At 73.5% G+C, this 55,880-nt stretch carries 54 protein-coding genes and 1 riboswitch (1 of these 55 running past the window's edge); of the genes, 36 read left to right on the top strand and 18 right to left on the bottom strand.

Going from position 1 to position 55,880, the window contains the following annotated elements:
- The 4 genes from SZN_RS03390 to SZN_RS03375 form a co-directional block, all read left to right on the top strand.
- Positions 1-369, top strand: the 3' end of a protein-coding gene (locus SZN_RS03390) for a sugar-binding transcriptional regulator (protein WP_050814993.1). It extends 675 nt beyond the left edge of the window; the window shows 369 of its 1,044 coding nt (coding positions 676-1,044); the start codon falls outside the window, past its left edge; the stop codon is at positions 367-369.
- A 138-nt stretch (positions 370-507) separates the two neighbouring features.
- Positions 508-822, top strand: a complete 315-nt coding sequence (locus tag SZN_RS03385) for a barstar family protein (protein ID WP_007491427.1) — start codon at positions 508-510, stop codon at positions 820-822.
- A 131-nt stretch (positions 823-953) separates the two neighbouring features.
- Positions 954-2,396 (top strand): GuaB1 family IMP dehydrogenase-related protein, encoded by a 1,443-nt coding sequence (locus tag SZN_RS03380; protein WP_007491425.1) that lies wholly within the window; start codon positions 954-956, stop codon positions 2,394-2,396.
- Between the two features lie 233 nt (positions 2,397-2,629).
- Positions 2,630-3,082, top strand: coding sequence for an Lrp/AsnC family transcriptional regulator (locus SZN_RS03375; RefSeq protein ID WP_007491423.1), 453 nt, complete (start codon positions 2,630-2,632; stop codon positions 3,080-3,082).
- Positions 3,083-3,129: 47 nt separating this feature from the next.
- Here the strand turns inward: SZN_RS03375 and SZN_RS03370 are convergent, their stop codons facing one another.
- Positions 3,130-3,870, bottom strand: a complete 741-nt coding sequence (locus tag SZN_RS03370) for a GntR family transcriptional regulator (protein ID WP_007491421.1) — start codon at positions 3,868-3,870, stop codon at positions 3,130-3,132.
- 227 nt (positions 3,871-4,097) lie between these two features.
- Between SZN_RS03370 and SZN_RS03365 the strand changes: the two genes are divergently transcribed.
- The 8 genes from SZN_RS03365 (at position 4,098) to SZN_RS03330 (ending at position 13,661) form a co-directional block, all read left to right on the top strand.
- A complete protein-coding gene (locus tag SZN_RS03365; protein WP_007491418.1) occupies positions 4,098-5,273 on the top strand; it encodes an ABC transporter substrate-binding protein in 1,176 nt (391 codons plus the stop codon).
- The gene (locus SZN_RS03360) at positions 5,270-6,166 is read left to right on the top strand and encodes an ABC transporter permease (protein WP_007491416.1); all 897 of its coding nucleotides are present in this window, start codon (positions 5,270-5,272) and stop codon (positions 6,164-6,166) included. The genes SZN_RS03365 and SZN_RS03360 overlap by 4 nt, the downstream gene beginning before the upstream one ends.
- Positions 6,154-6,966, top strand: coding sequence for an ABC transporter permease (locus SZN_RS03355; protein WP_007491414.1), 813 nt, complete (start codon positions 6,154-6,156; stop codon positions 6,964-6,966). Before SZN_RS03360 ends, SZN_RS03355 begins: the two co-directional genes overlap by 13 nt.
- Before the next feature lie 4 nt (positions 6,967-6,970).
- The gene (locus SZN_RS03350; protein WP_007491412.1) at positions 6,971-8,038 is read left to right on the top strand and encodes an ABC transporter ATP-binding protein; all 1,068 of its coding nucleotides are present in this window, start codon (positions 6,971-6,973) and stop codon (positions 8,036-8,038) included.
- 97 nt (positions 8,039-8,135) lie between these two features.
- The gene (locus SZN_RS03345) at positions 8,136-9,599 is read left to right on the top strand and encodes an HAD-IA family hydrolase (protein ID WP_007491410.1); all 1,464 of its coding nucleotides are present in this window, start codon (positions 8,136-8,138) and stop codon (positions 9,597-9,599) included.
- 121 nt (positions 9,600-9,720) lie between these two features.
- Positions 9,721-10,917 (top strand): MFS transporter, encoded by a 1,197-nt coding sequence (locus tag SZN_RS03340; RefSeq protein ID WP_007491409.1) that lies wholly within the window; start codon positions 9,721-9,723, stop codon positions 10,915-10,917.
- A gap of 183 nt (positions 10,918-11,100) precedes the next feature.
- Positions 11,101-11,889: a carbon-nitrogen hydrolase family protein gene (locus tag SZN_RS03335; protein WP_007491407.1), complete on the top strand. Its 789-nt coding sequence runs from the start codon at positions 11,101-11,103 to the stop codon at positions 11,887-11,889.
- A gap of 68 nt (positions 11,890-11,957) precedes the next feature.
- A complete protein-coding gene (locus SZN_RS03330) occupies positions 11,958-13,661 on the top strand; it encodes a flavin monoamine oxidase family protein (protein WP_007491406.1) in 1,704 nt (567 codons plus the stop codon).
- A 7-nt stretch (positions 13,662-13,668) separates the two neighbouring features.
- On the opposite strand, the gene SZN_RS03325 is transcribed toward SZN_RS03330, so the two are convergent.
- The 3 genes from SZN_RS03325 to SZN_RS03315 all read right to left on the bottom strand — a co-directional run bounded on the left by SZN_RS03325 (position 13,669) and on the right by SZN_RS03315 (position 16,926).
- Complete coding sequence (locus tag SZN_RS03325; RefSeq protein WP_007491405.1) at positions 13,669-14,598, bottom strand: LLM class F420-dependent oxidoreductase; 930 nt, start codon at positions 14,596-14,598, stop codon at positions 13,669-13,671.
- 79 nt (positions 14,599-14,677) lie between these two features.
- Entirely contained in the window at positions 14,678-15,364 is a 687-nt protein-coding gene (locus SZN_RS03320; RefSeq protein WP_007491404.1) for a DUF5995 family protein, read from the bottom strand.
- A gap of 113 nt (positions 15,365-15,477) precedes the next feature.
- Positions 15,478-16,926 carry a uracil-xanthine permease family protein gene (locus SZN_RS03315; protein WP_007491403.1) on the bottom strand — a complete coding sequence of 483 codons (1,449 nt, stop codon included), beginning with the start codon at positions 16,924-16,926 and terminating at the stop codon, positions 15,478-15,480.
- A 144-nt stretch (positions 16,927-17,070) separates the two neighbouring features.
- On the opposite strand from SZN_RS03315, the gene SZN_RS03310 reads away from it, so the two are divergent.
- Positions 17,071-17,529, top strand: a complete 459-nt coding sequence (locus SZN_RS03310; protein ID WP_007491402.1) for an acyl-CoA thioesterase — start codon at positions 17,071-17,073, stop codon at positions 17,527-17,529.
- Here SZN_RS03310 and SZN_RS03305 read toward each other — a convergent pair.
- A complete protein-coding gene (locus SZN_RS03305) occupies positions 17,489-18,700 on the bottom strand; it encodes an MFS transporter (RefSeq protein WP_007491401.1) in 1,212 nt (403 codons plus the stop codon). The genes SZN_RS03310 and SZN_RS03305 overlap by 41 nt on opposite strands.
- A 149-nt stretch (positions 18,701-18,849) precedes the next feature.
- Here SZN_RS03305 and SZN_RS03300 point away from each other — a divergent pair, with 149 nt between their 5' ends.
- Complete coding sequence (locus tag SZN_RS03300; RefSeq protein ID WP_007491400.1) at positions 18,850-20,061, top strand: ROK family transcriptional regulator; 1,212 nt, start codon at positions 18,850-18,852, stop codon at positions 20,059-20,061.
- A gap of 84 nt (positions 20,062-20,145) precedes the next feature.
- Here SZN_RS03300 and SZN_RS03295 read toward each other — a convergent pair whose 3' ends face one another.
- On the bottom strand, positions 20,146-20,889 hold the full coding sequence (locus SZN_RS03295; RefSeq protein WP_007491399.1) for an SDR family oxidoreductase: 744 nt from the start codon (positions 20,887-20,889) through the stop codon (positions 20,146-20,148).
- 423 nt (positions 20,890-21,312) lie between these two features.
- A riboswitch (FMN riboswitch) is annotated at positions 21,313-21,443 on the top strand.
- A gap of 146 nt (positions 21,444-21,589) precedes the next feature.
- On the opposite strand from SZN_RS03295, the gene SZN_RS03290 reads away from it, so the two are divergent.
- From SZN_RS03290 to SZN_RS03250, 9 genes are all read left to right on the top strand, one after another.
- The gene (locus SZN_RS03290; RefSeq protein ID WP_007491397.1) at positions 21,590-22,204 is read left to right on the top strand and encodes a riboflavin synthase; all 615 of its coding nucleotides are present in this window, start codon (positions 21,590-21,592) and stop codon (positions 22,202-22,204) included.
- Positions 22,201-22,842: a nicotinamide mononucleotide transporter family protein gene (locus SZN_RS03285; protein ID WP_007491395.1), complete on the top strand. Its 642-nt coding sequence runs from the start codon at positions 22,201-22,203 to the stop codon at positions 22,840-22,842. The genes SZN_RS03290 and SZN_RS03285 overlap by 4 nt, the downstream gene beginning before the upstream one ends.
- Positions 22,839-24,224, top strand: coding sequence for a bifunctional 3,4-dihydroxy-2-butanone-4-phosphate synthase/GTP cyclohydrolase II (locus SZN_RS03280; RefSeq protein ID WP_007491394.1), 1,386 nt, complete (start codon positions 22,839-22,841; stop codon positions 24,222-24,224). The genes SZN_RS03285 and SZN_RS03280 overlap by 4 nt, the downstream gene beginning before the upstream one ends.
- 33 nt (positions 24,225-24,257) lie before the next feature.
- Positions 24,258-24,743 (top strand): 6,7-dimethyl-8-ribityllumazine synthase, encoded by a 486-nt coding sequence (gene ribH / locus SZN_RS03275; protein WP_007491393.1) that lies wholly within the window; start codon positions 24,258-24,260, stop codon positions 24,741-24,743.
- A gap of 34 nt (positions 24,744-24,777) precedes the next feature.
- Positions 24,778-25,050, top strand: a complete 273-nt coding sequence (locus SZN_RS03270) for a phosphoribosyl-ATP diphosphatase (protein ID WP_007491392.1) — start codon at positions 24,778-24,780, stop codon at positions 25,048-25,050.
- Between the two features lie 47 nt (positions 25,051-25,097).
- Entirely contained in the window at positions 25,098-25,949 is an 852-nt protein-coding gene (gene hisG / locus SZN_RS03265) for an ATP phosphoribosyltransferase (protein WP_007491391.1), read from the top strand.
- A gap of 22 nt (positions 25,950-25,971) precedes the next feature.
- Positions 25,972-26,430, top strand: coding sequence for a PH domain-containing protein (locus SZN_RS03260; RefSeq protein WP_007491390.1), 459 nt, complete (start codon positions 25,972-25,974; stop codon positions 26,428-26,430).
- A 229-nt stretch (positions 26,431-26,659) separates the two neighbouring features.
- A complete protein-coding gene (locus SZN_RS03255) occupies positions 26,660-27,985 on the top strand; it encodes a hemolysin family protein (protein WP_007491389.1) in 1,326 nt (441 codons plus the stop codon).
- Positions 27,982-29,070: a hemolysin family protein gene (locus SZN_RS03250; protein ID WP_007491386.1), complete on the top strand. Its 1,089-nt coding sequence runs from the start codon at positions 27,982-27,984 to the stop codon at positions 29,068-29,070. The genes SZN_RS03255 and SZN_RS03250 overlap by 4 nt, the downstream gene beginning before the upstream one ends.
- A 26-nt stretch (positions 29,071-29,096) precedes the next feature.
- On the opposite strand, the gene SZN_RS03245 is transcribed toward SZN_RS03250, so the two are convergent.
- Both SZN_RS03245 and SZN_RS03240 read right to left on the bottom strand, forming a co-directional pair.
- On the bottom strand, positions 29,097-30,962 hold the full coding sequence (locus tag SZN_RS03245) for an AAA family ATPase (RefSeq protein ID WP_007491384.1): 1,866 nt from the start codon (positions 30,960-30,962) through the stop codon (positions 29,097-29,099).
- Between the two features lie 426 nt (positions 30,963-31,388).
- A complete protein-coding gene (locus SZN_RS03240; protein WP_043727839.1) occupies positions 31,389-32,042 on the bottom strand; it encodes a uridine kinase family protein in 654 nt (217 codons plus the stop codon).
- Between the two features lie 205 nt (positions 32,043-32,247).
- Here SZN_RS03240 and SZN_RS03235 point away from each other — a divergent pair, with 205 nt between their 5' ends.
- The 5 genes from SZN_RS03235 to SZN_RS03220 all read left to right on the top strand — a co-directional run bounded on the left by SZN_RS03235 (position 32,248) and on the right by SZN_RS03220 (position 37,469).
- Positions 32,248-33,201, top strand: a complete 954-nt coding sequence (locus SZN_RS03235; protein ID WP_007491380.1) for a hypothetical protein — start codon at positions 32,248-32,250, stop codon at positions 33,199-33,201.
- 38 nt (positions 33,202-33,239) lie between these two features.
- Complete coding sequence (locus tag SZN_RS03230; protein WP_078508414.1) at positions 33,240-34,793, top strand: amino acid permease; 1,554 nt, start codon at positions 33,240-33,242, stop codon at positions 34,791-34,793.
- A 242-nt stretch (positions 34,794-35,035) separates the two neighbouring features.
- A complete protein-coding gene (locus SZN_RS03225; protein ID WP_007491377.1) occupies positions 35,036-36,406 on the top strand; it encodes a peptidase C39 family protein in 1,371 nt (456 codons plus the stop codon).
- A 115-nt stretch (positions 36,407-36,521) separates the two neighbouring features.
- The gene (locus tag SZN_RS40285) at positions 36,522-36,662 is read left to right on the top strand and encodes an SCO1431 family membrane protein (RefSeq protein ID WP_007491376.1); all 141 of its coding nucleotides are present in this window, start codon (positions 36,522-36,524) and stop codon (positions 36,660-36,662) included.
- Between the two features lie 147 nt (positions 36,663-36,809).
- Positions 36,810-37,469 carry a TetR/AcrR family transcriptional regulator gene (locus tag SZN_RS03220; protein WP_007491375.1) on the top strand — a complete coding sequence of 220 codons (660 nt, stop codon included), beginning with the start codon at positions 36,810-36,812 and terminating at the stop codon, positions 37,467-37,469.
- 55 nt (positions 37,470-37,524) lie between these two features.
- Here SZN_RS03220 and SZN_RS03215 read toward each other — a convergent pair whose 3' ends face one another.
- Positions 37,525-38,814, bottom strand: a complete 1,290-nt coding sequence (locus SZN_RS03215; protein WP_007491374.1) for a glycoside hydrolase family 18 protein — start codon at positions 38,812-38,814, stop codon at positions 37,525-37,527.
- A 334-nt stretch (positions 38,815-39,148) separates the two neighbouring features.
- Here SZN_RS03215 and SZN_RS03210 point away from each other — a divergent pair, with 334 nt between their 5' ends.
- Positions 39,149-40,321, top strand: a complete 1,173-nt coding sequence (locus SZN_RS03210) for an acyl-CoA dehydrogenase family protein (RefSeq protein WP_007491373.1) — start codon at positions 39,149-39,151, stop codon at positions 40,319-40,321.
- On the opposite strand, the gene SZN_RS03205 is transcribed toward SZN_RS03210, so the two are convergent.
- From SZN_RS03205 to SZN_RS03195, 3 genes are all read right to left on the bottom strand, one after another.
- The gene (locus SZN_RS03205; protein ID WP_043727835.1) at positions 40,284-40,535 is read right to left on the bottom strand and encodes a hypothetical protein; all 252 of its coding nucleotides are present in this window, start codon (positions 40,533-40,535) and stop codon (positions 40,284-40,286) included. The genes SZN_RS03210 and SZN_RS03205 overlap by 38 nt on opposite strands.
- Before the next feature lie 30 nt (positions 40,536-40,565).
- Positions 40,566-40,952 (bottom strand): hypothetical protein, encoded by a 387-nt coding sequence (locus tag SZN_RS41850; protein ID WP_208865752.1) that lies wholly within the window; start codon positions 40,950-40,952, stop codon positions 40,566-40,568.
- Between the two features lie 303 nt (positions 40,953-41,255).
- A complete protein-coding gene (locus SZN_RS03195; protein ID WP_007491370.1) occupies positions 41,256-41,690 on the bottom strand; it encodes a hypothetical protein in 435 nt (144 codons plus the stop codon).
- Positions 41,691-41,958: 268 nt separating this feature from the next.
- Here SZN_RS03195 and SZN_RS03190 point away from each other — a divergent pair, with 268 nt between their 5' ends.
- The 4 genes from SZN_RS03190 to fxsA all read left to right on the top strand — a co-directional run bounded on the left by SZN_RS03190 (position 41,959) and on the right by fxsA (position 46,095).
- Entirely contained in the window at positions 41,959-42,399 is a 441-nt protein-coding gene (locus SZN_RS03190; protein WP_007491368.1) for an Lrp/AsnC family transcriptional regulator, read from the top strand.
- 67 nt (positions 42,400-42,466) lie between these two features.
- Entirely contained in the window at positions 42,467-44,071 is a 1,605-nt protein-coding gene (locus SZN_RS03185; RefSeq protein ID WP_007491367.1) for an amidohydrolase, read from the top strand.
- A gap of 564 nt (positions 44,072-44,635) precedes the next feature.
- Positions 44,636-45,454: a polyprenol monophosphomannose synthase gene (locus tag SZN_RS03180; protein WP_007491366.1), complete on the top strand. Its 819-nt coding sequence runs from the start codon at positions 44,636-44,638 to the stop codon at positions 45,452-45,454.
- 86 nt (positions 45,455-45,540) lie between these two features.
- Positions 45,541-46,095 (top strand): FxsA family membrane protein, encoded by a 555-nt coding sequence (gene fxsA, locus SZN_RS03175; RefSeq protein ID WP_007491365.1) that lies wholly within the window; start codon positions 45,541-45,543, stop codon positions 46,093-46,095.
- A 250-nt stretch (positions 46,096-46,345) separates the two neighbouring features.
- On the opposite strand, the gene SZN_RS03170 is transcribed toward fxsA, so the two are convergent.
- From SZN_RS03170 to yczE, 4 genes are all read right to left on the bottom strand, one after another.
- Positions 46,346-46,720, bottom strand: coding sequence for an RNA polymerase-binding protein RbpA (locus SZN_RS03170; RefSeq protein ID WP_003977404.1), 375 nt, complete (start codon positions 46,718-46,720; stop codon positions 46,346-46,348).
- Positions 46,721-46,999: 279 nt separating this feature from the next.
- Positions 47,000-48,358 carry an MFS transporter gene (locus SZN_RS03165; RefSeq protein ID WP_007491364.1) on the bottom strand — a complete coding sequence of 453 codons (1,359 nt, stop codon included), beginning with the start codon at positions 48,356-48,358 and terminating at the stop codon, positions 47,000-47,002.
- 46 nt (positions 48,359-48,404) lie between these two features.
- A complete protein-coding gene (locus SZN_RS03160; protein WP_007491363.1) occupies positions 48,405-49,175 on the bottom strand; it encodes a glycerophosphodiester phosphodiesterase family protein in 771 nt (256 codons plus the stop codon).
- Entirely contained in the window at positions 49,172-49,825 is a 654-nt protein-coding gene (yczE, locus tag SZN_RS03155; protein ID WP_007491362.1) for a membrane protein YczE, read from the bottom strand. The genes SZN_RS03160 and yczE overlap by 4 nt, the downstream gene beginning before the upstream one ends.
- A 101-nt stretch (positions 49,826-49,926) precedes the next feature.
- Here yczE and SZN_RS03150 point away from each other — a divergent pair, with 101 nt between their 5' ends.
- Entirely contained in the window at positions 49,927-51,426 is a 1,500-nt protein-coding gene (locus SZN_RS03150; RefSeq protein WP_007491360.1) for an SCO1417 family PLP biosynthesis transcription factor, read from the top strand.
- 49 nt (positions 51,427-51,475) lie between these two features.
- Here the strand turns inward: SZN_RS03150 and SZN_RS03145 are convergent, their stop codons facing one another.
- Together SZN_RS03145 and SZN_RS03140 are read right to left on the bottom strand one after the other, a co-directional pair.
- The gene (locus tag SZN_RS03145) at positions 51,476-53,113 is read right to left on the bottom strand and encodes an ATP-binding protein (RefSeq protein ID WP_007491358.1); all 1,638 of its coding nucleotides are present in this window, start codon (positions 53,111-53,113) and stop codon (positions 51,476-51,478) included.
- A gap of 41 nt (positions 53,114-53,154) precedes the next feature.
- Positions 53,155-53,349 (bottom strand): hypothetical protein, encoded by a 195-nt coding sequence (locus tag SZN_RS03140; protein WP_004002760.1) that lies wholly within the window; start codon positions 53,347-53,349, stop codon positions 53,155-53,157.
- A gap of 317 nt (positions 53,350-53,666) precedes the next feature.
- Between SZN_RS03140 and SZN_RS03135 the strand changes: the two genes are divergently transcribed.
- Positions 53,667-54,059: an ankyrin repeat domain-containing protein gene (locus SZN_RS03135; protein WP_007491355.1), complete on the top strand. Its 393-nt coding sequence runs from the start codon at positions 53,667-53,669 to the stop codon at positions 54,057-54,059.
- Positions 54,060-54,359: 300 nt separating this feature from the next.
- Complete coding sequence (locus SZN_RS03130) at positions 54,360-55,778, top strand: hypothetical protein (protein ID WP_007491353.1); 1,419 nt, start codon at positions 54,360-54,362, stop codon at positions 55,776-55,778.
- The last annotated feature ends 102 nt before the right edge of the window (positions 55,779-55,880 follow it).

The raw sequence follows: 55,880 nt of genomic DNA, 5'->3' as shown, positions 1-55,880 counted from the left end.
GTGTCGATCGGCTCCTGGGAGCCGGGCATCTCGACCGTGCACGACATGCTCAGCGACGAGGAGCGGGCCCACTACGCCTCGCTCGGCGTCGCCGCCGAGACGTCCGCGCACCTCTTCGACACCGAGGGCCGCCGGGTCGGGCGGGACCTGGGGGAGCGGTGCATCACGGTCAAGGCCGACCAGCTCCGCCGGGTCCCGGAGGTCGTGGCGATCGCGGGCGGGGCCCGCAAGGCGGCCGCGATCGACGCGGTGCTGCGCTCCGGTCTCGTCACCAGCCTGGTGACGGACACCTCGGCCGCCGACGTCCTGATGACGACCGGCCCGACGCCCCGTCCGGCGCTCAACAGGGCCGATCCGGACGGAAACTGACGGGACATCAGCGAAAGGGGCGGCCCGGGTGTGCCGCCCCTTCCGCACAGTCCCCCTCTCGCCCAGCCCCTCTCGCTCAGCCCCTTTCGCCCAGCCCCTTTCGCTCAGCCGCGACCACGACGACCGGACGGTGCCGCAATGACGGAGCTCGTGGTGACCCTGGACCTGACCGGGGTCACCGACAAGGCGGACCTGATGGACCGCTGCGCCGAGGCCCTGCGGCTGCCCGGCTGGTTCGGCCGCAACTGGGACGCGCTGGCTGACTCGCTCACCGACTGCACGGTGTGGCCCGAGGAAGCCGCCGAGCGCGGGATGCGGATCGTCGTACGGAACTGGCGGCCCTACGCCGGGGCCCGGCCCGCGGAGTGGCGGACCGCGGAGGAGGTGTTCTCCGAGGCCGTCGACCGCACCCCGGGGCTCACGGTGCTGCTCGCTCTCGGAGGATCCTCCTAACCGGGCTCTGACCTGCTTGGACGATGTGACCGTACGGCGCATTCCGGTCGGCATGGGACAATGAAGTACGTGCTCTTCCCCTTGGCTGACCTGTCCGGGGGCCACCTCTGATCGACTGGGATGTGCAGCACGTGCGTTTCCTCAACGACATCCAGCCCCCGTACGACCTCACGTACGACGACGTCTTCATGGTCCCGAGCCGCAGCGCCGTCGGCTCCCGCCAGGGCGTGGACCTCAGCTCCCCGGACGGCTCCGGCACCACGATCCCGCTGGTCGTCGCGAACATGACCGCCATCGCCGGACGCCGGATGGCGGAGACCATGGCCCGGCGCGGCGGCCTCGTGGTCATCCCGCAGGACATCCCGATCGAGGTCGTCACCGACGTCGTGGGCTGGGTCAAGAGCCGCCACCACGTCCTCGACACCCCCATCGTGCTGGCCCCGCACCAGACCGTCGCCGACGCCCTGGCCCTGCTGCCCAAGCGCGCGCACAACGCCGGTGTGGTCGTCGACGAGGACCGCAGGCCGGTCGGCGTCATCACCGACAGCGACCTGTCCGGCGTGGACCGCTTCACCCAGCTCGACGTGGTCATGTCCCGGGACCTGCTGCTGCTCGACGCGGACATCGACCCCCGCGAGGCCTTCACCACCCTCGACACGCACAACCGCCGCTACGCCCCGGCCGTGGACGCCGAGGGCCGTCTCGCGGGCATCCTCACCCGCAAGGGCGCCCTGCGCGCCACGCTGTACACGCCCGCCGTCGACTCCGCCGGAAAGCTGCGCATAGCGGCGGCCGTCGGGATCAACGGGGATGTGGCGGGCAAGGCCAAGCAGTTGCTGGACGCGGGTGTCGACACCCTCGTCATCGACACCGCGCACGGCCACCAGGAGTCGATGATCTCCGCGATCCGGACCGTGCGGGCGCTCGGCCCGCGGGTGCCGATCGTCGCGGGCAACATCGTCGCCGCCGAGGGCGTACGCGACCTCGTCGAGGCCGGTGCCGACATCGTCAAGGTCGGGGTGGGCCCCGGCGCCATGTGCACCACGCGCATGATGACCGGCGTCGGCCGGCCGCAGTTCTCCGCGGTGCTGGAGTGCGCGGCGGAGGCCGGCAAGTACGGCAAGCACGTGTGGGCGGACGGCGGTGTCCGCCACCCCCGCGACGTCGCCATGGCGCTCGCCGCCGGCGCGTCCAACGTGATGATCGGCTCCTGGTTCGCGGGCACCTACGAGTCGCCGGGCGACCTCCAGCAGGACGCCGGCGGGCGGCTGTACAAGGAGTCCTTCGGTATGGCCTCCGCGCGCGCCGTGCGCAACCGCACCTCCGAGGAGTCCTCCTACGACCGCGCCCGCAAGGCGCTGTTCGAGGAGGGCATCTCCACCTCCCGCATGTTCCTCGACCCGGTCCGTCCGGGCGTGGAGGACCTGGTCGACTCGATCATCGCGGGGGTCCGCTCGTCCTGCACCTACGCGGGCGCCGGGTCCCTGGAGGAGTTCGCCGACAAGGCGGTCGTCGGCGTCCAGAGCGCGGCCGGCTACGCCGAGGGCAAGCCGCTGCACGCCAGCTGGAGCTGACACCCCGTCAACAGCCGCTTGCGCGGCCCCTGTCCGCCCCGCCCGCCGGGACGGGCGGGGGCCGTTGCGCGCAGGCCCCGGGTGCCGCCGGCCGGTCAGCGGGCGCCGGCGACACCGTCACCCGGGTGGCCGCCGGGTGCCGGACGGCCGCCGGTCTCGTGTTCTACTTCCTCTGCGGCTGCCGCCGCTCCCGTCTCGCCGTGCCTGAAGTGAAGTGAAGTGAACGACCCGCAGTGCTGAACGATCTCGACGAACGCATCGTGCACGCCCTCGCCGAGGACGCCCGCCGCTCCTACGCGGACATCGGGCAGCTCGTCGGGCTGTCCGCGCCCGCCGTCAAACGCCGCGTGGACCGGCTGCGCGCCACGGGTGCCATCACCGGGTTCACCGTCCGCGTGGACCCCTCCGCGCTCGGCTGGGAGACCGAGGGGTTCGTCGAGATCTACTGCCGGCACAACACCTCGCCGGACACCATCCGCCGCGGTCTGGAGCGCTACCAGGAGGTCGTGGCCGCGTCCACCGTCACCGGCGAGGCGGACGCGGTCGTGCAGGTCTTCGCCTCCGACATGCGGCACTTCGAGCGGGTCCTCGAACGGATCGCCGGGGAGCCGTTCGTGGAGCGGACCAAGTCGGTGCTGGTGCTGTCGCCGCTGCTGCGGCGGTTCTCCTCCGGGCCGCCGGCGTAGGGCAGGCCCCCTCCGAGCGGCCGGTGGCGGGCCGGCCGCCGGGGCGTTCACCCGGCCGTCTTGCGGGCCAGCGCGTTGTTGCCGATCGAGTTGTGCACGCTGAAGCTCACCGCGTCCGAGCGGTAGCGGTCGTCCGACCACTCCACCGGGCGGCCCTCGCGGGTGGTGGTCACCCGCCGCACCCGCAGCAGCGGACTCGTACGCCGCACCCCGAGCAGCCGCGCGTCCCGGGCGCCCGCCGCCACCGCGTCGATGACGTGCTCGCCGTAGGCGAAGACCAACCCCGTGGTCTCGTACAGACGCTGGGTGACCGAGGGGCAGCCGGGCTCGATGGCCGCCACGGCCGGGGAGATCCAGTCCGCGTAGACCGTGCGCTCCAGCAGCACCGGCTCGCCGTCCAGCCCCCGCACCCGCAGGACGTGCAACACCGTTGTCCCGGGCTCCAGTTGGAGGCGGACCGAGTCCTCCTGCGTGGCCGGCCGGTAGCGCTGGCCGACCACCTCGCCGCTCGCCTCGCGGCCCCTCGTCTGCGCCCACTGGGCGAAGCTGCGCAGCTCCGCGAAGCTCTGGCTGCGCCGGCCGGCCAGCACCACCCGGCGGGCGCCCTGGCGCGAGCCGATGAGGCCCTCGGCGGTCAGGGACGCGACGGCCTGACGGACCGTGCCGCGCGAGACGCCGTAGTGCGCCGCGAGGTCGGTCTCGGCGGGCAGCAGGCCGCCGACGGTGTACTCCTCGCGGTCGATCGCCCGGCGCAGCTCGTCGGCGATCTCCTCGTGTCGCGCCGTCATGCTTCCCCTCTGAGTCGGTGGCTGTGCACAGCGTGACCAGCGTAATCGAGATCCGCCGGTGCTCGGAGCGGAGTGGGACTGTGCACGAACTGGCGGGTCATGGTTTCGCGAGTGTTTACCGTGGGGACATCGTGGGCGGGCGTACTGGGGTCAACTTGTTCAGACAAGTTGACCCCGCAGTTGCTTCCGAAGATCTCCTGCACCCTCGCGCGTCCCCTGGAGAAACCGTGTCCACGTCCCTGTCGAGCACAGCCCTGCCGAGAACCACCGTCCGAACCGGCGCCCTCGCCCTCGTCGCCGCGCTCGCCCTGAGCGCCTGCGGGGCGGCCCCCGACGACAGCGCCACCGCCGCGGGCGGCGGCAAGAGCGCCGCCACCGCCACCTCCGCCGCCGACTTCGGAGGCATGGACAAGCTCGTCGCGGCCGCCAAGAACGAGGGCAAGCTCCAGGCCATCGCCCTGCCCCGCGACTGGGCCAACTACGGCGCCCTCATCGACGGGTTCCAGAAGAAGTACGGCATCAAGATCGTCGTGGAGAACCCCGACGGCTCCAGCCAGGACGAGATCAACGCCGTCACCTCCCGCAAGGGCCAGGACCGCGCGCCCGACGTCCTGGACCTCGGCAGCTCCTTCGCGCTGAGCGCCGCCCAGCAGGGCCTGCTCGCGCCCTACAAGGTGCAGGCGTTCGCCGACATCCCCGAGGGGCAGAAGGACCCGAAGGGCCGCTGGTACAACGACTACGGCGGCTACATATCCATCGGCTGCGACGCCAAGCGCGTCAAGGAGTGCCCGAAGACCTTCGCCGACCTGCTCAAGCCGAAGTACAAGGGCCAGGTCGCGCTCAACGGCAACCCCACCAAGTCCGGTTCGGCCTTCGGCGGCGTGTACGCGGCCGCGCTCGCGAGCGGCGGCTCCTTCGACGACATCCAGCCCGGCCTGGACTTCTTCTCGAAGCTGAAGAAGAACGGCAACTACACGCCCGTCGAGTCGACCCCGGCCACCGTCGAGAAGGGCGAGACGCCCATCAGCATCGACTGGGACTACCTCAACGCCGGCTACGCCGACCAGTTCAAGTCCAAGGGCGTCGACTGGCAGGTCGCGGTCCCCGCCGACGGCCAGTTCTCGCAGTTCTACTCCCAGGCCATCAACAAGGACGCCCCGAACCCGGCGACCGCCCGCCTGTGGCAGGAGTACCTGTACAGCGCCGAGGGCCAGAACCTCTGGCTCAAGGGCTACGCCCGCCCGGCGCTGATGCCCGCCATGGAGAAGGCCGGCACCCTCGACGCGACGGCCGCCGCCAAGCTGCCGAAGGTCTCCGGGACGCCCACCTTCCCGACCGAGGAGCAGCAGAACAAGGCCAAGACGGTCCTCGGACAGGGCTGGGCGAAGGCCGTCTCCGGATGACGGCCGCCCTCACCGGGGCCGGCACGGCGACCGCCGCACCGCGCAAGCGGCGGCGCCGTGCCCTCGGCGCGCTCGCCGTCGTCCCGCTGCTCGTCTTCACCGCGCTCGCCTTCGGGCTGCCCGCCCTCGCCATGCTGGACGGCGCGTTCACCGTCAAGGACCCGGCCACGGGGGCGACGTCCTACACCACCGCCAACCTGACCGCCTCCCTCCAGGGCGCCTACCTCACGGCCCTGCTCGGCAGCGTCAAGCTGGCGGCCGTCTCCGCCGCGCTCGGCGCCCTGCTCGGACTGCCGCTCGCCCAGGCCGTGGTGACCTCCCGCTTCCGCGCCCTGCGCGAGGCCGTGCTCACCGCCTCCGGCGTGCTCGCCAACTTCGGCGGCGTCCCCCTGGCGTTCGCCTTCGTCGCCACCCTCGGCAACGCCGGAGTGCTCACCCGCCGCCTGGGCCTGACCGACAAGGGCTGGGACCTGTACAGCTTCTCGGGACTCGTCCTCGTCTACCTGTACTTCCTGATCCCGCTGATGGTCCTCACCATCACCCCGGCCCTGGAGGGCCTGCGCTCCCAGTGGCGCGAGGCCGCCCGCAACAACGGCGCCACCACCGCGCAGTACTGGCGCCACGTGGCCCTGCCCGTGCTGCTGCCCACCCTCCTCGGCGGCTTCGTCCTGCTCTTCGGCAGCGCCTTCGCCGCCTACGCCACCGCCGCCGCGATGGTCGGCAGCTCCGTCCCGCTGGTCACCCTCCAGATCGCCGACGCCCTCTCCGGCAACGTGCTGGTCGGCCAGGAGAACGTGGCGCTCGCCCTCAGCCTCGACATGGTCCTGGTCGCCGGGCTCGTCATGGCCGTGTATCTGCCCCTGCAACGACGGAGTGCGCGATGGCTCGCCTGAACCTGTGGCGCTGGGCCGTGCTCGGCGCCGCCGCGCTGTACTTCCTGGTGCCGCTGGCCGCGTCCGTCGTCTTCACGGTCGACGTCCCCGGCCAGGGCGTCACCTTCGACGCCTACGGCCGCATCCTGAGCACCGACGGATTCGTCACCGGACTGCTGCTCTCGCTGGAGCTGGCCGCCGCCACCATCGCCGTGGTCCTGCTGCTGATGGTGCCCGCCATGGTCGCCCTGCGGCTCGGCGTGCCCCGGCTGCGGCCGGTCGTGGAGATCGTGTGCGCGCTGCCGCTGGTCGTGCCCCCGATCGCGTTCGTCGCCGGCATCGGGACGGTCCTGAAGTGGGGACCCGAACAGCTCTCGCGCACCCCGCTGTTCCAGACGTTCGTCGCCCTGCAGAACCCCGACTTCCCGATCGTGCTCGTCCTCGCCTACGTCGTGATGGCGCTGCCGTTCGTGTACCGGGCCCTGGACGCCGGACTGCGCGCCATCGACGTCCCCACCCTCGTCGAGGCCGCCCGCAGCTGCGGCGCGAACTGGCCGCAGGCGCTGGTCCGGGCCGTCCTGCCCAACCTGCGCGGCGCCCTGCTCAACGCCTCCTTCCTCACCCTCGCCCTGGTGCTCGGCGAGTTCACCGTGGCACAGCTCCTCGGCTTCCAGCCCTTCGCCGTGTGGATCGTCAACGTCAGCGGCTCGCAGGCCCAGCTGTCGGTCGCCGTGTCGGTGCTCAGCCTGCTCGTGACCTGGCTGCTCCTTCTCGCGCTCGCCGGCGTCGGCGGCCGCACCCGTCCTACCTCCCGGGGATGAACCCATGACCGTGCTCGACCTCACCGCGGCCAAGGCGGCCACCGTCGAATTCCGCGCCCTGCGACGGGAGTTCGGCCCGACCCTCGCGCTGGACGGACTCGACCTCACCGTGCGGCCGGGTGAACTGCTCGCCCTGCTCGGCCCCTCCGGCTGCGGCAAGACCACCGCGCTGCGCATGCTCGCCGGCTTCGAACAGCCCGACTCCGGCGAGGTGCTGGTGGACGGCGAGGACGTCACCGCCGTCCCCGCGCACCGCCGGGACGCCGGGATGGTCTTCCAGTCGTACAGCCTCTTCCCGCATCTGAGCGCCCTGGACAACGTGGCGTTCGGGCTGCGCATGCGCAAGGTGGCCGCCGCCGAACGCCGTTCGCGCGCCGCCGAGTTGCTGGACCTGGTCGGGCTCGCCGACAAGGGCGGCAGCTATCCGCACCAGCTCTCCGGCGGCCAGCAGCAGCGGGTCGCGCTGGCCCGCGCCCTCGCCCTGCGTCCGCGCGTGCTCCTGCTGGACGAGCCCCTGTCGGCGCTCGACGCCAAGGTGCGCCTGTCGCTGCGCGAGGAGATCCGCCGGCTCCAGCGGGAGCTGGGCATCACCACCCTGTTCGTCACCCACGACCAGGAGGAGGCCCTGTCCATGGCCGACCGGGTCGCCGTGATGCGCTCCGGGCGCCTCGAACAGTGCGCCGCCCCCGCCGAGTTGTACGGCCGCCCGGCCACCGCCTTCGTCGCCGAGTTCGTCGGCACCATGAGCCGGATCCCGGGGCGGCTCGTCGAGGGAGGCGTCGAGGTGCTCGGGCGGCGGATGCCCGTGGACGGCGACGCGCCCGCCGCGGCCGACGTCGACGTGCTGGTGCGGCCCGAGGCGGTGGAGGTGCGCGCCGACGACACCTCCGGCGCGCGGATCGTCGCGTCGGCGTTCCTCGGCGCCACCACCCGGGTCACCGTCCGGCTGCCCGACGGCACCGAGCTCAAGGCGGACCTGCCCGCCCACGAGGGCGCCGCGCTCGGCGCCGGTGCCGCGGTGAGCGTGTCGCTGCCGCAGCGCCCGGTCCTGGTGGCCGAACGTCACCCCTGACCGCCGTACCCGGCCGCGCCGCGCCGCCTGGGCCCCGCACCGCCCGTCACCCCCCCACGCACCCCCCACGCACCCCCCACGCAGGAAAGAGACGACCGTGACCCGACCCCCGCTGCAAGCCGTCCTGTTCGACATGGACGGCACACTCGTCGACACCGAGCGGCTGTGGTGGGACGCGGTGGAGCGGATCGCCGGCCGGGCGCTGACCGGGGCGGACGAGCCCGACGTGCTCGGCCGCCCCGTCGAGCACACCGCCCGGTGGCTGGCCGCGGCCACCGGCGCGTCCGCCGCGCGGCTGGCGGACGCGCTGCACCGCGAGTTCGCCGGCCGGGTCCGCGCCGGGATCGTCCCCCGCCCCGGCGCCCTGGACCTGCTCGACGCGCTGCACCGCGAGGGCGTCCCCGCGGCCCTGGTCACGGCCTCGCCGCGGGCCGTCGCCGACACCGTCCTCGACGCGCTCGGCGCGCACCGCTTCGCGGTGTCCGTCACCGCCGACGACACCGAGCGGACCAAGCCCGCCCCCGACCCCTACCTCGCCGCCTGCCGGGCGCTCGGCGTCGACCCGGCGCGGTGCGTCGCCGTCGAGGACACCCCGACCGGGGTCCGCTCGGCGGAGGCCGCCGGCTGCACGGTCCTCGCGGTGCCCTCGCTGGCGCCCATCGAGCCCGCGCCCGGCCGGACCGTCCTCGCCACCCTGGAGGGCGTCACCCCCGAGCGGCTGCGTACCCTGCGGGCACCGCGGCCGTCCGCCGAACTGCGCGTGATGACCTGGAACCTCTGGCTCGGCGGCACCCGCGTCCACGACCACCTGGCCAAGCAGCTCAAGGCCGTCGAGGGCAGCGGCGCCGACGTGGTCGGCCTCCAGGAGACGAACGGCACCGCGGCGCGGGACCTCGCCGCGGCCCTCGGCTGGCACCACCACCAAGCCGGCGAGAACCTCGGCGTCATCAGCCGCCACCCGATCACGGACCGCCTCGGCGACCCCGGCGTCGGCTTCTACGGGGCGGCGGGCGTCCGCGTCCGGCTGCCGGGGGAGCGGCACGTCGACATCTGGACCGCCCACCTCGACTACACGCCCTACGGCCCCTACGAGGCCGCCTTCGACGGGCTCGGGGCGGCCGGCCTGATCGCGCACGAGGGGGTGCGGCTCGCGCAGATGCGGGACACCCTGCGCCGGATCGGGGAGAGTGCCGTGCCCGGGGTGCCCGTCGTCCTCGTCGGCGACTTCAACTGCCCCTCCCACCTGGACCGCGCGGACGTGGTGTGGCCGGTGACCAAGGCCGCCGAGGAGGCCGGCCTGCGCGACTCCTACCGCGAGGCCCACCCGGACCCCGTCACCCACCCCGGCCACACCTGGTCGCCGGTCCACCCCGTGCACGAGGACGGCAGCGGACGCCCCGAACCGCAGGACCGCATCGACTTCGTCCTGCACCGGGGTCTGCGCGTGCTCGGCTCCGAGACCCTCGTCAGCGGTCGGCCGCGGCCCTGGCCGGACGTCCGGCACAACGCCTGGCCCTCCGACCACGCGGCCGTGGTCACCACCTTCTCCCTGCGCGAGTGAGGCCGGGCGGCCTACCATCGGTGCCATGACCTGGCGACGTTGATCCTCCCGCCGAGCCTCCCGAGGGCCGCCTCGGACGCCGTACCCCCCGGCGTCCGACCAGTCCCTGCGGGAAGGCCCCATGACACGCTCACCTGCGCGCGCGCCCGCCGCCGGCGTCCGGCGGCTCGCGGCCACGCTGTACGGCCACGCGTTCCTCGACGACTTCGTCCTGCTCTACCCGGTGTACGCCCTGCTGTTCGCCGACACCGGCCTGTCCCTGTGGCAGATCTCCTCCCTGTTCGCCCTGTGGTCGGTCACCGCCGTGCTGCTGGAGGTCCCCTCCGGCGCCTGGGCCGACACGGTGTCCCGGCGCCTGCTGCTGCGGACCGGGCCGCTGCTGACCGCGGCCGGCTTCGCCCTGTGGGTGGCGCTCCCCTCGTACCCGGCGTTCGCGGCCGGCTTCGTCCTGTGGGGCGCCGGCGGCGCCCTCGCCTCCGGCGCCCTGGAGGCGCTGGTCTACGACGAACTGGACCGCCTGGACGCCGCCGGCCGCTACGCGCGCGTCATGGGCCGGGCGCGGGCCGCGCGGCTGCTGGGCACCGTGGCCTCCATCGGTCTGGCGGGCCCCGTCCTCGCCGCGGGCGGCTACCCGGCCGTCGGCGCCGCGAGCGTCCTCGCCTGCCTGCTGACCGCCCTCGTGGCGACCGCGTTCCCCGAGCACCGGAAGCCGCCGCCGGCCGCCGACGGCGGCTGGGCGGCGACCGTGCGCACCGGACTGGCACAGGCCCGCCGGGACCGCGGCACCCGCGGCGCCCTGCTGCTGATCCCTGCCGTCGCCGCCGTCTGGGGCGCGCTCGACGAGTACACCCCGCTGCTCGTGCGGGACATCGGCGTCGCCGAGGCGACCGTGCCCTACCTGGTCATGCTGATCTGGGCGGCCGTCACCGCGGGCAGCCTGCTCGCCGGGCCGGCCGAACGCCTCGGCACCACCGGACTCGCCGCCCTTCTGGCGGGCGCCGCCCTCGCGCTGGCCGTGGGCGCCGCGTCCCGCTCGCTCGCCGGGATCGTCCTCGTCGGCCTCGCCTTCGCCGGCTTCCAACTCGCGGAGGTGCTCGCCGACGTCCGGCTCCAGCACCGCCTCGACGACTCCCGCCGGGCCACCCTCACCTCGGTGGCGGGCCTGGGCACCGAGCTGGTCACCGTCGCCGTGTTCGGCGTGTACGCGCTGCTCGGCACGGGCGCCGCGCACAGCACGGTCTTCGCCGTCCTCGCCGCTCCCTACCTGGTGACGGCGCTGCTCCTGGCCCGGAGCGGCACCACGGCCGCACGGCGGTGACCCCGGGCGGACCACCCCCGGCGCGGTCCGCCCCGGCGCGCGCAACGAATCGCCGCCCGCCCCCGACCGGGCGCAACGAAACGCCCACCCGCGCGCAACGGCTCCTTCTTGCCCGCCCCGGCCGGGCGCCCGTACCGTCTACAGGGCCCGACACCCACCCCTTCCGCCCGGCGAGGACCCCGCATGCGCACCGCCCTGCTCCAGAGCTCCGGCCGCCCCGGCTCGACCGCCGCGAACCTCAAGGCGCTCGACGAGGCCGCGGGCCGGGCCGCCGCGGCGGGCGCCCGGCTGCTGGCCGCGCCGGAGATGTTCCTGACCGGGTACGCGATCGGCGACGAGATCGGCAGGCTCGCCGAGCCCGCCGACGGCGACTGCGCCGACGCCGTCGCCGACACCGCGGCCCGGCACGGCCTGGCCGTCCTGTACGGCTACCCGGAGCGCGCGGGCGACACCGTGTACAACTCCGCCCAGCTGATCTCCGCCGACGGCGCCCGGCTCGCGAACTACCGCAAGACCCACCTCTTCGGCTGCTTCGAGCACGACCACTTCACACCCGGCGAGCGGCAGGTGGTCCAGGCCGAACTCGACGGCGTCCGCGTCGGCATCCTGATCTGCTACGACGTCGAGTTCCCGGAGAACGTCCGGGCGCACGCCCTCGCCGGCACCGACCTGCTGGTCGTCCCGACCGCGCAGATGCACCCCTTCCAGTTCGTCGCCGAGTCGATGATCCCGGTGCGCGCCTTCGAGAACCAGATGTACGTCGCCTACGTCAACCGGGTAGGCCGCGAAGGGGAGTTCGAGTTCGTCGGCCTCTCCGTGCTCGCCGGTCCCGACGGGGTGGCCCGCGCCCGTGCCGGACGCGGGGAGGACCTCGTCCTCGCCGACGTCGACCCCGCGTTCGTCGCCGCCTCCCGCGAGGCGAACCCGTATCTGAAGGACCGCCGCCCCGGTCTGTACGGGTCGCTCGTCTGACACCCCGCCACCCCGCCACCCCGCCAACCGGGTTTCCCCCTGGCGCAGTCGCAAGGAGTCCGCACCCCATGACGTCCATGGTGCCCAACGCCGTCGAGCACACCGACGAGCAGCAGTTGCCGCCGATCACCATGTTCGGTCCGGACTTCCCGTACGCCTACGACGACTTCCTCGCCCACCCGGCGGGGCTCGGCCAGATACCCGCCACCGAGCACGGCGCCGAGGTCGCCGTCGTGGGCGGCGGCCTGTCCGGCGTCATCGCCGCCTACGAGCTCATGAAGATGGGCCTCAGGCCGGTCGTCTACGAGGCCGACGAGATCGGCGGCCGGCTGCGTACCGTCGGCTTCGACGGCCCCGGCACCGAGGGCCTGAGCGCCGAGATGGGCGCGATGCGCTTCCCGCCGTCGTCCACCGCCCTCCAGCACTACATCGACCTGGTCGGACTGCGCACGAGGCCCTTCCCCAACCCCCTCGCGGAGGCGACGCCCTCGACGGTCGTCGACCTCAAGGGCGAGTCGCACTACGCGGAGACGGCCGAGGACCTGCCGCAGGTCTACCGGGACGTCGCCGACGCCTGGAACAGGTGCCTCGAAGAGGGCGCCGACTTCTCCGCCATGAACCGCGCCCTGCGCGAGCGGGACGTGCCGCGCATCCGCGAGATCTGGGCGAGGCTGGTCGACAGGCTCGACAACCAGACCTTCTACGGCTTCCTCTGCGACTCCGAGGCGTTCAGGTCCTTCCGGCACCGTGAGATCTTCGGCCAGGTCGGCTTCGGCACCGGCGGCTGGGACACCGACTTCCCGAACTCCATCCTGGAGATCCTGCGCGTCGTCTACACCGAGGCCGACGACCACCACCGCGGCATCGTCGGCGGCTCCCAGCAACTGCCGCTGCGCCTGTGGGAGCGCGAGCCGGGCAAGATCGTCCACTGGCCCCACGGCACCTCGCTGGCCTCGCTGCACGACGGCCGCGCGCCGCGCCCGGCCGTCACCCGGCTGCACCGCACCGCGGGCAACCGGATCACGGTGACCGACGCGAACGGAGACATCCGCACCTACCGGGCGGCCGTCTTCACGGCCCAGTCCTGGATGCTGCTGTCGAAGATCGCCTGCGACGACTCGCTGTTCCCGATCGACCACTGGACGGCCATCGAGCGCACCCACTACATGGAGTCCTCGAAGCTGTTCGTGCCCGTCGACCGGCCGTTCTGGCTCGACAAGGACGAGGAGACGGGCCGGGACGTCATGTCGATGACGCTCACCGACCGGATGACCCGCGGGACCTATCTCCTGGACGACGGCCCGGACCGGCCGGCCGTCATCTGCCTGTCCTACACCTGGTGCGACGACAGCCTGAAGTGGCTGCCGCTGTCCGCGCACGAGCGGATGGAGGTCATGCTGAAGTCGCTCGGCGAGATCTATCCGAAGGTCGACATCAGGAAGCACGTCATCGGCAACCCGGTGACCGTCTCCTGGGAGGACGAGCCCTACTTCATGGGCGCGTTCAAGGCCAACCTGCCCGGCCACTACCGCTACCAGCGGCGCCTGTTCACGCACTTCATGCAGGACCGGCTGCCCGAGGACAAGCGGGGCGTCTTCCTCGCCGGGGACGACGTCTCCTGGACGGCCGGCTGGGCCGAGGGCGCCGTGCAGACCGCGCTGAACGCGGTCTGGGGCGTCATGCGCCACTTCGGCGGGGAGACGGACGCGGCCAACCCGGGTCCGGGCGACGTGTACGACGAGATCGCCCCGGTCGAACTCCCCGAGGACTGAGCCCGCCTCACAGCCCGGCGGCCCGCACCTTCGCGTGCACCTCCGCGGCGACGTCCTTGAGCTCCTGCGCGTCGCGCAGCGTGGTCTGCAGATCCAGCAGGACCTCTTCCATGCCGACCTCGGCGTGCTCCGCGAGGTCCGCCACGATCTGGTCGGCGCTGCCCTGGAAGGGCTGCCGGTCGTCGCCGTCGTAGGGCTTCGCCGTGTATGCGGCGTTCACCCGCGGCACGCGCTCGATGGGCCGGGTGCGGCCGCGCTCGGCGGCGAGTTCCCGGAGCCGGTCCCAGGCGTCCGCGTACGCGCGGGCGCCCATCGCGACGGGGAGCCAGCCGTCCCCGCGGTCCACGACCCGGCCGAGCGCCTGCCCGGCGCCGGCCGCCACCAGGACCGGGATCGGCCGCGCGGGCTTGGGCCCGACCGCCGCCGCGGAGATCGTGGCGGTCGGCCCCTCGAACGACACCGGGTCCGGTCCCCACACCGCGCGGCAGACGTCGATCGTCTCGTCCAGCGCCTGCCCGCGCTCCCGGACGGGCCGCACGGCCGCGGCGGCGAACTCGTCGGTGGACCAGCCCGTGCCCAGGCCGGCGACCACCCGGCCGCCGCTCGCCGCGTCCAGCGAGGCCAGCGCCTTGGCGAGCTGGACCGGCCCGTGCAGCGGCGCGACCAGGATGCCCGAGCCCAGCCGCACCCGGTCGGTGACGGCGGCGGCCAGCGTAAGCGTCACCAGCGGATGGGCCATCCCGCGGTACCAGTCGGGCCAGGGCAGGCCGGGGACGCCGTACAGGCCCTGGACGGGGGCCTCGGGGACGAGGACCCGCTCGTACACCCACAGGCTGTCGTAGCCGATCTCCTCGGCGGTACGGGCCACGTCCGTCACGTCGCGGGCGAGGTCGTACTGGCGGAGCTGGGGGAGTCCGAGTCCGAGACGGATGGCCATGCTGCGTGCTCCTTCGCGATGGGCGGACCCCCACCGGCCAACGTACTGCGGCTGCCGGGATGCGCCAGTCGGAGCGGGCTCAGTCCGGCAGCGGCGTGAGCAGCATCCGCCCCGCGAACCCCACGGCCGCGTCCAGCCGGTCGGTGAACTCCCCCGCGAGGTCCGGCAGTCCGCGCAGCGCCCACAGCGCCCGCGCCGCCGCCCAGGTGGCCTCCCGGGCCCGGTCCAGGCTCCAGGAGCCGAGCAGATGGGTGAGCGGGTCGGCGATCTGGAGCAGGTCGGGACCGGGCATCAGCTCCTCGCGGACCCGCTCCTCCAGCGAGACGAGGACATCGCCCACCCGGTCGAACTCGTCCTCCAGCTCGGCCGGTTCGCAGCCGAGGCTGCGGCAGGCGTCCACCACGGCGAGCGCCAGATCGTGGCCGATGTGGGCGTTGATGCCCGCAAGCGCGAACTGCAGGGGCCGCACGCCGGGATGGCGGCGCATCTGGAACAGCGGCCGCCAGCAGGCCGGGGGGCGGCGCCCTTCCTCGGCCAGCGCGACCGCCGTCAGATACCGCTCGGCGAACCGCACGTCCAGCGTGACCGCCGCGCGGGTGTCGGGGAACCGGCCGGCGTCGATGTGCCGGTCGACCGCCTCGGTGACGGTGAGGTAGACGCGGTTGAAGACCGCGAGCCCGTCACGCACGGGGAGCGCCGCGTCCAGGGCGCGCATACGGGAGAGGACCGCGTCCACGGGTGTGGTGAGTTGCTCGCATCGCGCCATGGGGGCAGATTCGCAGCTCCGGCCCGGCCGCGGTGCCGCCGGGCCGGGCGCTTCCCCGGAACGGGGGAACGCGCGGCAGGGCGGGCCCGGCGCCCGCCCGCGCGTCACGCCGCCTACGACCCGGCGCGCCGGACCCCGCCCTCGCCGCCCGCCTCGCCGCCGCCCTGGTCGCCGCTCTGGTCGTCGCCCTGGTCGTCGTAGGAGGAGGTGCCCTCGTCGAGCAGGGGCTCCTGGGTCTTGAGGTGGGCCGGGGCGAACGCCCGCAGCGCGTGGTAGCCGGTGATCACCACCAGGGTGCCGAGGGCGATGCCGCTGAGCTGGAAGGTGTCGGTGAACTCGATGGTGACGTCGCCGACGCCGATGATGATGCCCGCCGCCGCCGGCACCAGGTTCAGCGGATTGCGCAGGTCCACCCCGGCGTTGATCCAGATCTGCGCGCCGAGCAGGCCGATCATGCCGTACAGGATGACGGTGATGCCGCCGAGGACGCCGCCCGGGACGGCGGCCACGACCGCGCCGAACTTGGGGGACACCCCGAAGAGCAGCGCGAAGCCCGCGGCGGCCCAGTAGGCGGCCGTGGAGTAGACGCGGGTCGCGGCCATCACGCCGATGTTCTCGGAGTAGGTGGTGTTGGGCGGGCCGCCCACCGCGGTGGAGAGCACCGAGGCGGCGCCGTCGGCGGAGATCGCGGTGCCCAGCTTGTCGTCGAGGTCGTCACCGGTCATCTCGCCGACCGCCTTGACGTGCCCGGCGTTCTCGGCGACGAGCGCGATCACCACGGGCAGGGCCACCAGGATCGCCGACCACTCGAAGGACGGGCCGTGCAGGTCGGGCAGGCCGATCCAGTCGGCCCTGCCGACGCCGGAGAGGTCGAGCCGCCAGTGGTCGGTGACCTTGCCGCTCGCGTCGGCGGCGTTGATGCGGCCGAAGACCCGGTCGAAGACCCAGGAGACCGCGTAGCCGAAGACCAGGCCCAGGAAGATCGCGATCCGGGACCAGAAGCCGCGCAGGCAGACCACGGCCAGACCGGTGAACAGCATCACCAGCAGCGCCGTCCACTGGTCCTGCGGCCAGTAGGTGGAGGCCGTCACCGGGGCGAGGTTGAAGCCGATCAGCATCACCACCGCGCCCGTGACGACCGGCGGCATCGAGGCGTGGATGATCCGCGCCCCGAAGCGCCGCACGGCGAGCCCCACGAGGAACAGCGCGACCCCGACGACCAGGACGGCGCCGGTGACGGTCGCGCTCGTGCCGCCGTCGGCCCGGATGACCGCGGCGACCCCGACGAACGACAGGGAGCAGCCCAGGTAGCTGGGCACCCGCCCGCGCGTGGCCAGCAGGAAGATGATCGTCGCGACGCCCGACATCATGATCGCGAGATTGGGGTCGAGCCCCATCAGCACCGGCGCCACGAACGAGGCGCCGAACATGGCCACCACGTGCTGCGCGCCCAGTCCGACGGTGCGGGGCCAGGTGAGCCGTTCGTCCGGCCGGACGACCGCTCCGGGAGCCGGTGTCCGGCCGTCGCCGCCGTGCAGTTTCCAGCGGACGCCGAGATCCATGGTGCGATTTCGCTTTCGTCGTACGGGTGGGTGTCCGGACCATTGTCGGGGACGCGCGGGGCGCCGCCGACCCGGGCTGATCTGCGCGGCTGAGCGTCCGCTTAGGATGAGGGGGTCATCCCGTACGTCCCAGGAGTCCCGCACGTGACCGCCGAAGCCCCGATCGCCCCCGCCCTCTCCCACGGCCGGCTCGTCCCCGTCACCGTCCACTTCGACGACCTGGACGCGCTCGGCCTGCTGCACAACGCCCGCTACCCGCTGCTGGTCGAGCGCGCCTGGACCGAGCTGTGGCAGCGGCACGGCTTCGCCTTCGAGGGCGACTGGGAGGCCGCGGGCGACGCCTGCAACGCGGTCAGGGAACTGCACGTCAGCCATGAGGCCCCGGTCACCAGGACCGGCGCCTACGCCGTCCACCTGTGGCTGGAGCGGCTCGGCACCACCGGCCTGACCTACGGCTTCCGCTTCTGCTCGGCCGACGGCGCCACGACCTACGCCCGCGGCCACCGGGTGCTGGTCCGGCTGGACGCCCGGACGCTGCGCCCGGCGCCGTGGAGCGAGCGCTTCAGGGCCGTGGGCCGGGAACTGCTGCGCCCGGGAGGCTGACCTTCGGGCGCTCCCGGTCACCGGCCCGCAGCACCCGGGCGAACACGACGAGCCCGGCGGACAACAGGGTGACCAGGGCGAACGACACCGTCAGACTGGTCGCCTGGGCGATTCCGCCGATCGCCCCGGGGGCGACGAGACCGGAGGTGTACGTGATCGTCGCGACGCCCGCGATCGCCAGCGAGGGGTTGGGCCCGCTGTGCCCGGCGGCGGCGAAGCACAGCGGCACGACCACCGCGATGCCCAGCCCCATCAGGGCGAACCCGGTCATCGTCAGGACCGGCCGGTCCGCGAGGACCACGGTCAGACCGCCGGCCGTGGCGAGGACGCCGCCGAAGCGGACCGTGCGCACGGCGCCGTAGCGGTCGATCACCCGGTCGCCGGCGAGCCGGGCGAGCGCCATGGTGAGGGTGAAGGCGGTCGTGCAGGCCGCGGCCAGTCCGGGCGAGGCGCCGAGCCGGTCGCGCAGGTACACCGCCGACCAGTCCAGGCTCGCGCCCTCCGCGAAGACCGCGAAGAATCCGACCGCGCCGATGAGCAGGGCCGACTTCGGCGGCAGCGCGAACCGGGGCGGCGGCTCCTCGTCCTCGGCCGGCTGGAGGTCGAGCACCCAGCGGCAGGCCGCCAGGCCGAGCAGGGTGAGCACGGCGGCCGCGAGCGCGTGGTGCAGGCGGGCGTCGGAGCCCAGCTGGGCCGCGACCGTGCCGGCCGCCGAGCCGATCAGGGCGCCTACGCTCCACATGCCGTGCAGGCCCGACATGATCGACCGGTCGAGCCTGGCCTCCACCTCGACGCCGAGGGCGTTCATCGCGACGTCCGACATGCCCGCCGTGGCGCCGTACGTGAACAGCGCGAGGCACAGGGTCGCCAGATTGGGCGCGAGCGAGGGAAGGATCAGCGAGAGGGTCCACAGGGTGATCAGTCCGCGCAGCGCGTTGCGTGCGCCGAAGCGGTGGCTGATGCGGCCCGCCAGCGGCATCGCCAGGGAGGCGCCGAGGGCGGGGAAGGCCAGGGCGAGGCCCAGTTGGCCGGCGCTCACCCCGGCATGGTCCTGGATCCACGGCACCCGGGTCGCGAACGACCCCGTGACGGCTCCGTGGACGGCGAAGACGGCGCCCACGGCATAGCGGGCGCGTCTGACTTCGCGCAGGTCGTAGACCGTCCCACTCATTCCGCGACCCCTCCCGGCCCTTGCCCGTGCCTGATCCGCGCGTAAACTATCAGGAACCCTGCCTGATAGATAGAGGGCATCCCGGCCGCCGCCCGAGGGCCCTGCCGTCCGCCGGCCGCGCGGCCCCGCCGATCTGGAAGGATCCCGGCATGCCCGCATCCCCGAGCACCGCACGGGCCATCAACGACCGGCTCGCCCTGCGCCTGCTCCAGCAGGAAGGCCCGTTGACGGCAGGACGGTTGAAGCAGCTGACCGGCCTGTCCCGGCCCACCGTCGCCGATCTGGTCGAACGTCTCACCGACGCGGGTCTCGTCGCCGTGGTCGGCGAGGCCGGGGAGCAGCGCCGCGGCCCGAACGCCCGGCTCTACGGCATCGTCGCGGACCGCGCCCATCTGGCCGCGCTCGACATCCGCACCGAAGGCGTCGCGGTGGTCGTCTCCGACCTGGTGGGGGCCGTGCTCGCCGAGGCGGCGGCGCCCGTCCGCGGCGACGCGGGGACCGGCCCGGCCGTGGAGCAGGCGGTGTCGCTGGTGGAGCGGGCCGTCAAGGAGGCGGGCGCCGACCGGCTCCACACCGTCGGGATCGGCGCCCCGGGCCTGATCGACCCGGCCAGCGGCGAGCTGCGCGTCTCCACGGGGCTGCCCGCGTGGCACCGCCGGCTGGTGGCGGCCCTGCAGGAACGGCTCCCGCTGACCCGCGTCACCGTCGAGAACGAGACCAACCTCGCGGCCCTCGCGGAGCAGCGCGAGGGGGCGGCCCGCGACCGGGACACGTTCGTCCTGCTCTGGCTGGGCCACGGCACCGGTGCCGCCGTGGTCCTGGACGGCGCACTGCGCCGCGGCGCCTCGGGCGGCACCGGCGAGATCGGGTTCCTGCCGGTCCCCGGGACCCCCGGGCTGCCCTCGGCGGCGGACTGCGAGGGCGGCTTCCACTCGCTGGCGGGGGCGGCGGGCATCGCGGTCCTGGCGGCGGAGCACGGCCTCACCGCGCCCGGCGGCCCGGTGCGCGAGCCGGCCGCGGCGGCGTTCGTGGCGGACGCCGTGGTCCGCGCCGGGGAGCCGGGGGCACCGTCCGCCGCGGCGGCCGAGCGGTTCCTCGACGCGCTCGCGGACCGGCTCGCGATCGGCGTCGCCTCCGTCGTCGCCGTCCTCGACCCCGGCTGCGTGGTCCTCGGCGGGGAGGTGGGGCGGGCCGGCGGAGCGGTGCTCGCCGCGCGGGTGGAGGCACGCGTGCGCCGGATGTCGCCGCTGCCCACCACGGTGCGGGCGGGCGCCCTGGGCGGCGAGGCCGTTCTGCGCGGCGCCCTCCTGACGGCCCGCGACACGGCCCAGGACGCCCTGTTCGCCCCGCGGGACCGCTGAGTGCCGGGCCCGGTCGCCGCCGGAGGCCGGCCCCGTGCGCGGGCCAGGTGCGGCGGCCGTCTCGCAGGCGAAGCCGATCAGAGGTCAGCCCCGTGCGCGCCGGGCCAGGTGCTCCTCGAACGTCCCCCTGCCCACCGCGTGCGCCGGCGCGAGGTGGCCGCCCGCACGGAAGCCCTGGTACGCCTTGCCCCACAGCCGCACCTCCACCACCAGCCGCCTGCGGCGCGTGGCCTTCAGATACGCGCGGGCCAGGGACGCGAAGGTGCGCACCTCCGGGCCGCCCAGGTCCTCGACCCGCCCGGCCGGGTCCCCCGAAGCCAGTTCGGCGAGCCGCCGTGCGACCTCCGCCGCGTCCACGGGCTGGTCCTTCACCCCGGCCAGCACCAGGACGACCGGAGACCTGGACAGGATTGCGAGCACCCGTTCCACCAGGTCGTGGAACTGCGTCGCGCGCAGCACGGTCCAGCCCAGACCCGACTCCTCGACCAGCCGCTCCACCGCGAACTTGGCTCGGTAGTAACCGATCGGGACCCGGTCGACGCCGACGATGGAGATGTAGACCAGGTGCCGCACCCGCGCCGTGCGCGCGGCGGCGATCAGATTCCGGGCGGCCTCCTCGTCACCGCGGTTGCCCGAGGTCGCGCAGTGCACCACCGTGTCCACGCCCTCCAAGGCGGTGTCCAGCCCCGGACCGCCCTTGCGCAGATCGGCCGCGTAGGGCCGCGAGCGGCGGCTGAGCACGCGCACCTCGTGTCCGTCCGCGCGCAGCCGTTCGGTGACGAGCCGGCCGAGCGTGCCGGTACCGCCGGTCACCAGGATCGTGCCCATGCTGCTCAGCCCCTCAGGACGCCGGACGGCGGACGCGTTACGGAATCCAGCTTGTCGGGGTTCGCGGCGGCGCACCACCCCTGCGAGCGTCCCGGCGCGCACTGCCCCGAGCGGGCGCGCCGGTCCCGGGGGAGGGGCGCGGAGTGGGAAGGCCCGGCGGCGGGCAAGGGCCGTCGTCACCGCCACCGGGCCGTCTGCGCGGGGCTCAGCAGGCTCCGAGGGCCCTGACGCACCCCCCGACAGTAGAGAGGACTAGACCACAGCGTCAATAGGTATGGACCAATCCCAAGGTCTGCCGCGCGCAGGGGAGTTGGCCCCCCGGTCGCCCGCCCAGAAGTCCATGCGCACGGCCTGTGAGCCACCCCACACCGGTCACCTGTATGGACGCGGACCGGGCGTGGCACACTGGCCGTGTACCAGAAGCAGCGCACTCCGGGGTCGGTGAAAGTCCGAACCGGCGGTTACAGTCCGCGACCCGGTCGCCTCCAGCGGCCGGTTGACCAGGTGAAATTCCTGGACCGACGGTTAAAGTCCGGATGGGAGGCAGTGCGCGGCGGGCGGGCATTCGTGCGCGCCGCCGTACCGGTTCGTCCTGAGGGCGAGCCCTGTCCGGCGTCGCCCCCGGTGTCCCCGCTCGTCCATCCTGCCGTCGTCGGCAGCCCCGGAGTCCGTGCCCGAATGAGGCAGGAGGACCCGGGAAGTGTTCACCGGAATCGTCGAAGAGCTGGGCCAGGTCACGGCTGTCGAGACCCTCGACGACGCCTGTCGCTTCCGGCTGCGCGGCCCCGTCGTCACCGACGGCGCGCGGCACGGAGACTCCATCGCCGTCAACGGCGTCTGCCTCACCGTGGTCGACCACCAGGGCGACGAGTTCACCGCAGACGTCATGGCCGAGACCCTGAACCGCTCCAGCCTGGGCGCCCTCACCGTCGGCTCCCGCGTCAACCTGGAACGCCCCACCGCCGTGGGCGCGCGCCTGGGCGGGCACATCGTGCAGGGCCATGTCGACGGCACCGGCGCGGTCCTGGCCCGCACGCCCTCCGCGCACTGGGAGATCGTCAAGGTCTCGCTGCCCGCGGACCTCTCCCGCTACGTCGTCGAGAAGGGCTCCATCACCGTCGACGGCATCAGCCTCACCGTCGTCGAGGCCGGCCCCGACTTCTTCACCGTCAGCCTCATCCCCACCACCCTCGCCCTGACCACGCTCGGCCTCAAGCAGCCCGGCGACCCGGTCAACCTGGAGGTCGACGTCATCGCCAAGTACGTCGAGCGGATGCTCGGCCACCGGGCCCTCCCCGACGAGGCGGCCCGGTGAACGCGCTGAACTCCGAGGCGTTCGCCCTGTTCGGCCAGCGCATCCTCTGGTCCGACATGATCGGAAACCTCTTCGGACTCGCCGCCCTCGCCCTCGGCTGGCGGCGCTCCATCTGGACCTGGCCCGTGCAGTTCCTGGCCGGACTGATCCTCTTCGGGGTGTTCTTCGGACATCTGACCGGCAGCGCCGGCAAGCAGGCCGTCGTCATGGCCGTCGCCCTGTACGGCTGGTGGCAGTGGCAGCGCGGCCGGGGCCGGTCCGAGGACGGCCACATCGCCGTGCGGTTCGCCACCTGGCGCGAGCGCGCCGCCATGGCCGCCGCGGCGGCCGCGGGCACCGTCGCGGTGGCGCTGCTCTTCACCGCGTACCCGGCCCTGTCCTGGGACCCCTGGCCGGACGCCTACGTCTTCGTCGGCACCGTCGTCGCCATGTACGCCCAGGCGCGCGGCATGGTCGAGTTCTGGTTCGCCTGGCTGCTCGTCGACCTCGTCGGCGTGCCCCTCAACTTCGCCAACGGCTACGCCTTCTCCGGCTTCGTCTACGTCGTCTACGGCGCGCTCGTCCTGTGGGGCCTGCGCGACTGGTGGCTGCGCTCCCGGCTGAACGCGCGGCCCGTCCTGGAAGGAGCGCCGGCATGACCGCGGCACCGATTCCCTACCGCACCGAAGCCGTCGAGGACCTCACGCTCGACCCGGTCGAGCAGGCGATCGCGGACATCGCGGCGGGCCGTCCCGTCGTGGTCGTCGACGACGAGGACCGGGAGAACGAGGGCGACCTCGTCATCGCCGCCGAGCACGCCACCCCCGAGATCGTCGCCTTCATGATGAGCGAGTGCCGCGGTCTGATCTGCGCGCCGATGGAGCCCGCGGAACTGGAGCGGCTGGGGCTTCCGCAGATGGTCGAGGACAACACCGAGTCCATGAAGACGGCGTTCACCGTGTCCGTGGACGCCTCCGGCGCGCACGGCGTGACCACGGGCATCTCCGCCTCCGACCGGGCCACCACCCTGCGCCTCCTGGCCGGCGGCACCGCCGGGGCGGGCGACTTCGTGCGCCCCGGCCACATCTTCCCGCTGCGCGCCCGGCCCGGCGGCGTCCTCGTCCGCAACGGCCACACCGAGGCCGCCGTCGACCTCGCCCGCCTCGCGGGACTGCGCCCCGCCGGCGCCATCGTGGAGATCGCAGGCGAGGACGGCGAGATGCTCCGGCTGCCCGAGCTGATCCCGTTCGCCCGCAAGCACGGCCTGACGATCGTCTCCATCGAGGACCTCGTCGCCCACCGCCGGGACGCCGAACGACGGCAGACCGCGCCGCCCGCACCCGCCACCGCCGGGCGGCGGCCCGCCGCGCAGGCCGCCGTCCGCGAGACCGCCGTCCGCCGCGAGGCCGAGGTCCGGCTGCCCACCGCCCACGGCCCGTTCACCGCGTACGGCTACCGCTCCACCGCCGACGGCGTCGAGCACGTGGCCCTCGTCCACGGCGAACTCGGCGACGGCGAGGACGTCGTGGTCCGCGTCCACTCCGAATGCCTCACCGGCGACGTCTTCCACTCCCTGCGCTGCGACTGCGGTCCCCAGCTGGCGGCCGCCCTGGAGCGCATCCAGGAGGAGGGCCGCGGCGTCGTCGTCTACCTGCGCGGCCACGAGGGCCGCGGCATCGGCCTGATGTCCAAGCTGCGCGCCTACGAACTCCAGGAGCGCGGCCGCGACACCCTCGACGCCAACCTCGAACTCGGCCTGCCCGCCGACGCCCGGGACTACGGCGCGGGCGCCCGGATCCTGGCCGACCTCGGCGTGCGCAGCGTGCGCCTGCTGACCAACAACCCCGACAAGGCCGACGCGCTGCTCGGCCACGGCATCGCCGTCAGGGAACGCGAGCCGATGCCCGTCCAGGCGGGCGAGCACAACCTGACGTACCTGCGCACCAAGCGCGACCGGATGGGCCACGACCTGCCCTGGCTCGACCCGGCCCCGGGCGCCCAGGCACCCCTGGCTCCCCTGTCGGCCTGCACCAACCAGTGACAGCACACCAGCACACCGAGGAGACGCGAGAACGTGAGCGGCAAGGGCGCACCGGAACTGTCCGTACGCGATGTGGGCGACCTGCGGGTCGCGGTCGTCGCGGCGCAGTGGCACGAGAAGGTGATGGACGGACTGGTGGACGGCGCGCTGCGCGCCCTGCGCGACCTCGGCATCGACGAGCCGACCCTGCTCCGGGTCCCCGGCAGCTGGGAGCTCCCGGTGGTCGCCAAGGTCCTCGCGGGCCGCGGCTACGACGCGATCGTGGCCCTCGGCGTGGTCATCCGCGGCGGCACGCCCCACTTCGAGTACGTGTGCCAGGGCGTCGCCCAGGGTCTCACCCAGGTCTCGGTCGAGACCGGCGTCCCCGTCGGCTTCGGGGTGCTGACCTGCGACACCGAGGAGCAGGCCCTGGACCGGGCCGGCATCGAGGGCTCCCGCGAGGACAAGGGCCACGAGGCGGTGACCGCCGCCGTGGCGACGGCGGCCACCCTGCGCTCGGTATCCGAACCCTGGCGCTGACGAAAGACGTACGTGGCATAGGCTGAGCGCCACCATGTCCAAGAAGACGTTCGAGGAGCTCTTCACCGAGCTCCAGCACAAGGCCGCCCACGGCGACCCCGCCACTTCCCGCACCGCAGAGCTGGTCGGCAAGGGCGTCCATGCCATCGGCAAGAAGGTCGTCGAGGAGGCCGCCGAAGTCTGGATGGCCGCCGAGTACGAGGGCAAGGAAGCCGCCGCCGAGGAGATCTCTCAGCTGCTGTACCACGTCCAGGTGATGATGGTCGCGCGCGGGATCTCCCTCGACGACGTCTACGCCCACCTCTGAGCACCAGCACCCCGCACCCCGTCAGAGCGAACGAAGGAACCGACCCCATGCTGCGCATCGCCGTCCCCAACAAGGGTTCCCTCTCCGGCCCTGCGGCGGACATGCTGCATGAGGCCGGGTACCAGCAGCGCCGCGAGGCCAAGGAACTGCGGATCGTCGACCCGGAGAACGACGTCGAGTTCTTCTACCTGCGCCCCCGCGACATCGCCATCTACGTCGCCTCGGGGAAGCTCGACATCGGCATCACCGGACGCGACCTGCTGATCGACTCCGCCGCGCAGGCCGAGGAGATCCTGCCGCTCGGCTTCGCGCGCTCCACCTTCCGCTTCGCCACCAGGCCGGGCACCGTCGGCGACGACCTGGCGGACCTCAAGGGCAGGACCGTCGCCACCTCCTACGAGGGCATCGTCGCCAAGCACCTCGCCGACCACGGCATCGACGCCGCCGTCGTCCACCTCGACGGCGCCGTCGAGACCGCCATCCAGCTCGGTGTCGCCCAGGTCATCGCGGACGTCGTCGAGACGGGCACCTCCCTGCGCAACGCCGGTCTGGAGGTCGTCGGCGAGCCGATCATGAAGTCGGAGGCCGTCGTCATCCGCCGGACCGGCGCGGACGCCGAGGAGCCCAAGGTGCAGCAGTTCCTGCGCCGCCTCCAGGGCGTCCTGGTCGCCCGGACCTACGTGATGATGGACTACGACTGCCGTGTCGAGCAGCTGGAGAAGGCGGTCGCCCTCACCCCGGGCCTGGAGTCGCCGACCGTCTCGCCCCTGCACAACGAGGGCTGGGTCGCCGTCCGCGCGATGGTCCCGTCCAAGGAGGCCCAGCGGATCATGGACGACCTGTACGACATCGGTGCCCGTGCCATCCTGACCACCGCCATCCACGCCTGCCGCCTCTGAGCCGAGCGAGGGCCACCCGCTGATGTCCGATCACCTTCCCACCCTGCCCCTCACCTTCCGGCCGGGCCGCACCCGCGTCGTCCTGCTGGCGGCCGGCACCGCGATGTTCCTCGTCCTCACGGCCATCGGGCTGCTGCTCGACAAGCTCGGCGGCGGCGAACGGCTCAGCTTCGTCTTCGTCGGCGCCATGATGTTCGCCGTGCCGGCCACCCTCGCGCGCGTCAAGGTCGTCGCCGACGACGCCGGCGTCACCGTGGTCAACATCGCCAGCCGGCGCCGCCTGGCCTGGGAGGAGATCCTTCAGGTGAACCTCCGCCCGGGTGATCCCTGGGTCTTCCTCGACCTCAGCGACGGCACCAGCCTCCCGGCCCTCGGCATCCAGCCCGGCATCGCCAAGCAGCAGGCCATCGCCGACGCGCGCGCCCTGCGGGCCCTGGCCGAGGCCCGCTCGATCCGGGACACCGGCGCGCACCAGGGCTGACCGCGGCAGGACGGCGCACCCGGGCCCGCTGAGGGGCGCTCACCCTGCCGCACCACCGGGTGTCGTGATTAATCTGTTGGCGGAGGCGTCTCCTCGACGCCTCCGCCTCTGCTGTGCCGACCGGCCCGCAGGGGCCCCTGCCACCCGAGGAGTGACTCCCTCCAGCGATGGACGGATCGTCCTGCAGTACCTGCGCCGTCCGCCCCCGGCACCCCGGGGCGGCGGCATCATGACCACCCCCTTGCTGCTGCTCGCAGCGGCATTCCTGCTGATCCTCGCCAACGGCTTCTTCGTGGCCGCCGAGTTCGGCCTGGTCACGGTCGAGGCGACGGACGCCGAGAAGGCGGCCGCGGAGGGCGACCGACGGGCCCGCCGGGTCGCGGAGTCGCTCAAGGAACTCTCCTTCCAGCTCTCCGGCACCCAACTGGGCATCACCATCACCTCCCTCGTCGTCGGCATGCTCGCCGAACCGGCGCTCGCGGAGCTGCTGGGCGGGCCCTTCACCGCGATCGGCGTCCCCGAGGGCGCGGTGCCCGGCGCCGCCGTCGTCGTCGGCATGCTGCTGGCCTCGGCCGTGCAGATGGTGATCGGCGAACTCGTGCCGAAGAACTGGGCGGTGTCCCGCCCGATGCAGGTCGCCCGGTTCGTCGCCGGCCCGCAGCACGTCTTCGCCCGCGTGCTGCGCCCCGTGATCGCCGCGCTGAACTCCGTCGCGAACCGGCTGGTGCGCTCCCTCGGCATCGAGCCCGCCGAGGGGCTGGCCTCCGCCCGCACCCCCGGCGAACTGGTCTCCCTGGCCCGGCACTCCGCACGGGCGGGCGCCCTGGAGCAGGACACCGCCGATCTCTTCGTACGGACCCTGTCGCTGGCGGAACTGACCGCGCAGCACGTGATGACGCCGCGCGTGAAGGTCAGCGCGCTGCAGTCGTCCGCGACGGCCGAGGACGTGGTCAACCTGACCCGCGCCACCGGACTGTCGCGCTTCCCGGTCTACCGGGAGCGGATCGACGAGATCGCCGGCATGGTCCATCTGAAGGACGCGCTGGCGGTCCGCGCGGGAGACCGGCTGCGCACCCCCGTCGGCCGCATCGCCCGCCCGGCGCTCCTCGTCCCCGAGACCCTGCCGGTCCAGCCGCTCCTCGCACGGCTGCGCAGCGAGCAGCCCATCGCGGTCGTCGTCGACGAGTACGGCGGCACGGCGGGCGTGGTGACGCTGGAGGACATCGTCGAGGAGATCGTCGGCGAGGTCCGTGACGAGCACGACGGGCAGGACCTCCCCGAACTCGCCGCGGCCCCGCCGGAGGACGGCCGGCCCGCGTGGGACGCCGACGGCGGCTGCCGCGTCGACCTCCTCCTGCGCGTCGGCCTCGACGTGCCCGAGGGACCGTACGAGACCGTCGCCGGACTCGTCGCCGACCTGCTCGGGCGCATCCCCGCCGTCGGGGACCGGGCGGAACTGCCCGGCTGGCGGCTGTCGGTGCGCCGGGTCGGCCACTACCGGGCCGAGCGCGTCCGCCTGGTGCGGACCGGGCCCATGGCGGAGGCGGCCCGGTGAGCGTCCTCCAACTCCTCTTCGCCACGCTCCTCGTGCTCGCCAACGGCTTCTTCGTCGGCGCCGAGTTCGCCCTGGTCTCGGTGCGCCGCAGCCAGATCGAGCCGCTGGGCACGGCCCGCGCCCGCCAGGTGCTGTACGGCCTGGAGCGGCTCCCGCAGATGATGGCGGCGGCCCAGTTCGGCATCACCGTCTGCTCGCTGACGCTGGGCGCGGTGGCCGAGCCGACCGTGGCGCGTCTGCTGGAGCCGGTGTTCGAGTGGGCCGGGCTGCCGGACGGCGTGATCCACCCGCTCACCTATGCCATCGCCCTCGCCGCGGTGGTCTTCTTCCACCTGGTGGTCGGCGAGATGCTGCCGAAGAACCTGGCGATGGCGGACCCCGAGAAGGTCGCGCTCCTGCTCAGCCCCGGGCTGGTCTGGTTCGCCCGCTTCTGCAGGCCGGTCACCGTGGCGCTCGGCGCGGTCGCGCGGGCCGTCCTGCGGCTCTTCGGGGTCGAGCCCAAGGACGAGGTGGAGGCGGTGTTCACCAGCGAGCAGCTCAACCGGCTCGTGGAGGACTCCGGCCAGGCCGGACTGCTCGGCCCCGAGGAGCAGGAACGCCTGGAGGACGCGCTGGAACTGGGCTCCCGCCCGGTCACCGACGTACTGCTCCGGAGCGAGTCCCTGGTGAGCGTCGGCCCGTCGGTCACCCCGGGCCGGATCCTCGCGCTCACCGCCCGCACCGGGTACTCCCGCTTCCCGGTCGCGGCCGGGAACGGCGCCTTCATGGGCTATCTGCATGTGAAGGACGTGCTGGACCTGGAGGACTCGGAGCGGGCCGTGCCGCAGCAGGTGTGGCGGCGGATGCCGGTCCTGCGTCCGGACCTGCCCCTGGACGACGCCCTCACGGTGATGCGCCGCGCCGCGACCCACCTCGCCCAGGTGGCCGACGCCTCGGGCAGGGTCCTCGGGCTCGTGGCGCTGGAGGACGTCCTGGAACTGCTGGTCGGCGAGGTCCGCGATCCCGCGCACCGGGAGGTGGCCGAGGTACGGGTGACGGGTCCCCGGCTGAGCACGGGGGAGCCGGAAGGAGCCCTGGCCGGCTGAGCCGCGCCGGCCGCGGGATCCGTCCGTCACCTGGCCGGCGGGTCCTGCGGCCCCCGTCCCGACAGCACCTCTCCGTACGCCTGCATCAGATCCGGCAGCCGCAGGGTCGACAGGTCGCCGCGGGTGAGCGCCCCGGGGTAGGCCGACAGTCTGAGGTCCCGGTAGGCGCAGCTCTTCTCGTACAGCGTCCGCAGGAACCGCCCGTTGCCCAGCTCGTCGATCCAGCCCTGGTCCACCACGTGCCCGGCGATGGAGCGCAGTTCGTCCAGCGCCTCCTCGTCCCACACGTCGCCGTTCTCCGCGGCGAGCACCTCGCCGATCGAGGTCAGTTCGAGGGGGCGGTAGGAGGGGAAGTCGACGCGGGTCGTGAACCGCGAGGACAGCCCGGGGTTGGCGGCGAGCAGCCGGTCCATGCCCTCGGGATAGCCGGCGAGTATCACCACCAGGTGGTCGCGGTTGTCCTCCGCCCGCTTCAGCAGCACCTGGAGGGCCTCGTCGCCGTAGGCGTCGCCCTTGCCGTAGCCGGTGTTGGACAGGGAGTACGCCTCGTCCACGAAGAGGACGCCGCCGAGCGCGGAGTCGATGAGCTCGTTGGCCTTCACGGCCGTCTGGCCCAGGTACTCGCCGACCAGGTCGGCCCGCTGGGCCTCCACCAGATGGTCACCGCCGAGGAGCCCGAGGGCGTAGAAGACGCGGCCGAGGATGCGGGCGACCGTGGTCTTGCCGGTGCCCGAGGGACCGGAGAAGACGAAGTGTCGTTTCGGCGGCTGGACCGGCAGGCCCTGCCCGGCGCGCAGCCGGGCCATGTTCAACTGCGCCGACAACGCCTTGACCTGGCGTTTGACGGGCTCCAGCCCCACCATCCGCTCCAGCTCGGCGAGCGCCGCCTCCAGTAACGCGGGGTCGGTGGGGCCCGCGGGCAGCGACTGCGGGGGCACCGCGGCCTTCTCGCGCACCGCCGGATCCGTGACGGGGGCCGCCGGCCCGGCGGGCGGCAGGTCGGGGTCGGAGAGCTTCAGGTCCCGGCCCTCGGCGCCGAAGAGCGGGTCGAGCCCGTCGGGGCCGTCGATCACGTCCTGGCCGAAGCCGGTGAGCGCGAGGGGGGCGAAGTCGGCCGGGTCGTCGTAGCCGTCGCCCTCGGCGATCGCGGCGAGCCGGGCCGAGGTGTCCATGAAGGCGGGGTCGACGCGGTGCACGGCCCGGTAGAGGGGGAGGGCGGCGGCGGAGCGGCCGGTGCCCTCGTGCGCACGGGCGAGCCAGTAGCGCAGCTCCTTGCGCTGGGGCTGCTCGCTGCGGCACCGCATCAGCGCGCCCGACAGCAGGGGCTCCGCCTGTCCGTACATCTCCAGCCTCACCCGCGCCATGCCGCCGAAGAGGCCGACCTCGATGCCGAGCATCGGATCGTCGAGCAGCGGGTCGGTGTGGCGGACCAGTTGCTCCCAGTCCTTGACGAGATAGGCGCGGCAGGCGTGCAGGAAGCGGACCTGGTGGTCGGCGTCCACGGGCGGCAGCCCGGCGAGGGCCCGGTCCAGCTCCGGGACGTGCCGGCCGTCCAGCCAGTGCGAGGCGTGGGCGAGCAGCAGATCGCGCGGGGTCTCCAGCACCGGCTGCACCCACCAGCCGAGCCAGTACCAGGAGTTGAGGGTGCGCCGGTGGCGGGAGCGCTGTTCGCCGAAGCGCTCGCGGTGGCGGAACATCCGCAGCAGCGCGGTCGTGGTGTCGACGCGCAGCGCGTGCAGGCCGAGCCAGCCGTCGGCCATCCCGGGGTCGATCCGCACCGCGGTGCCGAACTCCTCCTCCGCCTGCGGATAGGCCCCCATCGTGTAGGCGTCCACACCTCGCAGCCAGGCGAGGTCGGCCGGGGCCTCGGGGCCCTGCGTGCCGAAGTCCATCACGTCCCCCACAAACCGTGCCCCCGTCGGTCGCCGGCCACCCGCCCGCCGGCCGCCGGTTCGAACCGCCGTGCCACGGGCCGGAGTTGCAGCGGTGCGCAGAGCAGCCGTCCGTAGCGCGCACCGAGGGCATCGTACCTGCGGGAGCGGGGCCTGCCCCAGGGGGCCGCACGGGCCGTCGGGCGAGGTGGGAGCGGTGCGCGGGTCCGCTCGGTGACCGAGCGTGAGCGGCTGAGGGGCGCGCGTCGCCCGAAATGAGGAGTACGAGCAGAACGAAGCCCCCGATCACGGGGGAACAACCGGGGGCTTCGCGTCAAGGGTTCGGTCGCGGTCGACCGCACATTGAGAACGTAGGACCTGTCCGGCCATTGGGTCAAGCCGAGTTGGGGCACGATGTGCGCGTGCCCGGAGTGGGTCTTCACGAGTTCAGCACATTGCCGACGGGTCGTCACGGTGTGTGACCGTGTGGTCCGGTCCCGCCGTCCCGGCGGGCCCGGGAACCACCTCGTATCCCTCGTCGCGCTGCCGGACCAGGAGGTCCGCGAAGGGCTGTGAGGGGTCGTCCGCGAAGTGCGCGTGCTCCGCGGCGACCCAGCCGTCCCAGAACTCCCGCTGCTCCTCCCCGTCCCGGGAGCGGCCGCGCGCCCAGGACCGGGCCCGCGGCAGATCCATCCACAGCAGCCGGGCCAGCCGCGGGCGCAGGGCGCGGCGGCCGGCGCCGACGCCCTCGACGAGGACCACCGGGGCGGGCGCCAGGGCGCGCGCGGGCCCGAAGCGCCGCTCACGCCAGTCGTAGGGGGAGTAGTGGGCGACGGCGCCGCGCGCGAGCGGTTCCAGCACCTGCGCCGACAGCCGGCCGGTCCAGGTGAACAGCTCGTCGTGGCTGGCGAGGTCGTCGAGGTGCAGCACCGGGGCGCCGCCCAGCGCGCGTGCCAGCTCCCCGGCGAACGTGGACTTTCCGGAGCCGGCGTGGCCGTCCACGGCGACCAGGCGGACGGGGCCCAGGGAAGGGGGGAGCCGGCGGAGCCGGGAGGCGAGCTCGTGAATCGTTTTTCCTCGTCTGCGGGGCGGGACTGGCATATCTCGCCGGAACATTCTAGTGCCGACCGAAAGCGGTCGGCAGACCGTACGGGAAAACATGTCTCTTCGAACCGGCCGCTTTACCGCGATGCCGTCGGAAAACTCCGGCCACCACCGTCAGGACCGCGTTCCGGACGGGGCCCGCGCTGAGTAGGGTGCCTGGTGCACGACGACGAGGTGCCGTGACGGGGATGGGCTGGGGCAGATGGCCGCGGGGTTGTTCGAGGGGCAGTACCTGTGGCATCCGGCGGCGGACGACCATGTGCTCGCCGGCGTGTGCGTGGACGTCCGCGCCGGCCGCTGCCTGAGCGCCCGCGACGCGCTCGCCGAGACCCGCGGGGACTTCGCCCTGCGCGCCCACCGCTCCCTCGTGCTCGCCTCGGAGGCGGCCGACTCCGATCTCGTGGAGCGCTGGCTGGCCGAGGAGCCCTGCCCCGAGGCGTCCCTGATGTGGGCGCGGGTGGCCGTGCTGCGGGCCCTTCGGGCCGCCGACGCGCACGACGCCAGGGCCGGCGCGCTGGAGCGGATAGCGCTCGCGGCCTGCGACCGCGCCGCCGCCACGGCCCCCGCCGACCCCACGCCCTGGGTGGCCAAGCTGGCGATGGCCCGGCTGCACCGGCTGCGCGAACAGGCGCCGCGCGGCCTGCTCACCGCGCCTCCCGGCCCCTGGCGCCTGTTCGCGCACATCCTCTCCCTGGCCCCCTGGCACCGCGAGGCCCACCACCGCTTCCTCGCCTGCTTCGTCCCCCGCCACGGCGGCTCCGTCACCGCCGCCTGGGACGTCGCCGCCTTCCTCGGCCAGCGCGCGCCCGCGGGCTCCCCGCTCGGACTGCTGCCGCTGGTCGCCCTGGTGGAGTGCTACGACCCGACCCGGCCGCTCGCCGACCGCGTGTGGGAGCAGCCGCAGTGGCGGGCCACCGCCGTGGCCGTCCACCGGACCTGGCTGCCCACGGTGGCCGACTACGCCTTCACCCCGGTCCTGGACCTGGCGTACCTCGCGCACGCCCTGGTCATGGGCCGGCGGGAGGAGGAGGCGCGCGCGGTGTTCGCGGCGATGGGCCCGTACGCCTCGCGCATGCCCTGGTCCGCCTTCGGCGACCCGGCCGAGCAGCTGTCGAGGGCGCGCCGCGCCTGCGGCCTGCCGGTCCCGTTCGTCTGACGGGCCGTCAACCCCCCACCGAGAGAAGAGGCCCCACCGTGTCCCGACGGATGCCGGCTCCGCGTGCCCGAGCGCGCCACGGCGCGCGCCGCGGAGGCGATCCGAGCGCGCTGGACGACGATGCCACGCTGCATGCGATGGGTTATCCGAGAAAACTCACCCGGCGTTTTCAGGCGTTCGACAATTTCGCCATCTCCTTCACCGTCATCAACATCATCTCCGGAATCTTCTCCGGATTCGGATTCGGTCTGAACGCGGGCGGTCCGAGCATTCTCGTCTTCGGCTGGATAGGCGTCTCCGTCATGGTGCTCTTCGTGGGGGCATCGATGGCGGAAGTCGCCTCCGCGTATCCGACGAGCGGTGCCCTGTATTTCTCCGCGGGAAAGCTCGCCCGACGGCACAAGGGCGCCTGGTCCTGGTACACGGGCTGGCTCAACTTCGTCGGCCAGGTCGGCGGCACGGCCGCCACCGGGTACGCCGCCGCCACGTTCGTCCAGGCGTTCCTCACGCTCCAGTGGCCCTCCTACGAGCCCACGGGCCACCGGACGGTACTGATCACGGCACTGATCATCGTGGTGCAGGGGCTCGCCAACACCTACACCGTGCACCTGGTCGCCGTGCTGAACCGGATCTCGGTGTGGTGGCTGCTCATCGGACTCGTGGTGATCGTGGGTGCACTCACGGTCATTCCCGACCAGCATCAGCCGGCCTCATTCGTCACGTATTTCGCGAACAACACCGGTTTCACGAGCGGACTTTACGGCGGGATGCTCGGCCTGCTGGTGGCAAGCTGGACCTTCACCGGCTTCGACGCCAGTTTCCACATGTCGGAGGAGACCGTGCGCGCCACGGTCAACGCGCCGCGCGGCATCACGCGCGCGATCGCCTGCTCCGCGATCGCCGGACTCCTGCTCATGCTCGCCCTCGTCTACGCCGTACGCGACTACGACCGGGTGGCCGCCGCCGACGCCCCGCCCGTGCAGATCCTGATCGACGGCCTCGGCGTCGGCACCGCGAAGGCGCTGCTGCTCGTCGTCATCGGCGCCATGCTCTTCTGCGGCCTCGCCAACCTCACCAGCAACACCCGGCAGATCTTCGCCTTCTCACGGGACGGCGCGATGCCGGGGTCGCGCTGGTGGCACTCGGTCTCCGCGCGCACCCGGACCCCCGTCAAAGCGGTCTGGCTCGCGGTCGGCTGCTCCCTGGTGCTGGTGCTGCCCGGCTGGTGGTCGCGCACGGCGTTCACCGCCCTCGTCAGCGTCAACGTCGTGGGGCTCTTCCTCGCCTACGGCCTGCCCATCCTGCTCAGGCTCCGGCTCGGGGACGACTTCGCGCACGGTCCCTGGCACCTGGGCCGCTGGGGACGGCCGGTCGGGATCGTGGCGGTGGCCTGGATCGTGTTCAGCAGCGTGCTGTTCATGCTGCCGCACGCCGCGCCCCTCACCGTCACCTCCTTCAACTACGCGCCGCTCGCGCTGGCCGGCGTGCTGGCCGTCGCCACACTCTGGTGGTTCACCAGCGCCCGGCGCCGCTTCCACGGACCCGTCGGCTACGGCCGTCCGGACGAGGTCGCGGCGATGGACCTCGTCTGACCCGCGGGCGCCGCGCCCGGCGTACGCCGTTGCGGTGGACGCCGGGCCCGCGGACCGTCCGGCGCGCGCGGGCCGCACGGCCGCCGCACCGCCGCGCCGCAGGTCACGCCCGTGACCGGGGCCGAGGGCCCGGGGCGCGCCCGGGGGCGGAGTGCTGGCAGACGGTGCCCCCGGTGGTCATAGTGGGCGGGCAGTCGTGCACCGGACCCGCCCTACTCGCACACCCTGGGGGTCTTCCGCCCATGAGCAGAGCCGAACAGCCCTCCCGCAGAATCGTTCTGGCAGCCGCCGTCGCGGTGGCCGCCACCGGTGGCGCGGGCCCGGCCGCCGCCGCCGGGAAGCGCGCCGACGCCGGGAACCCCGCCGAGGACGAGGTCCCGCCCCGCACCGTCGACAACCGGGCCTGGACCAGCCACGCCGACTGGCGCGGCGGCACCGCGCGGGGCACCCGGGCCGTCGCGGGCGCCCGCCCCGGCCTCGTGCTCGCCACACCGGCAGGCACCACCGACTACACCGACCCGCACACCGGCCGGACCGCCCGCTGGGAGTACGCCACCTGGACGTCCCCCGTCCACCGGTTCGCCGTCCCCGCCACCGAGGTCATCGCCTCCTGGAACGCGCACACCCCGGACGGCACCTGGATCCAGGTCGACCTCCGGGGGACGTACCAGGACGGCACCGCCACCCCCTGGTACGTGATGGGCCGCTGGGCCGCGGGCGACCGGGACATCCGGCGGACCTCCGTCGACGGCCAGCGCGACGGCCGCAGCACGGTCGGCACGGACACCCTCGCGATCGACGACCCCGCGAGCGGGCTGCGCCTCGCCTCGTTCCGGCTGCGCCTGACGCTGTACCGCAGGCCCGGCACCGCGCTCACGCCCGTGCTGTGGCGGGCCGGGGTCATGGGCTCCGACGTGCCCGACCGCTTCACGGTCGCCGCCTCCGTCCCCGGAGCCGCCCGGGAGCTGACCGTCCCGCGCTACTCGCAGGAGACGCACGTCGGCCAGTACCCCGAGTACGACGGCGGGGGCGAGGCATGGTGCAGCCCGACCTCCGCGCAGATGATCATCGAGTACTGGGGCGGGCGGCTCAGCCGCGAGCAACTGGCCTGGGTCGACCCCGCCTACGCCGACCCGCAGATCTGCCACGCGGCCCGGTACACCTACGACTACCAGTACCAGGGCTGCGGGAACTGGCCGTTCAGCGCCGCCTACGCGGCCACCTTCGACGACATCCGGGCCGTGGTCACCCGGCTCGGCTCGCTGACCGACCTGGAGCGGCTGATCGCGGCCGGCATCCCCGCCATGACCTCCCAGTCGTTCCGCGAGGAGGAGCTGACGGGCGCGGGGTACGGCACCGCCGGCCATCTCATGACGGTCATCGGCTTCACCGCCGGGGGAGACGTGATCGCCAACGACCCGTACGCCCCGACCAACGAGGCGGTGCGGCGCGTCTACCGGCGGCGCGAGTGGGAGAACATCTGGCTGCGCACCAAGCGGTACGACGCCGCGGGCAAGGTCGTCTCCGGCACCGGCGGGGTCTGCTACCTGTTCTTCCCGGCCCTGCCGACGGCGCGTCAGCGTGCCGCGCTGGCGGAGGTCGGCGTGCGCTGAACCCGTACGCGGTACGCCGCCGCGAGGGCCCCCGGAAACCGCGGAGCGGCCGGGGCCCTCGCGCTGTGAGCAACGTTACTGCCGCAAAAGCCGCCTCCGATGGCAAGGTGGGCATATGACCGCGCACTCCACCGCCGCAGGCCGCGTCCGCACCGGCGGCCCCGGCAAGGACGGCCCGAAGGTCGTCGAACACCTCATGGGCTGGACCCTCGTCGTGGTGATCGCGATGCTCGTCACCCGGCTCGGCCTGCTGTGAGCTGACCCACACCGGACCCTTTGGTCGGACATGTGACGCCCCGCATGTGAAGCGGACCCGTCAGGCTCGATCACAATCGAACGAGCAGCCGGTGCCGGTCTGCCATACTGCGGAGGTCCCGCCGCCCGTTGGATCACAGGGTCTGAATTGAATATCAGTCAGCAGCGCGACGCGGTCCGGCCCAGGGCCCGCGGTACCGAGCGCTCGACGGCGCGCCGTGCCGAACTCATCACCATCGGACGGAAGCTGTTCGCCGACACGTCGTACGACGCGCTCTCCATGGACGACATCGCCCGCCAGGCCCATGTCGCCAAGGGGCTCATCTACTACTACTTCCAGTCCAAACGGGGCTACTACCTCGCGATCATCCAGGACTCCGTCGCCGACCTGGTGACCTTCGCCGCGAGCGGGGTGGAGATACAGCCGGTGGACCGCGTCCACCGCACCATCGACAGCTATCTGCGCTACGCCGAGCACCACCAGGCCGCCTACCGCACCATCGTCAGCGGCGGCGTCGGCTTCGACGCCGAGGTGCACGCCATCCGGGACGGGGTGCGCGAGGCGATCGTGGCGACCCTCGCCGAGGGGGCGTACGGCCGCACCGACATCGGCCCGCTGGCCCGGATGGGGCTGTTGTCCTGGGTGTGCGGTGTGGAGGGCGCCACCCTCGACTGGATCGACCGCCCCGAACTGCCCCGGGACACCATGCGCGAACTGCTGGTGAAGACCCTGGGCGGCGCCCTGCGCGCCGTCGAGGAACTGGACTCCGGCTACCCGGCCCCCGGGCCCGCGCGCCGCGCGGACTGAGCGCGCGAGGGGCGGAGGCTCGTGGTCCTCCGCCCCAGGTCCCCCGTGGGACCCGCTACCTGATGGACCTGATCAGTTCACCGTTGCTCGTGTCCCCGCTCAGCTCCCAGAAGAAGGTGCCGCCGAGGCCCTGCTGGTCCTTGTACGTCATCTTGGTCGCGATGGTCGCGGGGGTGTCGTAACTCCACCACTGGCTGCCGCACTTGGCGTACGCGGTGCCGCCCACCGTGCCGGTCGCCGGGCACTTGGCCCTGAGCACCTTGTAGTCCTCGATGCCCGCCTCGTACGTGCCCGGTGCCGGCCCCGTCGCCGTGCCGCCGGGCGCCGACTGCGTGACCCCGGTCCAGCCGCGGCCGTAGAAGCCGATGCCGAGCAGCAGCTTGGAGGCGGGCACGCCGAGGCCCTTGAGCTTGGCGATGGTCGCCGAGCTGTAGAAGTTCGCCTTCGGGATGCCGGTGTAGGAGTTGAGCGCCGAGTGCGGAGCCGTCGGGCCGGCCGCGTCCCACGCGCCGAAGAAGTCGTACGTCATCGGGTTGTACCAGTCGACGTACTGGGCCGCGCCCCCGTAGTCCGCCGCGTCGATCTTGCCGCCGCTGGTCGCGTCGGCCGTGATGGCCGCGGTGACCAGGTTGCCGGAGCCGAACTTGGCGCGCACCGCCGCCATCAGGTTCCTGAACGCCTCGCGACCGCTGGTGTCGCAGGTGGCACCGCAGGCGTTCGGATACTCCCAGTCGATGTCGATGCCGTCGAAGACGTCCGCCCACTTGGAGTTCTCGACCAGGTCGTAGCAGGACTGGGCGAACGCGGCCGGGTTGCGCGCCGCCTCGCCGAAGCCGTTCGACCAGGTCCAGCCGCCGAAGGACCACAGGATCTTCAGGCCCGGACGCTTCTTCTTCAGCTCGCGCAGCTGGTTGAAGGTGCCGCGCAGCGGCTGGTCCCAGGTGTCGGCGGCGCCGTCCACCGACTCGGCGGCGGTGTAGGTGCGTTCGGTCGCCGCGTAGGAGTCGCCCATCGCGCACTTGCCGCTGGTGACGTTGCCGAAGGCGTAGTTGATGTGGGTGAGCTTGGCCGCCGAACCGGAGGTCTCGATGTTCTTGACGTAGTACTTGCGGTCGTAGGTGCCCCATTCGGTGAAGTAGCCGACGACCTTGGAACCCGCGGCCCGGGGGGCGGCCTCGGCGGCGGCCTTCGGCGCGGCGGCGGTCCTCGGCGCCGCGGCGGTCCTCGGATCGGCGGTGGCGGTGGCGGTGCCCGCGCCGGCGAGCAGTCCGATACCGAGGGCGGCCGCGCAGGCGGCGGAGACGAGGGCCCGCAACCGGGTGCGGGGGCGGTGCGAGAAGTGCATCGGGTTGTCTCCTCGTGGGGGAGAGGGGAACGTGCGCCGATTGGCATGAACGCGATATCGCTTGAGCCGTCACCGTAGGAGGACTAGACCAGTACGTCAATGGTTCGGACCAATTTCGGCCCGCTGCGTAACGTGCCGGACACTTCTTGCAGTGAGCGGTCGTTAACCGGTGACTCGATGCCTCCGATCGGGCATACTCACAGCCCACGGCCGCTGGTCAGCAGCTTCCGAGACCCGGGAGTGCGAGCATCGGACCGGCACCAGTGAGACCCGGCGGAGCCGCCCCACCCACGGCGCGCGACCGCCGACGCGCCCGACAGGGAGGACCGTCGACATGCCCGACCGCGCCCCGCAGCCGGTGGACCGTCAACTGCCCACGGACGAGGCCCGGGATCTGATCTCGCTCGTCCGCGACATCGCGCAGCGCGAGATCGCCCCGCACGCGGCCGAGGAGGAGGACGCCGGCTGCTTCCCGCGCCGGGTCTTCTCCCTGCTCTCCGAGTCGGGCCTGCTCGGCCTGCCCTACGACGCCGAGTACGGCGGCGGTGAACAGCCCTACGAGGTCTACCTCCAGGTCCTCGAAGAACTCGCGGCCGCCCGCCTCACCGTCGGCCTCGGGGTCAGCGTGCACACCCTGGCCTCCTACGCCCTGGCCGCCTACGGCTCCAAGCAGCAGCAGGTCGAGCACCTGCCCGCGATGCTCGGCGGCGGACTGCTCGGCGCCTACTGCCTCTCCGAGCCCGCCTCCGGCTCCGACGCGGCCTCGCTGCGCACCAGGGCCGTGCGCGAGGGCGACGCGTGGGTGATCACCGGCACCAAGGCGTGGATCACCCACGGCGGCATCGCCGACTTCTACACGGTCATGGCCCGCACCGGCGAGGAGGGCCCGCGCGGGATCACCGCGTTCCTCGTGCCCGGCGACGCCCCGGGGGTCTCCGCCGCGGCGCCCGAGAAGAAGATGGGCATGAAGGGATCGCCCACCGCCCAGGTGCACTTCGACGGTGTCCGCGTCGGCGACGACCGGCGCCTGGGTGAGGAGGGCCAGGGCTTCGCGATCGCCCTGTCCGCGCTCGACTCGGGCCGGCTCGGCATCGCGGCCTGCGCCGTCGGTGTGGCCCAGGCGGCACTCGACGAGGCCGTCTCCTACGCGAGCGGGCGGCGCCAGTTCGGCAAGCCGATCGCCGACTTCCAGGGCCTGCGCTTCATGCTGGCCGACATGGCGACCCAGATCGAGGCGGGCCGCGCGCTGTACCTCGCCGCCGCGCGGCTGCGCGACGCGGGGCGGCCCTTCGCCAAGCAGGCGGCCATGGCGAAGCTGCACTGCACCGACGCCGCCATGAAGGTCACCACCGACGCCGTCCAGATCCTCGGCGGGTACGGCTACACCGCGGACTTCCCGGCCGAGCGCTACATGCGCGAGGCCAAGGTCCTGCAGATCGTCGAGGGCACGAACCAGATCCAGCGGATGGTCATCGCCCGTCACCTGGCAGGTCCCGAGGGACGCTGAACTGACCGCGCTTGACCTGCGGCGCCGCGAGCCGGATCCACTCCGGGTCGTGGTGTCCGGGCAGGGTGCGCCCGCGCTCGGCCCACATGCGCAGCAGATCCCGGTAGATCGGCGGATCCGCCTGCGGGGCGTGCGCGACCGGCTGGAGTGCTCCGGCGGGACGCGGAACGAAGACCCGGGGCTGCCGCCCGGTCACGGAGTGGGTGGAGGGCATACCCGGGCAACGCGGCGGCGTCCGGACACGTCACCGCCGACGGGATTCGGCCTTGCGTTCGTGGCCGTCCGGTCCGCTCCCCGGCCACCTCACGGGAGGTTCGCCCAGGAGCACCCCACCGAGGGCTTCCACCGGACCCGGTGCCCGGTGCGCTTCGAGGACCGCTCCCTGATGGCCGTCGTCCAGGAGGACGCCGACGGCCACCGCCCGCTGAACGAGGCGACCCTGGTCCGGCCCGGTGCGCGCGACCGCCAACTCGGCGGGCCCTGCGCCGGGATCGGCTGCCGCTCCGGCACCCGCCACCCCGAGCGGGCCGTCGGCCACGTCCAAGACGCCGCCGTTCCAGAGGAGTTGGAGGCGGGCTCCGCACCGCTCGCCCTGGGCGCCGGACACCCGCCCGCCGACGCCTGGCGGCACGGCACCTGGCGGGGGCGCGGCTGGACCGGGGCCGCACCTGCGCCCCCCACCACCCGCCCGCCGCGTACGGCGTCACCGACCGGCCGCCCGCTTCCGGCTGGACGGCAGGGTCGGCCACGGCGTCGTCGAGCACGGCTCGTCGCGCCGCCGTCAAGCTGCGGGTCGCCTACCGGCGGATCCGCTTCGGCGAACTCGCCGTCCCCGCCGACCCGGACACCCTGATCCAGCACCACGGCAGCCTGCGGGCCATGGTGCAGGGCGGTTGCGGGGAGTGAGCCGGGCGGCGTGCGCCGAGTCGTGCGCTCAGGCGGCGAGGCGCCGCAGGACGGGGACGCGCATGGGCCGCGACCCCGGGCCGCCGACGTGCGAGAAGGGCTGGGTCCGCCAGTCGAGACCCTGGGGGAGCGTCAACAGCAGGGCGGTGTCCTGCTCCTGGGGCTCCGACGTCTCGTCGGCGGAGCGGGCCTCGGAGGCCCGGCGGCCGGTGCCGGCGCAGACGGTGAGTCCGAAGGGGTTCCAGGGCGAGGCGCACAGCGCGTGCTCGGGCAGCACCTCCTCGTCCGCCAGCAGGGCGATGGGCTGCGCGCAGTCCGGGCAGACCACCCGGTACATCTCGAAGGTGTCGTACGCGTCGAACTCCTCGTCCAGCGCGTCGGGTTCGACGCCCTCCGGAGCGGGCTCGACGACGGGCTTGTGCCGCTTGGACGCGGTACGACCAGGGCGCTTAAGACTCTGCATGGGATTCTCCCCCTCGGGCTGGGCCGCGACGGCGATGCGGTCTCGGCCACAGCAAGCACTTCCCTGCGGGTCCGGGCGTTAATCACGGGGGCATCACGGAGCCTGTTCGAGACCTGTGGCCTTCGTCACATGCCGCCCGCAGGTGCCCGCGGGCGGCCGGTTTGTCCCCGCCCCGCGCCCCGCGCCCCGGTCCCCGCCTCCCGAACCGGGCACGACCTGGGCGGCTCGGGTATCCGGCGAGATCAACCGCACTGTAGGTTCTTGCGCCATGGAGGAGCTGGACCGACAGATCGTGCAGCTGCTCGTCAAGGACGGGCGGATGAGCTACACCGACCTGGGCAGGGCCACCGGCCTGTCCACGTCGGCCGTGCACCAGCGGGTGCGCCGGCTGGAGCAGCGCGGAGTCATCCGGGGGTACGCGGCGGTGGTCGACGCCGAGGCCGTGGGGCTGCCCATGACCGCGTTCATCTCGGTGAAGCCCTTCGACCCCAGTGCCCCGGACGACATCGCCGACCGGCTCGCCGGCGTGCCCGAGATCGAGGCGTGCCACAGCGTCGCGGGCGACGAGAACTACATCCTCAAGGTCCGGGTCGCCACCCCGCACGAACTGGAGGAACTGCTCGCCAGGGTCCGGTCGCTGGCCGGGGTGTCGACGCGGACGACGGTCGTCCTGTCCACCCCCTACGAGGCCCGGCCGCCCCGGGTGTGACCGCCCCCGCGCCCCGCGCGGGCGCCCCCGGTCCGAAGCGGCCGGGGCGAGGCGCCAGACTGGTGCCATGAGTGAGTCCACCGCCCAGCCGAAGACCGTCCTCCTGCGCCGGGGCGAGGTGCACAGCCCCGCCGACCCCTTCGCGACCGCGATGGTCGTGGAGCGGGGCCAGGTCGCCTGGGTCGGCTCCGAGGGAGCCGCCGACGCCTTCGCCGAGGGTGTGGACGAGACCGTCGACCTGGCCGGCGCCCTGGTCACCCCCGCGTTCACCGACGCGCACGTGCACACCACCGCCACCGGCCTGGCCCTGACCGGGCTCGACCTGTCCGGCGCGCCCTCCCTTGAGGCGGCCCTGGCCCTCGTCCGGGACTTCGCCGCCTCCCGTCCGGCCGACCGCGTGCTCCTCGGCCACGGCTGGGACGCCGCCCGCTGGCCCGGCGGCCGCCCCCCGACCCGCGCCGAACTCGACGCGGCCGCCGGCGGGCGCCCCCTCTACCTCTCCCGCATCGACGTCCACTCGGCGGTCGTCTCCACGGCCCTGCTCGCCATGGCACCGGCCGCCGGGGCGGCGCCCGACGCCCCGCTGGTCGCAGACGCCCACCACGCCGTGCGCGCCACCGCGCTGGCCGCCATCACCCCGGCCCAGCGCGACGAGGCCCAGCGCGCCGCCCTCGCACGGGCCGCCTCCCTCGGCATCGGCACCGTCCACGAGTGCGGCGGCCCGGACATCTCCTCCGAGGACGACTTCACCGGCCTGCTCCGGCTGGCCGCGGGCGAGGCGGGCCCCCGCGTCGTCGGCTACTGGGCCGAGCGGGACGTGGAGAAGGCCCGCGCACTCGGCGCGGCGGGCGCGGCGGGCGACCTCTTCGCCGACGGCGCCCTCGGCTCCCACACGGCCTGCCTGCACGCGCCGTACGCCGACGCCGCCCACACGGGCACGCCCTACCTGGACGCGGCCGCCGTCGCCGCCCATGTCGTCGCCTGCACGGAGGCCGGCCTCCAGGCGGGCTTCCACGCGATCGGCGACGCCGCGGTCACAGCGGTCGTCGAGGGGGTGCGGGCCGCCGCCGAGAAGACCGGCCTCGCCCGGGTCCGCGCCGCCCGCCACCGCGTCGAGCACGCCGAGATGCTCACCTCCGACACGATCGCCGCGTTCGCCGAACTCGGCCTGACCGCCTCGGTCCAGCCCGCCTTCGACGCCCTGTGGGGCGGCGAGGACGGCATGTACGCCCAGCGCCTGGGCGCCGAGCGGGCGGGCACCCTCAACCCCTTCGCCGCCCTGCTGCGGGCCGGAGTGCCGCTCGCCTTCGGCTCCGACAGCCCCGTCACCCCGCTCGACCCCTGGGGCACGGTCCGCGCGGCCGCCTTCCACCGCACGCCCGCGCACCGGGTGTCCGTGCGCGCCGCGTTCACCGCCCACACGCGGGGCGGCTGGCGGGCCACCGGGCGCGACGACGCGGGCGTCCTGGTGCCGGGCGCCCCCGCCGACTACGCCGTCTGGCGCACCGGCGACCTGGTGGTCCAGGCCCCCGACGACCGTGTCGCGCGCTGGTCGACCGACCCCCGCTCGGGCACCCCGGGACTGCCCGACCTGACCCCGGGGGCCGAACTCCCGGTCTGCCTGCGCACGGTGGTGGCGGGACGCACGGTCTTCGTACGGCCGGGCGAGTGATCTCCCGGGGTGGCGCGGACCCGATCGGCCCCCGCGAGCGCCTCGCGCGACCTGCGCCTCCTCCCCGCTGACCTGCGAGTTGAGGGAAGAACCGCAGGTGGAACGGCTGTTGACAGGCGGCGGTCCGGGGCCGGTAGGTTCGGCCGAGTCCACCACCGGACGCCCGACCGGGGACCGCGGAACTTCCGGGAACCCGTCGCCTCGCCGCTGGGTCAGGGACGGTGTGCCGCACCGGGGCACCGCCACTGGGAGCCAGGCTCAGCGCCGCGGGAGCGACGACGGAACGTTCCGGCCCGTCGGGGAGGTGTGACCCGGGTGGGGCCGGGCGCTCAGTAGACAACGGCTTTCGGTAGATCCGCAGCCAGCGGGTCCCAGGTCGGCCCGAAGGGCGCCGGGCCCCCATCCGCAGCGGACCCGCACCGGCCGGACGCCGCCGCCGGGCACGGAAAGTCCGATGCCTCCCCGGTTCTCGCGGATTCGACACCGGCGTGCGACCGTGCTGTCGCGTCGGCGCAGGCCGCGACCACTATGGTGGACCTCTGCGACGGACTTGAAGGGGCAGCAGTGAACGACGGCGACGGGACCCTCGGGGCACAGGGCCGGGGGAGGCAGTTCGGGCCGCTCGGCACGGCGCTGGTGATCATCCCGACCTACAACGAGGCGGAGAACATCAAGGCCATCGTCGGCCGGGTCCGCAAGGCGGTCCCCGACGCCCACGTGCTGGTGGCCGACGACAACAGCCCCGACGGCACGGGCAAGCTCGCCGACGAGCTGGCCGCCGAGGACGACCAGGTCCAGGTCCTGCACCGCACGGGCAAGGAGGGTCTCGGCGCGGCCTACCTCGCCGGCTTCCGCTGGGGCATCGAGCACGACTACGGCGTCCTGATCGAGATGGACGCCGACGGCTCGCACCAGCCCGAGGAACTGCCCCGTCTGCTGACCGCCCTCAAGGGCGCCGACCTGGTCCTCGGCTCGCGCTGGGTGCCCGGCGGCCGGGTCGTGAACTGGCCGAGATCCCGTGAGTTCATCTCCCGGGGCGGCAGCCTGTACTCCCGGCTCGCGCTGGACCTGCCCCTGCGGGACATCACCGGCGGCTACCGCGCCTTTCGCAGCGAGACCCTGGAGGGCCTGGGCCTGGCCGACGTCGCCTCCCAGGGCTACTGCTTCCAGGTCGACCTCGCCCGCCGTGCCGTCAAGGCCGGCTACCACGTGGTCGAGGTGCCCATCACCTTCGTCGAACGCGAGCTGGGCGACTCGAAGATGAGCCGGGACATCCTGGTCGAGGCGCTGTGGCGGGTCACCGCGTGGGGGGCCCGGGAGCGGGTCGGCAAGCTGATCGGCCGCGCCAAGCCGGACACACCGCCGCCCGCGCCGGGCTCCTAGACCCCGGAGCGTCTTCGGCCCGCGGCCCCTGAGGCAGCGGGCCGCCGCTTATCCCGCTCAGAGCCGTGTCCAGGCACACTGGAACCATGACGACTGGCGCACGGACTCCCCCCTACCCCGCCCGGCCCCGGCGCTCCCGGCTGCGTACCTACCTGCCGCTGGGCATCGCCGTGTGGCTGGTGCTGGAGATCTGGCTGCTGACCGTGGTCGCCGGCGCGGCCGGCGGCTGGACCGTGTTCCTGCTGCTGGTCGCCGGACTCGTGCTCGGATCGGTGGTCGTGAAGCGGGCGGGCCGACGCGCGTTCGAGGCGCTGAACGAGGCGCTCCAGCGAGGCGGCACCCCCCAGAGCGGCAACGGCAACGGCATGATGATGCTCGGCGGCCTGCTGATCATGCTGCCGGGCCTGGTCTCGGACGCGGCGGGCCTGCTCCTGCTGATCCCGCCGGTCCAGAAGGCCGTGAGCGCCTTCGCCGAGCGGACCTTCGACCGCAAGCTGCGCGAGGCGGCCCCGGGCTCGTTCGGCGACGCCTACCAGCAGGTGCGGATGCACCGGCCGGACGGGAAGGTCGTGCAGGGCGAGGTCGTACGGGACGAGCCGGCGGACGCGCCCCGCGAGCAGCGGCCCCCGATCACCGGCTGAGCCGCCGTCGCGCGGGCACGTCCGACGCGAGCACGTCCAGTGAGCACGTCCAGTGAGCACGGAGAACGGACCGGCCCCCGGGTCACCCGGGGGCCGGTCCGTGTGTTCGGTGAGTCTGTTCATGGAGCCCGCGCGCCGGGCGTGCGGGCAGTTTCAGGGCACGCCGAACCGCGGGCGCCGCACGCTCTCACGTGCGGCGCCCGCGGTTCGGTACGCGTTGCCTGGTAGGTGCGGTCAAGCGCCGCAGGGACTACGCGGACTTGCGGCTGTCCCGGGGATGAACCGCGATGTTCATCGCCCCGGACCGCAGCACGGCGAGACGCTCCTCGAGGACCTCTTCGAGCTCCTCACGGGTGCGCCGCTCCATCAGCATGTCCCAATGCGTACGCGCGGGCTTGGCCTTCTTCTCTTCAGGGCCGTCGCCGTCCACGAGGAGTGCCTGGGCCCCGCAGACCTTGCACTCCCACTCCGGCGGGATCTCCGCCTCGACCGAGAAGGGCATCTCGAACCGGTGCCCCTTCTCGCATGCGTACTCCACGGCCTGGCGCGGGGCCAGGTCGATGCCGCGGTCCGTCTCGTAGCTGGTCACCACGAGGCGCGTGCCGCGAAGAGCTCGCTCACTCATGAATCGTGCCTCCCGGGCTTGTCGCCCACAGGACAGGTGTCGCTGTCGTCGTCATCCGGTCAACGTCCGGTCGGCGGTAAAGATTCCCCGTTCCGCGTCACGTTCCGGGTCGTGCGTCGCCGTCGTAGCCGCAGCCTTGCTGACCAATGTCGTACCCACCGGCGCCCGGTTTGTCACCTCTGCTAGCAGATGTGACCCAGCGTTTCGGCATCTTTGACGCGCAGTAACGGTACGCCTGGCAGGCCAAACGCGTACACTACCGCCCTTTCACTCGGAACGCTAAATCGTCCTGGGTACGGGATTGCCCGCGTCGCTGATCGCCCGGCGCACCGGCACCCGCGCCAGCAGCACGAACCCGAGGGCGAAGAAGGCCACCAGCGAGATGATCGCGTCCCGGTAGCTGCCGGTCAGCTGGTAGGTCAGGCCGAACAGCAGCGGACCCAGCCAGCTCATGCCCCGGTCGCTCAGCTCGTACGCCGAGAAGTACTCCGCCTCCTTGCCCGGCGGCACCAGGTGGGAGAACAGCGACCGCGAGAGCGCCTGGCTGCCGCCCAGGACCAGGCCGATGCCGGCCGCCAGCACGAAGAACCACACGGGTGCCCCGGCGGGCAGGAAGTATCCGGCCGCCAGCGTCAGCGTCCACGCCACCAGGGAGCCGAGGATCGTCCGCTTCGCCCCGTAGGTCCGCGCGAGGCGGCCCATGGCGAGGGCTCCCGCCACCGCCAGGACCTGGACCAGCAGGACGGCGACGATGAGCGTGGACTGCTCCAGCCCCAGCTCCTCGGAGCCGTAGACCGACGCCTGGGAGATCACCGTCTGGATGCCGTCGTTGTAGATCAGATAGGCGAGCAGGAAGGCCAGGGTCAGCGGATGGCGGCGCATGTCCCGCAGGGTCGCGGCGAGCTGGCGGAAGCCCATGGCGCCCGTCGCCCCGGCGGCCCGCTCCTTCGGGGCCCGCCGGTCGCGCAGCCTGCGCAGCGGGATGAGTGCGAACGCGCCCCACCACACGCCGGCCGACGCGAGGCAGATCCGCACGGCCGTGCCCTCGGAGAGCCCGAAGGAGTCGTGCGCCAGATAGAGCACCAGGTTCACGACGAGCATCAGCGCGCCCGCCGCGTAGCCGAAGGCCCAGCCGCGGGAGGAGACCGCGTCGCGTTCCTCGGGCAGCGCGATCTGTGGGAGGTAGGAGTTGTAGAGCATCATCGCCACCGACTGCGCGGCGTTCGCCACGATCAGCAGCAGGCCGCCCAGCAGATAGCGCTCCCCGCCCAGGAAGAACATCGCCGTCGTCGCCGCGGCCCCCACGTAGGCCGCCGTCGCGAGGAGCGGCTTCTTGCGGCCCGTGCGGTCGGCTGCCGCGCCCACCAGGGGCATCACCAGCACGGCCACGATCACCGACAGGGACACCGAGTACGCGAAGAAGGAACCCGCGCGCACCGGTACGCCCAGCGGGTGGACGAAGCCGTCCGCGTCGGCGGCGTTCTTCGCGACCGAGGTCAGATAGGGGCCGAGGAAGACGGTGAGCACGCTCGTCGAGTAGACGGAGCACGCCCAGTCGTAGAAGTACCAGCCGCGCTGCTCGCGCCGCCGTCCGGCGGCCTCGTCGCCCGCCTCGGTCCGCACGGTATCGGTGCCCACCCCGCGTCCTCGCCTCCCCGTGATCCCGCGCGCATCCGGACGCGGGTCAGACCCAGACACCCCGGTCCTCCATGACCTCGCGCAGCGTGTCGATGTGATCGGTCATGATGCCATCGACGCCCAGGTCGAGGAGCCGGTGCATCGAGCGGGCGTCGTTGATGGTCCACACGTGCACCTGGAGCCCGCGCGCGTGGGCGGCCCGCACGAAGCGGCTGTCCACCACCTGGATCCCGGACTGCGTCTCGGGAACCTGCGCCGCGACGGCCGAGCGGCGCAGCGCTGCGGGCACCCCCCACGAGCGCAGCCGCAGGTTGAGCACCCCCCGGGTGCCGTACGACGTCGCCAGGCGCGGCCCCGCCAGCCGCTGGGCCCGCACGACCCGCGCCTCGGAGAAGGAGCCGACGCAGACCCGGTCCCAGGCGTCCGCGCGCTCCAGCAGCTCCAGGAAGGGCAGCGTGGCCTGCTCCGCCTTCAGGTCCACGTTCCAGCGGACCTCGGGGAACGTCTCCAGCAGCTCCTCGAACAGCGGCACCGGCTCGCGGCCCGCCACGCGCGCGTGCCGTACGTCGTCCCAGGGCAGGTCCCCGATCCGGCCCGCCCCGTCGGTCACCCGGTCCAGCGTCGCGTCGTGAAAGGCGACGAGCCTGCCGTCGCGCGTGGTGTGGACGTCCGTCTCGATGTACCGGTAGCCGACGTCCACCGCGCGCCGGAACTGCAGCACGGTGTTCTCCAGACCGTCCGCCGTGCCGCCGCGGTGGGCGAAGGGGATGGGGCCGGGGTGGTCGAGGTAGGGGTGGCGTATCCGCGTGGTGCTCACGGACGCAGTATCGCGCCCCGGGGTTGCCCCGTGGAAACGACCGTGCTGCCGTCCGGTGCCGGGGGCACGGCGAAGAGCCGCAGGAAGAACTGGGCGAGCGGGCCGATGGACACGGCGTACAGGACCGTGCCCACACCGACCGTGCCGCCGAGCGCGAAGCCCGTCGCGACGACCGCGATCTCGACCGCCGTGCGCATCAGCCGGATCGAGCGGCCGGTGCGCCGGTGCAGGCCCGTCATCAGGCCGTCGCGGGGGCCCGGCCCGAAGCGGGCGGCGATGTAGAGGCCGGTGGCCACGCCGTTGAGCACGATGCCGGCCACCAGCAGGGGGACCCGCACGGCCAGCGAGTGCGCCGCCGGGAGCAGGGCGAGGGTGCCGTCCATGGCGAGGCCGACGACGAAGACGTTCGAGACGGTGCCGAGCCCCGGGCGCTGGCGCAGGGGGATCCACAGCAGCAGCACGGCCGCGCCGACGATGATCGAGACGACGCCGATCGTCAGACCGGTGCGTTCGGCGAGGCCCTGGTGGAGGACGTTCCAGGGCTCCAGGCCGAGGCCCGCCTCGACCAGGAGGGCCGAACTCGCGCCGTACAGCGCGAGCCCGGCGTAGAGCTGTGACAGCCGTCGTGCGACATGGCCCCGCGTGGACAAGACGTGCCCCCTGTGTGGTGGTACTGGCCTGATGCATGACACCCTGTGGCGTGGAAGAGCACGCTCTCCATGGCCAATTCAGGGAAGGTGGACTGGAAAAGATGGCGCAGTGGACCTCGGCGGTGGGTGCCGCTCAGCTCGCCCGGCTCCTCACCTCCCAACAGGATCGCCCCGCCGGCCCCGGAACCAGGCGCCCGCCCGCCTACCGGGCCCTGGCCGACGGCATCCGGCTGCTCGTCCTGGAGGGCCGCGTCCCGGTCGCCGCACGGCTGCCCGCCGAGCGCGAACTCGCCCTCGCGCTGTCCGTGAGCCGTACGACCGTGGCCGCGGCGTACGAGGCGCTGCGCGGCGAGGGATTCCTGGAGTCCCGGCGCGGAGCCGGCAGCTGGACCGCCGTCCCGGCGGGGAACCCTCTGCCCGCCCGCGGTCTTGAACCGCTGCCGCCCGAGGCGCTCGGCTCGATGATCGACCTCGGCTGCGCCGCGCTGCCGGCCCCCGAGCTGTGGCTGACCCGCGCCGTCCAGGGCGCCCTGGAGGAACTGCCGCCGTACGCCCACACCCACGGCGACTATCCGGCCGGGCTGCCCGCCCTGCGCGCGATGATCGCCGAGCGCTACACCGCGCGCGGGATCCCGACCATGCCCGAGCAGATCATGGTGACCACCGGGGCCATGGGCGCGATCGACGCCATCTGCCACCTCTTCGCCGGGCGCGGTGAGCGGATCGCCGTGGAGTCGCCGTCGTACGCCAACATCCTCCAGCTGATGCGCGAGGCGGGTGCCCGGCTGGTCCCCGTGGCCATGGCCGAGGGGCTGGGCGGCTGGGACGTCGACCGGTGGCGGCAGGTCCTGCGCGAGGCGGCGCCCCGGCTCGCCTACGTCGTCGCCGACTTCCACAACCCCACCGGCGCGCTGGCCGACGAGGACCAGCGGCGGCGCCTGGTGGAGGCGGCGCGCTCGGCGGGCACGGTACTGGTCGCCGACGAGACGATGAGCGAACTCCGGCTCGACGAGGACGTCGCCATGCCGCGACCCGTGTGCGCCTTCGACCCTGCGGGCTCCAACGTCATCACCGTCGGCTCGGCGAGCAAGGCGTTCTGGGCCGGTATGCGGATCGGCTGGGTGCGGGCCGCTCCGGACGTGATCCGCAGCCTGGTGGCCGCGCGCGCGTACGCCGATCTGGGCACCCCGGTGCTGGAGCAGCTCGCCGTGCACTGGCTGCTGGGGACCGGGGGCTGGGAGCGGGCCGTGGACGTGCGCCGCGCACAGGCCCGGGAGAACCGGGACGCGCTGGTCGCGGCCGTGCGGCGGGAGCTGCCCGACTGGGAGTTCGAGGTGCCGCGGGGCGGGCTCACGCTGTGGGTGCGCACCGGCGGCCTGTCGGGGTCGCGGCTCGCCGAGGTCGGGGAGCGGGTCGGGGTCCGGGTGCCGTCCGGACCGCGGTTCGGCGTGGACGGCGCCTTCGAGGGCTACGTGCGGCTGCCGTTCACCGTGGGCGGCCCGGTCGCCGAGGAGGCCGCGGTGCGGCTGGCCGCGGCGGCCCGGCTGGTGCGCGGCGGGGCCAGCGGGGGGACCGAGGGGCAGCGGACGTTCGTGGCGTGACGCGGCGGCGGCGCGGGCCCGGGACGGACGCCGCGCCGCGCGGGGCGCGTCACGACGTCTCGGCCACCACGGCGTCCGCCGGAACCGGCTCCGGCTCGCCCTGCGGCGCCTTCTCCAGCCTGGCCGGCGGCGCGGCCTCCAGCGGCGTCGTGCGCTCCGGCAGCAGTTCGAGCACCGCCTGGCGGTGCGCGTCGCTCGTCGCGTCGTCGTACGGGTCGGGCGTCGCCGGGACCTGGAGGCGGTGGACCGGGCCGGTGCCCAGCCGGGCGTAGCCGCGGCCGGCCGGCGCCCCGGTCACCACGGTGGTGTCCGGGGGAGCGCCGAGAGCCGAGCGGAGCTGGTCGGCCGTCGCGGGGCCGAGCACGACACGCGCGCGCGTGTGCTGCCGTACGGCGTCGGACAGGGCCTCCATCGCGTCCCACTGCTCGGCCACGACCACGGTGACGTTGGCCGCGCGCCCGTGCCGCAGCGGTACCTGGAGGAGCGCCTGCGGGTCCCTGCGGCCGTCCGCCGCGGCCAGATGGGAGAACACGGTGGGACGGTCCAGCAGGACCCACAGCGGGCGCCGGGTGTCCTCCGGCGGGGGGTTGCCCGCCTGGCGGGCGCGGTTCACGGCGATCAGGCGCCGCTCCGTCTCCGTCGCCGCCCACTCGACGCTCGCCACCGCGCCGGCCAGTCCGCACTCGACGGCCAGGACGCCGTCGCGTCCCGTCAGGCAGGCGTACTCGCCGGTGCTGCCGCCCTCGACGATGACGACGTCGCCGTGCTGGAGCGCCTGGAGGGCGACCGAGCGCAGCAGGGTCGAGGTGCCGCTGCCGGGCTGGCCCATGACCAGCAGGTGCGGCTCGGTGGAGCGGATGCCGGTGCGCCACACCACGGGCGGCACGTCACGCTGCCGCGCTCCGTGGGTGAGGGGGAGCGTGCGCTGGACACCGGTGGGATCGGTGAAGCCCAGCACGGTCTCGCCCGGTGCCGTGACGAAGCGCTGCGCGGCGATGTCGGTGGGCAGCGGGGCGAGGGCGGTCACCGTGAGCTCGTTGCCCTCCTCGTCCCAGTCGCAGCGGTACTCCCGGCCGCGGCCGGACTTGGTGGTCAGCAGATGCTCGATCCGCGCGCGGGCCTGGGCCTCACCGTCGGTGAAGTAGGCGGGATAGCGGACCAGCAGCCGGCCGATCCGGCCCGTGGCGTCGAACTCGTACTCGGGGAGGGCCTTCTCCCACTCGCCGCCGTGCGTGTACAGCGGAGCCGGGTCCTCGGCTGCGGAGAAGTACGGGACCAGGGCCTCGTACAGGGACCTCAGCCGTTCCGTCTGGGACTCGTCGGGTCCGTCGGGCTCGGCGGGCCCGCGGTCGCGGCCCTGCCAGGCTGCCGCCGCCATCAGGGTGATGACGGCGAGCAGCGGTCCGTACGGCACCAGTGCCACGACCAGGATCACCGAGGCCGCCATGAAGAGCAGCGGACCGCGCTTCTCCTTGGGGGCCTCGGCCCACTTGCGCCGTCCGGCGGCAGCCAGCCGGCGCAGACCGCGGGTGATCGTGATCAGCGGGTGGAGGACGTCGGAGGCGCTGTCGCTCGCCGTCCGGGCCAGCTCCCGGCCGCGGGCGAACTGCGTCCGGGCCAGGTCTCGGCTCCGGGCGAACTGCGCGCTGCCTGTGCTCAGGATGCGGGGGAGGGGACGGCGGGCCACGTCGGTCTCCTACGGGTGCGTACGGGCGGTGGGTGGCGGCGTCAGAACTGGATGCCGCCCAGAAGGCTCGCCAGGCTCTCGCCGCCGGCCTTGATGCTCGGGGCGATCGCCGTGCTGGCCAGGTAGAAGCCGAACAGGGCCGAGATCAGGGCGTGCGACGCCTTCAGCCCGTCCTTGCGGAAGAAGATGAAGACGACGATGCCGAGCAGAACGACGCCTGAGATGGAGAGGATCATGTGAGTGCTCCTGGTTCGGTGGGGACAGTCACCATGAGTACTTCCAGGCTCACAGGATGTATCCATACGATAAAAGGTGCAACTGAGTGAAATTCGGCAGATTTCCCCCAGGTGGCGGAGTGTCCTTACCGGGATCAGCCGGGCTCGTGCGGCCGGCCGTGTCTGCGATGATCTTTGCCGCGGGCGTACCGGCTCATGTGCCGCGCTAGCCAGTACCCTGGCGAATCACCCGTACGGCCGAGCACCGCTCGCGACGGCCGCGCGGTGCTCCCCGCAGTACCCCAGTCCCCGAGTGCGCAGTGAGAGGCGGCCGGCCGATGAGTGAAGCCCCCGACCCCGAGGTCGTGGAGCTCGCGACCAAGATCTTCGATCTGGCCCGGCAGGGGCGGACCGAGGCGCTCGTGGCCTACGTCGACGCGGGCGTCCCGGCCGACCTCACCAACGACCGCGGCGACTCCCTGGTGATGCTGGCCGCCTACCACGGGCACGCCGAGGCGGTCCGCGCCCTGCTCGCCCGGGGCGCCCAGGCCGACCGCGTCAACGACCGGGGCCAGACGCCACTCGCCGGTGCCGTCTTCAAGGGCGAGACGGATGTGATCGAGGTCCTCCTGGAGCACGGCGCCGACCCCGCGGCGGGCACCCCGTCGGCCGTGGACACGGCCCGCATGTTCGCCAAGGCGGACCTGCTGGAGCTGTTCGGCGCGCACTGAGGGGCCCGCTCCGACCAGCGGGGACACGGAAAACGGGGGAGTCGGCACCCGGCCGCCGAAATTTCGGTCGCGGCGGACGGAACCGCCGGGTCATCATGACGTCGTGATTCACGGACGCGATGGCTGGGCAGGTGTTGCCGCACCGCGCGGCCCGTGATCGGTCCGCACGGGCCACCTACGAGAGGCAGAGGAAGATGGTCTACAGCAAGCAGGAAACGGCGGGCGCCCCGACGTGTTGTCACGCGGCCAGGTGAAGCAGGACCCCCGGTTGCGTCGACGCTTGATGTGAGGCTGTTTCCCATGTTCGAACCGGTCATAGCGCCCAGCGGTACGTTGCTCGGCCTGCTCCAGCGGGGCCGCGGCGACGGCACACTGCACGCGCTCACCGCCCCGCGGGACGAAGCGCTCGCGGCCCTGAACCACTGTGTGCTGCGGGACCCCCGCCACGACTGGCAGGTGGAGAACCGCTCCCTGTACTACGCCCGTCTCCACCTCGACCTCCACGGCGAGCTGGACGAGATCGAGGCCCACCTCTTCGACGTCGAGGACGTCCTCGACACCGAGGAGTCCCGCACCGGGCTGGCCCTCGCCGTGCTCGGCCACCTCGCGTCCTACGGCAGGCGGGACGCCCTCGCACTGCTGCGCAGGTACGCCGCCTCCGGCTCCAACTGGGCCTGGGCGCTGGACGAGCTCGCGCTGCGCGACGACGACGCGGGGCTGCGTGCCCTCGCCGCCCCCGTGCTCGCGCGCTTCGCGACCGACCCCGAGGGCGAGGCCGAACTCGCCGTCGCCGTGCGCGACGCCTTCGAGCCGCGCCCCTGGCGGCTGTGGGCGGACGATCCGCGCGAGTCGATCGCCACGCGCGTGCGTGCCGCCCACGAGGCCGGCTCCTTCGACCGCTGGCAGCGCCAGATGAGCCCCGCCGGGCCCCGCCCGGGGTGGAGCGTGCAGGCCGTCTTCGCATGGGCCCAGCAGGGCATGGACCGCGGCGCCGCCCTTCATGTGCCGGCCGCGCGCTGCCTGATGGCCGTCGCCGGACCCGAGGACCGGGCGGAGATCGTCGCCGCCGCCGTCGACGGCTCCGACGCGGCCCGCTGCACCGCCCTGCGCTACCTCGCCGACAGCGGTGACCCGGACGTCCTCGACCTCGTCGAGGCCGCCGTCACCACCGGGTCGCCGGCCGTCGTGGAGGCGGCCGTGGACGCCTTCGAGCGCATGCGCTCCGCCGCCGCCGTCCGGCGCGCGCGCGACTGGGCCCGACGGCCCGACCCGCTCGGCGCCGCCGCCGGGCGGGTGCTCGCCTGCCGGGGCGGAGCCGAGGACGAGGACCTCGTCCTCGCCGCCCTGCGCGAGGCCGTACGGGGCGAGGGACCCGACGCGCCTACCCTGTGGACGCTCGTCGACGGCACCGGACGGCTCGGCATCGCCTGCGCCGCCCCCGTCCTGCGCCACATCTACCGCGAGACGGCCTCCTCCCACCTGCGCGGGCGCACCGCCCGCGCCCTCGCGGCCACCGACCCCTCCTTCCCCGCCGGATTCGCCGTCGAATGCCTCTGGGACTGCGAGGAGACCACGCGCGAGATCGGCGCCCGGCACGCGGAGACCGGTGACACCCGCGTCGTCGAGCGACTGCGCCGGCTGGCCGCCGATCCGGCGGAGGAGGCCGAGGTCCAGACCGCGGTGCGCAGCCGGATCGGGCCCGACACGAGCGCGGGCTGAGGTCGTCGGCGCGGGCTTGGGCGGGGCGGGGTCCGCCGGGCCCGGACGGGATGCGCTGATCCCCCTCGGGGCGGCTGGTCCCGTACGGCGCGGCTGGTGCCC

Source organism: Streptomyces zinciresistens K42 (assembly GCF_000225525.1).
GTDB lineage: Bacteria > Actinomycetota > Actinomycetes > Streptomycetales > Streptomycetaceae > Streptomyces > Streptomyces zinciresistens.
This window is presented reverse-complemented; position numbering and strand designations above follow the sequence as displayed.

What these genes read in the sequence shown, in the direction of transcription:
- SZN_RS03385 (WP_007491427.1), top strand. Translation starts at nt 508, where the DNA reads ATGACGGAGCTCGTGGTGACCCTGGACCTGACCGGGGTCACCGACAAG.
- SZN_RS03370 (WP_007491421.1), bottom strand. Translation starts at nt 3,870, where the DNA reads ATGACGGCGCGACACGAGGAGATCGCCGACGAGCTGCGCCGGGCGATC.
- SZN_RS03360 (WP_007491416.1), top strand. Translation starts at nt 5,270, where the DNA reads ATGACGGCCGCCCTCACCGGGGCCGGCACGGCGACCGCCGCACCGCGC.
- SZN_RS03355 (WP_007491414.1), top strand. Translation starts at nt 6,154, where the DNA reads ATGGCTCGCCTGAACCTGTGGCGCTGGGCCGTGCTCGGCGCCGCCGCG.
- SZN_RS03350 (WP_007491412.1), top strand. Translation starts at nt 6,971, where the DNA reads ATGACCGTGCTCGACCTCACCGCGGCCAAGGCGGCCACCGTCGAATTC.
- SZN_RS03340 (WP_007491409.1), top strand. Translation starts at nt 9,721, where the DNA reads ATGACACGCTCACCTGCGCGCGCGCCCGCCGCCGGCGTCCGGCGGCTC.
- SZN_RS03335 (WP_007491407.1), top strand. Translation starts at nt 11,101, where the DNA reads ATGCGCACCGCCCTGCTCCAGAGCTCCGGCCGCCCCGGCTCGACCGCC.
- SZN_RS03330 (WP_007491406.1), top strand. Translation starts at nt 11,958, where the DNA reads ATGACGTCCATGGTGCCCAACGCCGTCGAGCACACCGACGAGCAGCAG.
- SZN_RS03325 (WP_007491405.1), bottom strand. Translation starts at nt 14,598, where the DNA reads ATGGCCATCCGTCTCGGACTCGGACTCCCCCAGCTCCGCCAGTACGAC.
- SZN_RS03320 (WP_007491404.1), bottom strand. Translation starts at nt 15,364, where the DNA reads ATGGCGCGATGCGAGCAACTCACCACACCCGTGGACGCGGTCCTCTCC.
- SZN_RS03315 (WP_007491403.1), bottom strand. Translation starts at nt 16,926, where the DNA reads ATGGATCTCGGCGTCCGCTGGAAACTGCACGGCGGCGACGGCCGGACA.
- SZN_RS03305 (WP_007491401.1), bottom strand. Translation starts at nt 18,700, where the DNA reads ATGAGTGGGACGGTCTACGACCTGCGCGAAGTCAGACGCGCCCGCTAT.
- SZN_RS03300 (WP_007491400.1), top strand. Translation starts at nt 18,850, where the DNA reads ATGCCCGCATCCCCGAGCACCGCACGGGCCATCAACGACCGGCTCGCC.
- SZN_RS03295 (WP_007491399.1), bottom strand. Translation starts at nt 20,889, where the DNA reads ATGGGCACGATCCTGGTGACCGGCGGTACCGGCACGCTCGGCCGGCTC.
- SZN_RS03280 (WP_007491394.1), top strand. Translation starts at nt 22,839, where the DNA reads ATGACCGCGGCACCGATTCCCTACCGCACCGAAGCCGTCGAGGACCTC.
- SZN_RS03270 (WP_007491392.1), top strand. Translation starts at nt 24,778, where the DNA reads ATGTCCAAGAAGACGTTCGAGGAGCTCTTCACCGAGCTCCAGCACAAG.
- hisG (WP_007491391.1), top strand. Translation starts at nt 25,098, where the DNA reads ATGCTGCGCATCGCCGTCCCCAACAAGGGTTCCCTCTCCGGCCCTGCG.
- SZN_RS03260 (WP_007491390.1), top strand. Translation starts at nt 25,972, where the DNA reads ATGTCCGATCACCTTCCCACCCTGCCCCTCACCTTCCGGCCGGGCCGC.
- SZN_RS03255 (WP_007491389.1), top strand. Translation starts at nt 26,660, where the DNA reads ATGACCACCCCCTTGCTGCTGCTCGCAGCGGCATTCCTGCTGATCCTC.
- SZN_RS03245 (WP_007491384.1), bottom strand. Translation starts at nt 30,962, where the DNA reads ATGGACTTCGGCACGCAGGGCCCCGAGGCCCCGGCCGACCTCGCCTGG.
- SZN_RS03240 (WP_043727839.1), bottom strand. Translation starts at nt 32,042, where the DNA reads ATGCCAGTCCCGCCCCGCAGACGAGGAAAAACGATTCACGAGCTCGCC.
- SZN_RS03235 (WP_007491380.1), top strand. Translation starts at nt 32,248, where the DNA reads ATGGCCGCGGGGTTGTTCGAGGGGCAGTACCTGTGGCATCCGGCGGCG.
- SZN_RS03225 (WP_007491377.1), top strand. Translation starts at nt 35,036, where the DNA reads ATGAGCAGAGCCGAACAGCCCTCCCGCAGAATCGTTCTGGCAGCCGCC.
- SZN_RS40285 (WP_007491376.1), top strand. Translation starts at nt 36,522, where the DNA reads ATGACCGCGCACTCCACCGCCGCAGGCCGCGTCCGCACCGGCGGCCCC.
- SZN_RS03215 (WP_007491374.1), bottom strand. Translation starts at nt 38,814, where the DNA reads ATGCACTTCTCGCACCGCCCCCGCACCCGGTTGCGGGCCCTCGTCTCC.
- SZN_RS03210 (WP_007491373.1), top strand. Translation starts at nt 39,149, where the DNA reads ATGCCCGACCGCGCCCCGCAGCCGGTGGACCGTCAACTGCCCACGGAC.
- SZN_RS03205 (WP_043727835.1), bottom strand. Translation starts at nt 40,535, where the DNA reads ATGCCCTCCACCCACTCCGTGACCGGGCGGCAGCCCCGGGTCTTCGTT.
- SZN_RS03195 (WP_007491370.1), bottom strand. Translation starts at nt 41,690, where the DNA reads ATGCAGAGTCTTAAGCGCCCTGGTCGTACCGCGTCCAAGCGGCACAAG.
- SZN_RS03190 (WP_007491368.1), top strand. Translation starts at nt 41,959, where the DNA reads ATGGAGGAGCTGGACCGACAGATCGTGCAGCTGCTCGTCAAGGACGGG.
- SZN_RS03185 (WP_007491367.1), top strand. Translation starts at nt 42,467, where the DNA reads ATGAGTGAGTCCACCGCCCAGCCGAAGACCGTCCTCCTGCGCCGGGGC.
- fxsA (WP_007491365.1), top strand. Translation starts at nt 45,541, where the DNA reads ATGACGACTGGCGCACGGACTCCCCCCTACCCCGCCCGGCCCCGGCGC.
- SZN_RS03170 (WP_003977404.1), bottom strand. Translation starts at nt 46,720, where the DNA reads ATGAGTGAGCGAGCTCTTCGCGGCACGCGCCTCGTGGTGACCAGCTAC.
- SZN_RS03150 (WP_007491360.1), top strand. Translation starts at nt 49,927, where the DNA reads ATGGCGCAGTGGACCTCGGCGGTGGGTGCCGCTCAGCTCGCCCGGCTC.
- SZN_RS03140 (WP_004002760.1), bottom strand. Translation starts at nt 53,349, where the DNA reads ATGATCCTCTCCATCTCAGGCGTCGTTCTGCTCGGCATCGTCGTCTTC.
- SZN_RS03135 (WP_007491355.1), top strand. Translation starts at nt 53,667, where the DNA reads ATGAGTGAAGCCCCCGACCCCGAGGTCGTGGAGCTCGCGACCAAGATC.
- SZN_RS03130 (WP_007491353.1), top strand. Translation starts at nt 54,360, where the DNA reads ATGTTCGAACCGGTCATAGCGCCCAGCGGTACGTTGCTCGGCCTGCTC.